This is a genomic window from Asanoa sp. NPDC049475, from assembly GCF_040676915.1.
GTDB lineage: Bacteria > Actinomycetota > Actinomycetes > Mycobacteriales > Micromonosporaceae > Asanoa.
The window spans coordinates 228700-270651 of sequence record NZ_JBFAPY010000011.1; the positions used below are offsets into that span (position 1 = coordinate 228700).

The following is a 41952-nucleotide window of genomic DNA, read 5'->3' on the forward strand; positions in this document are numbered from 1 at the left end:
GGGATCTACCCCAGCCTGGACGCGCTCAACATCATGAAGCTGAGCAGTCCGGAGTCGGCGATCCTGTCGGCGGTCATCTTCAACGCGCTGGTCATCATCGCGTTGATCCCGCTGGCCCTGCGCGGTGTGCGCTACCGGCCCAGCAGCGCGTCCAAGCTGCTGACCCGCAACCTCTGGATCTATGGCCTGGGCGGGATCATCGTCCCGTTCGTAGGCATCAAGATCATCGACCTGATCATCCAAGGGATCTTCTGATGCGCCTTCCTTCCTGGATCTCACAGCACCTGGCGGCGTTGCGCGCCGTCCTGGTGTTCACCGTCATCCTGGGCCTCGCCTACCCGTTCGTGATGACGGGCGTCGCCCAGATTCCCGGCCTGCGCGACAAGGCGAACGGCTCGATCGTGCGGGGCGCGGACGGCAAGGACGTGGGCAGTTCGCTGATCGGGCAGTCGTTCACCGACGCCGACGGCAACGCGGTCCTGAAGTACTTCCAGTCGCGGCCGTCCGCCGCCGGTGACGGCTACGACCCGACCTCGACGGCCGCCTCCAACCTGGGGCCGGAGAGCATCGAGGACACCCTGCCGGCGCCCGGCGTGGCCGACGACGAAGGCTCGCAGAGCCTGCTCACCCAGGTCTGCGCGCGCAGCGTCGAGATCGGAGCGCGGGAGGGCGTCTCCGGCGCCCGGCCGTTCTGCACCCCGGACGGCGTCGGCGCGGTCCTGCGGGTCTTCTACTCCCAGGGCCTGACCGGCACCGTGACCCGGGCCGTCAGCGTCAACCAGGCCGCGCCGGCGACGCCGTTCATCGCCAGCTACCAGGGCGTCACGGTCGAGGCCGCCAAGCCCGGCGAGGACTACTCGGGCGGCGTGCTCGTGCCGATCCGCGGCGACGCACCGGCGAAGCCGGCCGTGCCCGCCGACGCGGTGACCGCGAGCGGCTCCGGGCTCGACCCGCACATCAGCGAGGACTACGCCGAGCTCCAGGTGGCCCGGGTCGCGCGCGAGCGCGGCGCGGACCCGGCGGCGGTGCGCGAGCTGGTCGACGCGAACACCACGGGCCGCGCGCTCGGCTTCATGGGCGAGCCCGCGGTCAACGTGCTCCAGCTCAACCTGGCGCTCGACCGCGAGCTCCAGGCTCACTGACGGGGGCGGGGCGGTTCCGGGACATGGCACGCGGAGAACTACGCATCTACCTCGGGGCCGCCCCGGGTGTCGGCAAGACGGTGGCCATGCTCGAGGAGGCGGAGCGCCGAATCGAGCGTGGCACCGACGTGGTCGTCGGCTTCGTCGAGACGCACGGCCGGGCGTACACGGCCCGGATGATCGGCGACCTCGAGGTGGTGCCGCGGCGGGACGTCGAGTACCGCGGCGCCGCCTTCACCGAGCTCGACGTCGACGCGGTGCTGGCCCGCCGGCCCGAGGTCGCGCTCGTCGACGAGCTGGCGCACACCAACGTGCCCGGCTCGCGCCACGAGAAGCGCTGGCAGGACGTCCAGGAGCTGCTCGACGCGGGGATCACCGTGCTGTCCACGGTGAACATCCAGCACCTGGAGTCGCTGAACGACGTGGTCGAGCAGATCACCGGCATCGTCCAGCGGGAGACCGTGCCCGACGGGGTGGTGCGCGGCGCCGACCAGGTCGAGCTGGTCGACATGACGCCCGAGGCGCTGCGGCGCCGGATGGCGCACGGCAACATCTACCAGAAGGACAAGATCGACGCCGCGCTCGGCAACTACTTCCGGGTCGGCAACCTGACCGCGCTGCGGGAGCTGGCGCTGCTCTGGCTGGCGGACAAGGTCGACCAGCAACTCGAGCGGTACCGCGACGCGCACGGGATCGGCAAGACCTGGGAGACGCGCGAGCGCGTCGTGGTCGCGGTGACCGGCGGCCCCGAGGGCGACACGCTGATCCGCCGCGCCGCCCGGATCGCCGCGCGCAGCAAGGGCACCGACCTGATGGCGGTGCACGTGTCGCGCTCGGACGGGTTGACCGGCGCCGACCCGGCCCTGCTGGCCAAGCAGCGGCTGCTCGTCGAGAGCCTGGGCGGCAGCTTCCACCAGGTGGTCGGCGGCGACATCCCGCGGGCCCTGCTCGACTTCTCCCGTGGCGTCAACGCCACTCAGCTCGTCCTCGGTGTCAGCCGGCGGGGGCGGCTCGCCCAGATCTTCGCCGCCGGCGTCGGCGTCACCACCTCCGCGCGGTCCGACTCGATCGACGTGCACCTGGTCACCCACCCCGAGGTCGGGCGGGGGCGGTTGACCGTACCCGCGCCCGCCCTCTCACCGCGCCGCCGGCTGATCGGCTTCGCGCTCGTCGTGCTCGGGCTGCCCGCCCTGGTCGCGACCCTGCTCCCGCTGCGTCACGACCTCTCGCTGCCCAGTGAGATGCTGCTGTTCCTGGCCGCCGTCGTCGGCATCGCCCTCGTCGGCGGCATCTGGCCGGCCCTGCTCGCCGCCGTCGCCGCATCGCTCCTGATCAACTACTTCTTCACCCCGCCGACCAGCGAGTGGACGATCGCCGAGAAGGAGAACATCCTCGCGCTGGCCGTGTTCGTCGTCATCGCGGCGGCGGTGTCCTGGGTCGTCGACGTCGCCGCGCGGCGCACCCGGGACGCCGCTTCGGCCAGCGCCGAGGCGCAGACCCTCTCCACCGTCGCCGGCAGCGTGCTGCGGGGCACCGGCCCGCTCACCGCCCTGCTCGAACGGCTCCAGGAGACCTTCGGGCTGGAGGCGGTGACGCTGCTGGAGCGCCGCCCGGACGCCGGCGACCGCCTCGACCAGCAGCGCAGCCCACTGTCCTGGTCCGTGGCGGCGAACGTCGGCGGCTCGCCCTGCTGCGCGCCCGGCGAGGCGCAGACCGAAGTCGCCGTCGACGACGACCTGGTGCTCGCCTTGCGCGGGCGCACCGTGGCGGCCACCGACCGCCGGCTGATCGAGGCGTTCGCCGCCCAGGCCGCGGTCGCGCTGCGGCACGAGCGGCTCGCCGCCCAGGCGGCACAGGCCCGGCCGCTGGCGGAAGCCGACCGGATGCGCACCGCCCTGCTGGCCGCGGTCAGCCACGACCTGCGTACGCCGCTCGCCTCCGCCAAGGCCGCCGTCGACAGCCTGCGCAGCCAGGAGGTGGCCTTCTCCGACGACGACCGGGACGACCTGCTCGCGACCGCCGAAGAGTCGCTGGCCCGACTGGCGCGGCTCGTCGACAACCTGCTCGATCTGAGCCGCTTGCAGGCCGGCGCGCTCGGCGTGACGCTCGTGGACATCGGGCTGGAGGACGCGGTCCCGCGCGCGCTCGACGAGCTCGGCCCGGCCGGCCGCGACGTGCGCGGCGACATCACCGCCGACCTGCCGGCCGTCGCGGCCGACCCCGGCCTGCTGGAGCGGATCCTGGTCAACCTGATCGCCAACGCCCTGCGGTTCAGCCCGCCCGGCCGGCCACCCGTAGTCACCGCCCGCTACCAGGGTTCGCGGGTGGAGCTGCGCGTGATCGACCACGGCCCCGGCATCCCGGAGCCCGACCGGGACAAGGTGTTCGTGCCGTTCCAGCGCATGGGTGACCGCGACAACCACAACGGCGTCGGGCTCGGGCTCGCGTTGTCCCGCGGGCTGGCCGAGGCGATGGGCGGCACGCTGGTGCCGGAGACCACCAACGGAGGCGGGCTGACCATGGTGCTGGCGCTGCCCGCCGCGAGCTCGCCGAACGACGGTGCCGCCACCGAGGCGGTCGAGCGGGCCGTCCGAGAGCGCCGCCACCGGCGATGACGCTAGAGGCGATGCTTCTGGATCTTTCCCATGGCGTTGCGGGGGAGCTCCTGGACGAAGACGACCTCGCGTGGTCGCTTGTGGGCGGACAGGGCGGTCGCCACGTGCTGGACCAGCGTTTCCTCGGCGACGGGGTCGGCCACCACGTACGCCACGATGCGCTGGCCCAGGTCGTCGTCCTCGCGGCCGACCACCGCTGCCTCGTGGACCGACGGGTGGGTGAGCAGGGCGTCCTCGATCTCGCCGGCGCCGACGCGGTAGCCGCCGGTCTTGATCAGGTCGGTCGAGGCCCGGCCGATGATGCGGTGGACGCCGTGCTCGTCGATCGTGGCGACGTCGCCGGTGCGGAACCAGCCGTCGTCGGTGAACGCGGCCCGGGTCGCGTCCGGGCGGCCGAGGTAACCCGCGAAGACCGTGCTCCCGCGTACCTCCAAGGCGCCCGTGTCGTCCACGCGGGTCTCGACGCCCTTGATCGGGATGCCGACCGCGCCGGGCTGGCGGTGGCCGTCGGCCCTGGTGGCGACGGTGATCAGCGTTTCGGTCATGCCGTAGCGCTCGACCGGTGCCTGCCCGGTCAGCTCCTTCAGCGCGGTGAAGACGCCGGCGGGCAGGGCGGCGCTGCCGGAGACCAGCAGGCGGGCGCCGCTGAGCCTGCGGGCCTCGGTCGGGGCGGCGGCGACCCGGTGCCAGATGGTGGGCACGGCGAAGTAGAGGCTGCCGTTGGCGTCGGCCAGCAGGTCGGGGCGGGGCTTGCCGGTGTGGTGCAGGCGGCTGCCGGTGCGCAGGGCGCCCAGGACGCCGAGGACGAGTCCGTGCACGTGGTACAGCGGGAGCGCGTGGACCAGGCGGTCGTCGCTCGTCCAGTCCCAGGCGTCGGCCAGGCCGTCGAGGCAGGCGGCGATCGCCTCGCCGGTGATCGGCACGCCCTTGGGCCTTCCGGTGGTGCCGCTGGTGTAGAGGACCAGCGCCGTCTGGTCTAACGCCTTTCCCGGCTCCGTCCAGGGTGCACGGTCGTGCGGCTGTGCGGGGACGGCTTCGATGCCTTCGGGCGCGGTCGTGGCGTTGAGCAGCAGGTCGGCGTGGGAGTCGCGGAGGATGTGGTCGCGCTCGCCGGGGCCGGCGTCGGGCGGGATCGGGACGACCGGCACACCCGCGTGCAGCCCGGCCAGGACCGCCGTGACCGTCTCCGTGGTGGAGGTGGCGACCACGGCCGCCGCCCGGGCGCCGGCGATCCGCCGGGACAGCGCGCCGGCGGTGGCGGCGAGGTCTTCCAAGCTGGAGGCGTGGTTCTGGAGGCGCACCGCGTCGGGCGCGTCGCCGAAGGCGCCGGTCAGAGCTGGCAGCAGGGACACCCGGTCCACGCTGCCACATCGCGTTGCCGGCGCGTACCCGGTGCCGTTGTGTTGTAGAGAGACAACACGCCGTAACCCTTCCGACGGACCGCGTGTCGTGGGAGCTTTGTGGGTACATCGGGTGGATCCCATTCCCAGGGGCGGTGACTGATGGGCGAAGAGGTCGACCAGCGGGAGTTCACCCGCGAGGACCGGGCGCGCTACCGGCAGAAGGTGCGCCGGTGTCTGGACGTGTTCGCGGAGATGCTGCGCGAGGCACGCTTCGACTTCGAACGGCCGCTGACCGGCATGGAGATCGAGCTCAACCTGATCGACGACTCCTCCGACCCGGCGATGCGCAACGCCGACGTGCTGGCCGCCGTCGCCGACCCGGCGTTCCAGACGGAGCTGGGCCAGTTCAACGTGGAGATCAACGTGTCGCCGCGGCGGCTGGGGGCGCGGGGCTCGGCCGAGTTCGAGAACGACATCCGGGCGAGCTTGAACGCCGCCGAGGACAAGGCCCGCGCGGTCGGCGCCCACATGGTCATGATCGGCATCCTGCCGACGCTGCGGCAGAGCCATCTGACGGTGGAGTCGCTGTCGGCGAACCCGCGCTACGCGCTGATCAACGAGCAGATCTTCGCCGCCCGGGGCGAGGACCTGACGATCCGCATCGACGGCGTGGAGCGGCTGAACACGACCGCCGACACGGTGGCGCCGGAGGCGGCCTGCACCTCGACCCAGTTCCACCTGCAGGTGTCGCCGGCGCAGTTCGCGTCCTACTGGAACGCCGCGCAGACGATCGCCGGTGTCCAGGTGGCGCTGGGTGCCAACTCGCCGTTCCTCTACGGCAAGGAGCTGTGGCGCGAGACCCGGATCCCGCTGTTCGAGCAGGCCACGGACACGAGGTCCGAGGAGATCAAAGCGCAGGGGGTACGCCCGCGGGTCTGGTTCGGAGAGCGCTGGATCACCTCGGTGTTCGACCTGTTCGAGGAGAACGTTCGGTATTTCCCGGCCCTGCTGCCGATCTGCGACGCCGAGGACCCGGCCGAGGCGCTGGCGGGCGGTGACACCCCGACGCTGGCCGAGCTTCGGTTGCACAACGGGACGATCTACCGCTGGAACCGCCCGATCTACGACGTGGTCCGCAACCGCCCGCATCTGCGGGTGGAGAACCGGGTCCTACCGGCCGGCCCGACGGTCATCGACACGATCGCCAACGCGGCGTTCTACTTCGGGGTGGTCCGCTCCCTGGCGGAGTCGGACCGTCCGCTGTGGTCCCAGATGTCGTTCAGCGCGGCGGAGGAGAACTTCCACAACTGCGCGCGGAACGGGATCGGGGCGCAGGTCTTCTGGCCGGGCCTGGGATATCTGCCGGTCACGGAGCTCGTGCTGCGCCGCCTGCTGCCGCTGGCGTCGGAGGGCCTGGACCGATGGGGAGTCGAGGCCGGGGAACGCGACCGCCTGCTGGGCATCATCGAACAACGCTGCCTGCTGGGCCGCAACGGGGCGAGCTGGCAGGTCGACACCCTCCACCACCTGGAGGTCGAGGGCAACCTGGACCGCCGTGAGGCACTGCGCGAGGTGGTCAAGCGCTACGTGCCGCTGATGCACAGCAACGAGCCGGTCCACGAGTGGCCAATTCAGTAGCTGGTCGCGGGCGGGCTGCAGGTCTCGGCGGGGTTCGCCCAGTGATCGCGCGTCTGCCTAGGCGGGACGGGCGTCCTACCTGCTGGCTATAGCCCTTTCGGCTGCGCGAGGGGCGACGGGCGTCGAGCCGGGCGATCCGCGCGGCGCGGCGGATCAGCGTGTCCCCTCGCGCCCCCACGACGCGGTTGCGCGACGAGCGTCGAGCCGGGCGATCCGCGCGGCGCGGCGGATCAGCGTGTCCCCTCGCGCCCCCACGTGGCGGTTGCGCGACGGGCGCCGGTCTGCGCCACGGCGACTCCGCCCGGCGGCCGTCGAGCCGTTCCACGGTGAGTCCGGTCGAGGCCGGGCGTGCGCTGGCCTCCTGACCGCCGCTGCCGACTACTGGGCGGCGGTGTAGCTGGCCGCGACGATGCCGACCAGGGTCAGGCCGAGCAGGGCCTGGAGGATAAGTGCCGGGCCGATGTGGGACCACAGGGTGGGCACCCGTGGGCGCAGGAGCTGGCCCGTCGTGATGTTGACGATGCGCTCGGCCTTGGGTGGCGTCGTGCGATCCTTCTGGGGCGCGATCGTGACCTGGATGTGGTCGGACGGCTCGAGCGCGCTCTGCGGCAGGTGGCCGTGGATCTCCACCTCGCAGAGGCGGCCCGAGCCGTCGCGTAGTCGCAGCGGCGTGACCAGAAACTCCGGCGCCTTGCGCAGGTCCTTCCACCGCCTTGGCGAAGCACCGCGGGTGCCGGCCTGGAGGACGGAGAGGATCGCGCGGCCGATGAGCCGGCCCACCGTGGCGGCCGTCAGGACCACGACGAGTACCGGCTGGCCGACCTTCATTTCGCGTGCGTACCCAGGCATCAGCCGCACGACGCGGCCTGTCAGGGTGGTGCCGGAGTAGTAGAAGACCGTGTCGTTCATCGCTGACCACCACTTTGCGTCAAGCCGTGTTCACGTAGTGTATTGATCAGCGCTGATGATCGCCCGTGAATGAATAGCGATGAAGATCAACCGACGGGGCGGCCGACCACCTCCTCGTAGAGCTCGACGTAGCGTTCGGCCATCGTGGCCGGCGTGAAGCGGCGGGCCGCCTCGTGCCGGCACTCGGCGGGGTCGAGCTTGCCGGCGGCGAGCACCAGGTCGGCCAGCTCGTCCTCGGTCCTGGTGAGCAGGCCCGTGCGGCCGTGCTCGATCAGCTCGGGCAGGCAGCCGCGAGCGGTGCCGACGACGGGCGTGCCGAGGGCCAACGACTCGACGACGAACGTGCCGCCGGGCTCTTCCCAGCGCAGCGGCGCCAACATCGCGCGGGCCTCGGCGACGAGGGTGTCGCGGGCCGCGCCGGTGAGCGTGCCGACCCAGCGGACCCGGCTGCCGTCGACCAGCGGCGCCACCTTCTCGCGCCAGAAGCGGACGTCGGGGTTGGCCGCGGCGGTCGGGTCGCGCAGGGCGGCGGCCAGCTCGTCGGGTTGCTTGTAGGGACCGACCGGGCCGGCCAGCACGAGGTCGAAACCGGCTTCGTGGGCGAGGCGTACACCCAGGTCCTGTCCTTTTCCGGGGGTGATGCGGCCGAGCATCACCATGTGCTCGGCCTGGTCGGGGAGGGGTCGTCGTTCGGCGTCGACAGCGAGGGGAGTGGCCAGGTGGACGTGGCCTATGGCGTGCGCGCGAAGTGCGCGCGGTGCCCTCCTCAGCTGCGAGGCGCTGACGCCGTTGACGCTGACCCGGCCACCGCCGTCGAACTCGCCGTAGAGCTCGGGGTGCTTGCCGAGGTCCCAGTGCAGCGTGTGCAGCACCGGCGTTGCGGTCGGCTCCATCGCGGCCAGCATGGCCAGCCCGATCGCCTCGACGTGGTCGTGCACCAGGTCGATGTCGTCGCGCTCGCGCACCGTGCGGACCACGGCCGCCTGGTGCGCGGTGGCCACGCCGTTGGCCTGGTTGTAAGGCCGCTGTAGCCAACTGAACTGCCCGTCGGGAAACGGCGCGAGCAGCTCGTCGACGGGCTCGGTGCTGGTGCCTACGGAGGCGAGCAGCACGGTGACGCCGAGCCGGCGCAGCTCTGGCACCAGCGTGGCGACGATGTTCTCGATTCCGCCATAACCTTTCGGCGGGACGGGCAACCATGGCCCGGCGTTGACCAGCACGGTGAAGGTCATGCCGGCCCGCCTATTCGACTGGTCATGCCGCCACCCGGCTGCGTCGTCGCCTGCTGGCGAGGTCGGCCATCTCGCGCAGTGGCGGGCGCTCCTTGACGGAGACGTCGGTGACGACGATCTCGCGGTCGAGGTTCGGCAGCGCATCGGTGCCGCCGCGCCGGAACTGCGTGAGCAGGGTCGAGGGTTGCGTGTCGGCGGTGACCCAACCCTGACGCTGCAGGCGTTCCCAGACCGTGTGCATGATCTGGGCGGACATCCGACCGAGCGCCTCGGTGCTCTGGTGCCGGTGCCGCCGCTCGCCGAGGTCGACCTGGGCGAGCGCGTCGAGGCCGACCAGGTCCAGCAGGTCGACCAGCATCGCGATCTCCACGCCGTAGCCGGAGACGAACGGAAGCTGCTCGAGGAGCGTCCGGCGGCCGGCGTACTCGCCCGCCAGTGGCTGGACGAACCCCGACAGCTCGGGCCAGAACAGGTTGAGCAGTGGCCGTGCGGTCAGCTCGGTGACCCGGCCCCCGCCGTCGGCCTCGACCACGCCGGCCGAGTGGTGCAGGCCGCGGTGGTAGAAGCCCTTGACGTAGCCGACGCTCGGATCGGTCAGCAGCGGCCCGACCAGCCCTGTGACGAACCGGGCGTCGAAGTCCTCGAGGTCGCCGTCGACGAAGGCCACGACGTCGCCGCTGGCGGCCACCAGGCCGGCCCAGAGCGCGTCGCCCTTGCCCTCGAGGCGAGGTAGTCCACGGGTCATCTGGTCCTGGCTGACCACGTGCGCGCCGGCGGCGGCCGCCACGCGGGCGGTCGCGTCGGACGACCGTGAGTCGACCACGATGAGCTCGTCGACCAGGTGGACCCGCTCGACGAGCTGCTGCCGGATGGTGGCGACGATGGCACCGATGGTCGCTTCCTCGTTGCGTGCGGGAATGACCACGCTGACTGTCGTGCCCCGTTTTGCGGCGACGAGTTGGCGCGGCGTCCATTGCCCCGCCGAGCCGGTGCGGTAGGTCGACCAGGCCTCGACCACTGGTGAAACGGTTGTTCGCGAGTGCCACATAGGCACACCCCCAGACGCGATCCGTCGAGCCATTGCTTCAGCTCTGCCGTGTGTTCGGCCGAGCCCCTCGGCGCTGCCGTGGGGCGGTTCGTTTTCCCCGTTTTGCCCGAGCCAAACCGCGCCCGCTTTTACACATACTGATCATCGAATTGCGCATTGCCCACTCACCTGTGTGAACGTTTGATGACGCGGCAAGTGTCGATGGTTCCTGATGTCCGACACATATCAGATGTTTGATCCGGTTACGCCGGTGGCAAAAGTAGCTGGTGTGACACGGGCATTCGAGATGAAAGGTCGGCTTATGGCGTATAGCGAAAAGTGTCGAGTCGGGATGATCGGTGCCGGAAATGTCGCTCAGCGGCATGCGCGCGTGCTGTCCGGTTTCGCCGACGTGGAGATCATCGGTGTCACCGACGTCGTGCCGACCGCCGCCGAGGCGCTGGCCTCCACCCACGGCGCGCCCGCGTTTCCTGACGTGGCGACCCTCCTCTCGCTCGAACTCGACGCCGTCTACGTATGTGTTCCCCCATTCGCCCACGGCCATGCCGAAGAAGCGGTGCTTGCCTCAGGGGCGGCCATGTTCGTCGAGAAGCCGCTCGGAGTCGACCTGACGGTGCCGACCCGACTCGCCGCCGAGGTCGCCCGCCGCGGAACGCTCACCGCGGTCGGTCACCACTGGCGATACCTGGACGTGGTACGCACCGCCGCCAGCCTCCTGGCCGACCACCCCGTCCGGCTGGTGAACGGCGTGTGGTGGGACAAAGTGCCTCCTGTCGCATGGTGGGTCCGGTCGGACCGGTCCGGCGGACCGGTGGTGGAGCAGGCGGCACACGTCGTCGACCTGGCGCGGGCCCTGGTCGGCCCGGTGACCGCCGTCTACGGCGCGGGCACCGGAACGCCACCCCCGGTCCCGAACGCCGACGTCGACGCTGCCACCGCCGCGACGTTGATCTTCTCGAGTGGTGCGGTCGGAACGTTGAGCTCGGCCTGCGTACTCGGCTGGAAGCAGAAGGCCGGCCTGGAGATCGTCGCGGACGGGTTGGCGCTCTTCGTAGGCGAGGACGAGCTGGTGGTGCGGGACGGATCAGGCCAGGAGCGCCGCATCCCGGGAGATCCGGACGCCGCTCGCGTCGCGGTCGACCGCACCTTCGTCGACGCGATCCGGGGCATCGGCGACGACATCCGTGTCCCGTACGCCGAAGCCCTCGAAACCCACCGCGTCACCTGCGCGATCGTCGAGTCGGCCCGCACCGGCCAGGTGATCCCGCTCGCCGAGTTTCCTTCGGCCGCGTCGGCCGTGCCGGCGCAGCCTGGCTCGTTGGCTCGGCATCCCCGGTCGGACGCGCTGGGCGCGCCGCCGCCTGGGCCGCCCTCGCCGGCCCGGCCTGGGGCGTCGGATCAGCGTCCCCCGGCGGGCGAGCCCGCCGGGCCGCCGGCTCCATCGATACCGGCGCCACGGACCGCGCAGGCGGATCTCGACGGCCGGGACCCGCACGCCGTCCCCGCCGAGGGCGGGCCGGCGGATGGGTGACCGCGTGGTCGTCGTCACCGCTCCCGGCGAGGTCGCCGTCCGCGACATCGCGGCCGAGCCGGTGCGCCCCGGGACCTTCCGGGTCGAGACCGTCTTCTCCGGCGTGTCGGCAGGCACCGAGCTGAGCTATGTCAAGGGCACCAACCCCTATCTCGGGTCGAGCTGGGACGCGGACCTAGGGCTCTTCCGGGCGGGCACCTCGGCGTCGCCCTACCCGGTGGAGCGTCTGGGCTATATGGAAGTCGGCAGGGTCGTGGCCAGCCGCACCCCGGCCGTCGCCGAGGACAAGCTGGTGGCGATGACCTACGGGCACCGCACGGCGTACCTCGGTGACCCGCTCGTCGATCGTGTCGTCCCGCTGCCGGACGACCTGGACCCGATGCTCGGCGTCTATGCCGCGCACATGGGGCCGATCTGCGCCAACGGCCTCCTGCACGCCGCCGCGGACGCCACGAACGGCGACGTGCGGGACCTAGGTGACGGAGTGCGAGGCCGGCGGGTCGCGGTTGTGGGCGCCGGAGTGGTCGCGCTGCTCACCGCCGCCCTGGCCAGGCACCACGGCGCCGCCTCGGTCGTGGTGATCGACCCGACCCCGCAGCGCCGGGCCGTCGCGGCCGCGCTGGGCTTCGACGTGCTCGACCCGGACGGCGACGAAGACCCCGCCGTGGTGCTGAAGACCAGGTGGCGGCACGCCGCCGGCGACCGCGGAGCCGACGTCGTCTTCCAGTGCCGAGGACAGGCCTTCGCCCTGCAGTTGGCGCTGCGCTTGCTGCGGCCGCAGGGCACGGTGGTGGACCTCGCCTTCTATCAGGCGGGCGCGGACGCGGTGCGGCTCGGCGAGGAGTTTCACCACAATGGCCTCGCTGTGCGCTGTGCGCAGATCGGGCGGGTGCCGCGTGGCCTCGCCCACCTGTGGGACCGGGACCGCCTCTCCGGTGAAACCATCGACCTGCTCCGTTCTCCGTGGGGTGCGCTGCTCCGTACACACCTGGTGTCGGCGGTCGTGCCCTTCGAGTCGGCGGCCTCGTTGCTCGTCGATCTCGCTGACCGCAAACGCCAGGAGCTGCAAGTCATTCTGAGCGTCTGAACGAAGATCAGGTCGGTTATCCACAGGCAGTTTCGAACACTTGTCCACAGGCTCGTGCCGGGCTCCGCTTCGAGGCGTCTTCCAGGTACCGTTTCCGTCCATGGGAGTCATGCAGCGGTTGAAGAACAGGACCCAGCGTTTCCTCCAGCGCCCTGGCACGACGGTCGACCTGGCGCCGCTGCAGAAGGTGCTGCCCGAGATCGAGGCGCTCGAAGACGAGCTCAAGGAGCTCGACGACGCCGCACTGACCGAGCGGGCCGGTGCGGCGACCGCGGTCGCCGAGATCTGCGCGCTCGGCCGTGAGGCGGCGCGCCGCACGATCGGCGAGCGGCCTTATGACGTCCAGCTGCTCGGCGTGCTGGCGATGCTCGGTGGCAGCGTCGCCGAGATGGCCACCGGTGAGGGCAAGACCTTGACCGCGGCCATCGCGGCGTACGGGCACGTGCGCAGCAACAACAGCCCCGTCCACGTGCTCACCGTCAACGACTACCTCGCGCGCCGCGACGCGGAGTGGATGGAGCCGATCTACAAGCTCCTCGGCCTCTCGGTCGGCTGGGTGACCGAGTCGTCGACCCCGGAGGAGCGGCGGGCGGCCTACGCCTGCGACGTCACCTACGCCTCGGTGAGCGAGGCCGGCTTCGACTACCTGCGCGACCAGCTGGTCACCGACATCGACGATCGGGTCCAGAGCACGCTGGCCACCGCGATCGTCGACGAGGCCGACTCCATCCTGATCGACGAGGCGCGGGTGCCGATGGTGCTCGCCGGCGCCGTGGCGGGCGAGCAGGACCCGGTGCACGTCGCCGCAGGCGTGGTCAAGGGCCTGCGCTCGGGTCGCCACTACGAGATCGCCGATGACGGCCGCAGCGTGGCGTTCACCAGCACCGGCCTGTCGGTCGTCGAGCGCAAGCTGGGCGGCATCGACCTCTACGACGACGAGCACGTCGAGCAGCTCTCCGCCGTCAACGTCGCCCTGCACGCGCACGCGCTGCTGCACCGCGACGTCGACTACATCGTGCGCAACGGTGCCGTCGAGCTGGTCGACGAGATGCGCGGCCGGGTCGCCCAGCGCCGCCGCTGGCCCGACGGCCTCCAGGCCGCGGTCGAGGCCAAGGAGGGCCTTGACGCCACCGCCGAGGGCGAGGTGCTGGGCACGATCACCGTCCAGGCCTACATCGCGCTCTACCCGACGGTCTGCGGCATGACCGCGACCGCCGTGCTGGTGGGCGAGCAACTCCGCGAATACTTCAAGCTCGAGGTCGCGGTCATCCCGCCGAACACCCCGTGCGTACGGATCGACGACCCCGACCGCATCTACGCGACCCGCCAGGAGAAGGAAGACGCGCTGGTCGCCGAGATCGTGCTCGCCCACGAGAAGGGCCGGCCGGTGCTGGTCGGCACCCTCGACGTCAAGGAGTCCGAGAGCCTGGCCAAGGCGCTCGAGGCGGCGGGCATCCCGTGCCACGTCCTCAACGCCAAGAACGACGACGAGGAAGCCGAGATCATCGCCGAGGCCGGCAAGTTCGGCGCGGTGACCGTGTCGACCCAGATGGCCGGCCGTGGTGTCGACATCCGGCTGGGCGGCAGCGACCAGGCCGACCGGGAGCGGGTCGCCGAGCTCGGCGGCCTCTACGTCCTCGGCGGCGGCCGGCACCACAGCCGCCGGGTCGACGACCAGCTCCGCGGTCGCGCCGGCCGGCAGGGCGACCCGGGCGCGTCGACGTTCTTCGTGAGCCTCGAAGACGACCTGATCCAGCGCAACGCCCCCGACGCGATCCCGGCCTCGCCGAAGATGAACTTCGAGGGCCTCGTGACCGACGAACAGGTCGACTACGCGGTCGAGCACGCCCAGCGGGTCTCCGAGGGTGTGCAGCACGAGATCCACCGCAACACGTGGCGCTACAGCGTGGTGATCGAGCAGCAGCGCAAGGCGCTGTCCGAGCGCCGTGAGCGCGTGCTGACCACCGACGTCGCCGCCGAGATGCTCAAGAAGCGCGAGCCCGAGAAGGCCGAGGAGCTGATCGAGCTCGACGAGGAGCTGCTGCCGCGCGTGGCGCGGTCGATCGCGCTCTACCACATCGACCGGTTGTGGGCCGAACATCTGGCGGAGCTCTCCGAGGTACGCGAGGGCGTGCACCTACGTGCCCTAGGCCGCCTCGACCCGTTGGACGAGTTCCACCGCGCGGCGGTGCCGGCATTCAACGCGCTGGTCCCGGCGATCGAGGAGCGCACCGTCGAGACGTTCGACGAGAACGAGTTTGACGCCGACTGGGCGCCCGACGACAAGACGCTGGTGCGACCGAGCGCGACGTGGACCTACCTGGTCCACGACAACCCGTTCGGCTCGGAGCTCGACCGCCTCATCGCCGCCGTCGGCCGCCGCCTCAGCTCGGGCGGTAACAACTGACCATCCGCTGACAGCCGGCACCCGGGGCGGGAACCGCTCCCGGGTCCGGCTGGGGCGGTGCGCGCACACGACGCATTCGCGAGCGGTGCGTGCGGGCGCGGACGTGCGTGGGCGCCGCCGGCGCGGCGCGTTCGGGCGCGGAGGGTCGGGCATGGACGTGCGTTGCCCGGCAGGCGCGGTGCAGCGTTTGGGCACGAGCGCTGGGCATGGACGTGCGTTGCCCGGCAGGCGCGGTGGAGCGTTTGGGCGCGAGGGCTGGGCATGGACGTGCGTTGCGCCGCAGGCGCAGTGCGGTGTGTGGCGCGCGTGGGCGCCGCGGGCGCGGTGCGTGGGCGTGGCACGCTCGCCTATGCCGGCGTTCGGCGGTACGGGGCTGCGGCTCGACGCGCGCCGCGCGCGGTGTTCGCGGCTGGTTGTCGGCCAGCGCCGGCTTGCCGGCGCGCCAGCAGGTCTTGGGTCTGCGGCGGTCGATCTGCGCCGTAAGTGAAGCGCTGCGCTGATCATCGCGAGCGCGCGGTTCGGGCGATCTGAGCGTCCGGCGCGGGCGCCGAGACGATTCGGACGGCGACGCTCGAACGGTGTTGTTGGTCGAGTTCGGGATTCGCGACGCAGATCGCCTCGGAAGCTGCCCGGGGCGATCTCGGTACGGGCAGGATGGCGTGGAGGCGCGCACCCTGGGTACTGGGGTTCGCGCGGTCGCACAGGGGGCGCTGGCGCGTCCGCGGTGCGGGGGGAGGACAACTGAGATGGCGGGTCCAGGTTCGGGCGGGGATCCCATCAGTTTGGTGGCCGTGGAGACCGCGGCCCTTCTACGGGAACTGACCGCCGGGCTGTTGGCCAGCAACGACCTCGAAGAGGCGCTGGACCACCTTGCCAAGACCAGTCGGCATGCCCTTCCCGGCGTGTCGTGGTCGAGTGTCACCCTGCTGCGCGCGGGGGAGCCCGCCAGCGTGGCCGCCTCGGATCGGCGGGCGCGGCGGTTGGACTCGCTGCAGTACGCGGCCGACGGGCCGGCGATGAGCGCCATCCGCCAGCGTGAGGTCGTGCTCGCCGACGATCTGAGCACCGAGACGCGGTGGGCCGAATGGACGCCGCGGGCGGTGACCTACGGAGCTTGCGCCGTGCTCGCGGCGCCCGTCGACGTCGATGATCAGGTGCTTGGGTCGATCAGCCTGTACGCGTGCCAGCCCGGCGTGCTCGGCCAGGGCGCCCAGTTGACCGCGATGCTGCTCGCGGAGCACGCGGGCCTGCTACTCGCCGCAGTGCGCGAGCGGGATCGCCGGGACTCGGTGCCCAGCGACCTCGCGGACACCCTCGCCTCCGGCGAAGTGATCGGCCAGGCCATCGGCGTCGTGATGATGCAACGCCGCTGCCCGCCCGCCGAAGCCCTCGACGTCCTACGCGGCGCGTCGACGGCGCTCTCGATCCCCGTCGAGGACGTCGCCCGGCGCCTGGTGCGCTCCGCCGAGGACCGCGCTCGGGCCGTCTAGCTCGTTCGGTGGGGCCGGCGCCCGGTGCGCTCCGCCGGAGACCGCGCCCGGGCCGTCTAGCCCGTTCATCGGCCTGGCGCCCGGCGCTCCGCAGAGGACCGCGCCCGGGCCGTCTAACTCGATCGGTCGGTCCGGCGGCCGGTGCGCTCCGCCGAGGACCCGCGCCCGGGCCGTCTAGCTCGTTCGGCCGCGAGAACCGATGTCGGTAGTGGACGGTGCGAAGCTGGCCGAACCACCGACGGACCTCGACGAACCGGCGAGCCCTAACGGATGGCGCTAAGAGTAGTTAAGCCGTATCGATCGGGTGAATCGGGCGACGTGGGTTTTCGCCCGGGGCTTTCGGGTATCGGTGCGTGACACCCTGACCTCGACAATCAGGGGTGGAGGAGCTCGTGGATACCCGCCTTCGGATCTCCGGCCATCCAATCCAGCCGGTGCTGATGACGTTCCCCGTCGGCTTGTTCGTGTGCGCCGTCGTCTTCGACGTGGGGCGGCTCGTCGGCGCGCCGGCGATCGTCGGGGAGGTCGGCTACTGGACGGCTGTCGCCGGACTGGTCGCCACCGCGTTGACGATGGTCGCCGGCATGGTCGACCTGTGGGACGTGCCGGCCGGGCCGGCCCGGCGCGACGTGATCACCTTCAACGCGGTCAACGCCGCGATGGCCGGGATCTTCCTGGTTGTCTGCCTGATGCGGGCCGGCAGCGGGCAGCCGGTGGCCAGCGTTCCCATGGTGGTCATGGAGGTCCTCGCGCTCGCCGTGGGCGGGCTCGGGATCTGGCTCGGCGCGGGCCTCATGCGCCGCTTCGGCACGATGGCCGGCGAACGCGCCACGCCGCGCGGCCGCCGTCTGGTCGCGACACCGGACGCCGCCGGATCGGGCACCGTGTACGCCACCAACCGTGCCGCCAACCGCGCCGGGCTGGGCTTCCACCAGTCGGAGCCGAGCGACCCCGACCTGACCGCTGAGATGCGACTCGGTCTCGGCGGCCTCAACGGCCTGGCCGCCGAAAGACGCAACCCGGCCTGACAACGCCACGCAGGCCAGAAGACGCGGGCACAACGCCGCGCGGGCGCGAAACGCGGGCACAACGCCGCGCGGGCGCGAAACGCGAGCACGACGCCGCGCGGGCGCGAAACGCGAGCACGACGCCGCGCGGGCGCGAAACGCGAGCACAATTCCACGCGGGCAAGAGAAACGCGAGCGCTACAGAACGCGGGTGACCCGCTCTGTAGCGATCCGCGCGTCCAGAAGCGACCGGTCCAGGTTCGCGCACAGCACCACCGATGCCCCGGCCGACAACGGCATCAGCAGCCACTTCAACGGGTGCTCGTGTTCCGCGGCGTCCACCAGCACCCGGTCACCCCGCGACAGCCCGGCACTCTCCGCGAGCGTTGCGGCGATGGAACCCCACTGGGCATACGTCGTGCCGTCGGCCGTCGCGGGATCCGTCGCCCGCAGGAGGACCGACGGGTCCGGGTCGCCGGCGTGCGCGCCGACCGACGGCAGGAACTCACGGTAACCCGAGGGCGTGGACACCGGCCTCTTCTCGTCGCCCACGTCGAACAGGAACCGGTGTGTCGCGGCCGGCACGTCGACCAGCCAGTCGTCCAGTTGCCCCCGCGACACGAACACCGCGTCGACCGGCTCCTCAACGGACGGCACGGGCAACCCCGCCGTCGCCGACAGCCGGTACGACACCGCGACCCCCGCCGACCACACGCCCAGCAGTGCCGCGGCCGTCTGCCAGTGTGGCGGCAGCAGGACGGCGACCCGCGACCCCGGGCCGAGGCCGCAGTCGGAGACCAGCAACGACGCCGTGCGCGAGGCCCACTCGCCCAACGACGCCGCGGTCAGCGCGACGTGCGACCCCGTCGCGTCGTCATAGAACGTGAGCAGCGGATCAGCGTGAGACACCAGCGAGGTCACGCCAAGACCTTAGTCAGCCAGCGCACCCTCGGCCACGCAGGCCGAACGCAGAGCGGAAGCCTCCGCGGACGACGGGTGCAGCACGGCGAACAACGACGGTTCCCGCACCGCCAGCACTCCGGCCTCGATCGCCCGCACGCCCTGCTCGCGCAGCACCGGCCGCGACGATCGGGCGAACATGCCGTGCAACGCGCGGTACTCCGACTCGTCCAGCTCCACCGACGAGCGACCGGCCAACGAGCCGCAGGCCTCCACGCCCGGGTCCTGGCGGAACTGGAAGTCGTACGTCATCCACGCGCTGCCCGCCAGCAGCACGACCACCGCGCTCACGATCAGGACGGTGAACGCCTTGCGGGCGCGCGGGGTCATCTGCCATTCGGGCATGGTGGACCGGGCCGGGTGTGACATGGGCAGCTCCAACCGGGATCCCGCCATTGAACAGGACGAAACCCCGCATGCCGCGCCACCGCCGGCATAACTACACGATCGGTTTAACCCATCAGTGGTACGCCCGGCGGTGCGAAGCCAACACGTCCGCTCCGAAGTCCGCCGACGGCCGGCGCAGCACGCTGTGCGCGTGGTTGCCGTTGGCCGTGTTGTCGTACTCGATCAACAGGTCCGAAGCCTGCAGCCGATAGTAGAAAGGCGACCCCGGCCGCTCCGGACCCGCCCACGCGAACCGGAGGTCCTCCAGCGACGGGCTCAGGTCGTCGGCCAGCGCCGAAGGCAACCGGTCCAGGTAGACCCCGACCAGCGACGCCAGCAGCGCACCGGCCGCCGGGTTCAGCGACGTCGCCGAGACACCGCCGGGTGACAGGGGAGCAGCCGCGGCGGCGGTGCCGCTGAGCACGTCCGGCGGCGGCACGTCCGAGAACACCGCCATCGACCGCTCCGTCGGCGACAGGGAAGCGAGCAGCGCGAAGGCCACGTCCTCCTCCGGCGCCAGCGGCCGCGACACCGTGTGCGCGCCGTAGGAGACCCGGGCCGGGTTGGCCCCGAAGAACACCGGCGCCGGCGACACCGCCGACCCGGCCACCGTCATCGACACCGACAGGTGATGCCCCTCGAACCGCCAGCCCCACGCGGCGGAGCCGGGCACACCGAAGATCGACACCCAGTAGTCGTTGAGGTGCCGGCCCCGCACGTAGCCCTCCGACCGGTCCAGCACCTCCTCCAGCGACACGATCGACAACGCCTGGGCGTACGCGTGGGGGCTTAGGCCCGTCGCCAGCAGTTTGAAGGCCGCCTTCCGGGCCGGCACCTCCAGGTCGGCGAGCGACACCCCGGGCCGGGTGTGCGGCCGGTACTCGATCCAGCGGCGCCCGTCGTCGTCGAACGGGAAGGGCAGCGGGGGACCCACCAGCGAGATCAGGTCGGCGGCCCCCGAGGTCATCGCGTCGGCGAGGGTCTCATCGATGGTCACGAGGTAAGCCTCACACACCCGCGGCGGCGCTCACCGTGCAAGGATCAAGAACGTGGGAGATGTCCGCCGGATCGACCTCGGCTACTTCGTCCGCCCGGCGGACGAGGCCGGCGCCGCCCACCCCCGCGTCGAGCCGGTCTTCGGCTACCTGGTCCGCCGGCCGGAGGGGCTGCTGCTCTTCGACACCGGCATGGGCAGCCACCCGGACGTCGACGCGCACTACCAACCCACCCGAAAAGCCCTGCCCCAAGCGCTCGAGCACGCCGGCGTCACCACCGACGACGTCACCATGGTGGTCAACTGCCACCTGCACTTCGACCACTGCGGCGGAAACCCGCAGTTCACCGGCCGCCCCATTCTCGTCCAACAAACCGAGCTGGCAGCGGCACGCACGACCACCGACTACACGCTCCCCGAGCTGGTCGACTTCGCCGGCGCCCACTACCTCGAGGTCAGCGGCGAGACCGAGCTCTGGCCCGGCGTCTGGGTCATCCCGACCCCGGGGCACACCGACGGACACCAGTCGGTGGCCGTGCGCCGCCCCGACGGCACGGTGGTCCTCGCCGGCCAGGCCCGCGACGACGCCACCACGTACGGCAGGGACGCCCTGGCTCAGCAGAGCGGCCTCGACATCCCGTACCCGAAATGGGTCGAAAGGTTGAAAGAGCTCGACCCGCGCGCCATCGTCTTCGCCCACGACGCCGCGGTGTGGATGCCCGGCGAACGGAAGGACTAGCCAACCTTGTTCCAGGTACGGGTCACCGTCCGCGGCTACGAGCTCGACAGCCTGGGCCACCTCAACCAGGCGGTCTACCTCCAGTACGCCGAGCACGCGCGCTGGGAGATCCTCAGAGCAGCCGGCCTGACCCAGGAGGCGCTGCTGCGGACCGGCATCGCCCCGGTCGCGATGGAGACCACCATCCGCTATCGCCGTGAGCTGCGCGCCGGCGACGAGGTCGACGTGAGCTGCGAGTTCCACTGGGGCGACGGTCGCACCTTCGGCGTCCACCAGGAGATCCGCAAGGCCGACGGGACTCTCGCCGCCGAGGTCGACGGCGTCGGCGGACTCATCGACCTGAAGACCCGCAAACTGGTCGCCGATCCCCGGGAGCGGTGGAAGGCGGTCACTCCGGAGCCCGCCACGCTGGGGCTCTGAGACGAGATATCTGTCGGAAGGCCGCCCTCGGTCATAGGCTGAACGGATTCACGCTGGCCGGGGGACAAGGAGGTTCCGATGCCGGAGAACATCCGCGCGGCGCTCGTGCAGACAAGCTGGACCGGCGACAAAGAGTCGATGATCAAGGCTCACGAGGAGTACGCCCGCCAGGCGGCCGCGCAGGGCGCCAAGGTCATCTGCTTCCAGGAGCTGTTCTACGGCCCCTACTTCTGCCAGGTGCAGGACAAGCAGTACTACTCCTACGCCGAGAGCATCCCAGGCCCGACCACCGAGCGCTTCCAGGCCCTCGCGGCGGAGCTGGGCATGGTCATGATCCTGCCGATGTACGAGCAGGAGCAGCCGGGCGTCCTCTACAACACCGCGGCCGTGGTCGACGCCGACGGCTCATACCTCGGCAAGTACCGCAAGACCCACATCCCGCAGGTCAAGGGCTTCTGGGAGAAGTTCTACTTCCGGCCCGGCAACCTGGGGTACCCGACGTTCGACACGGCGGTCGGCCGGATCGGCGTCTACATCTGCTACGACCGGCACTTCCCCGAGGGCTGGCGGGCTCTCGGCCTGGCCGGCGCGCGCATCGTCTTCAACCCGAGCGCCACCCACCGCGGCCTGTCCAGCTATCTCTGGAAGCTGGAGCAGCCGGCGTCCGCGGTCGCCAACGAGTACTTCATCGGCGCGATCAACCGCACCGGCATCGAGCCGCTCGGCGAGAACGACTTCTACGGCACGTCCTACTTCGTCGACCCGGAGGGCAAGTTCGTCGGCGAGGTCGGTGACGCGCACGAGCCCGAGCTCATCGTCCGCGACCTCGACATGGAGCTGCTCGAAGAGGTCCGCGACCGCTGGCAGTTCTACCGCGACCGCCGCCCGGACGCCTACGACCGGCTCGTCCAGCCCTGACGCAAGGGACAAGAAAATGACCCTCCTCATCACCGGTGGCGAGGTGGTCGGCCCGACCGGCCGCTTCGCCGCCGACGTGCTGGTCGACGGCGAGACGATCAGCGCACTCCTCGCACCCGGCACGTGGTCCGGCCAACCCGAGACGACGATCGACGCGACCGGCAAGCTGGTCATCCCCGGCGGCATCGACGTGCACACCCACATGAGGCTGCCGTTCGGCGGCACGTTCGCCTCCGACGACTTCGACACCGGCACCAGGGCGGCCGCGTTCGGCGGCACGACCACGATCGTCGACTTCGCGGTGCAGCGCACCGGTGAGGTCGTGCAGGACGGCCTGGCCGCCTGGCACGCGCTGGCCGAGGGCAACGCGCACATCGACTACGGCTTCCACATGATCATCGGTGGGGTCGACGACGACGCGCTCAAGGCGATGGACCAGCTCGTCGCCGACGAGGGCGTGACCAGCTTCAAGCTGTTCATGGCGTACCCCGGCGTCTTCTACTCCGACGACGGCAAGGTCCTGCGCGCGATGCAGACCGCGCGCGAGAACGGCGCCACGATCATGATGCACGCCGAGAACGGCATCGCGATCGACGTGCTCGTCGCCCAGGCGCTCGCGAAGGGCCAGACCGACCCGGTCTACCACGGGATCACCCGCCCCTCGATCCTGGAGGGCGAGGCCACCCACCGGGCGATCGCCCTGGCCCAAGTCGCCCGCGACACCCCGCTCTACTTCGTGCACCTGTCCGCGAGCGAGGCCCTGGCCGAGGTGGCCGCCGCCCGCGACGCCGGCCGCAACGTGTTCGCCGAGACCTGCCCGCAGTACCTCTACCTCACGCTGGAGGACCAGCTCGGCGCCCCCGGCTTCGAGGGCGCCAAGTGGGTCGCCTCGCCGCCGCTGCGCCCGAAGAACGAGTCGCACCGCGACGACCTGTGGCGCGGCCTGCGCACCAACGACCTGGCCATCGTCTCGACCGACCACTGCCCCTTCTGCATGAAGGACCAGAAGGAGCTCGGGCTCGGCGACTTCTCCAAGATCCCCAACGGCATCGGCACGGTCGAGCACCGCGTCGACCTCGTCTACCAGGGCGTCGCCGAGGGCAAGCTGTCCGTCGAGCGCTGGGTCGAGACGATCGCGACCACACCGGCCCGGATGTTCGGCCTCTACCCCCGCAAGGGCGTGATCGCGCCGGGATCCGACGCCGACATCGTGCTCTACGACCCCGACGGGCGCACCACGATCAGCGCCGCGACCCACCACATGAACCTGGACTACTCGGCCTGGGAAGGCGTCGAGATCGCCGGCAAGGTCGACACGGTCATCTCCCGTGGCGAGGTGCTGGTGGACCGGGACGGCGGCTACCACGGACGCAAGGGCCGCGGCCGCTATCTCAAGCGCGGCCTGTCCTCCTACCTGCGGTGAGGTGAAAGTGATGCGAGAGATTCCACATTGGATCGGGGGCCGTGAGGTCGGCGGCCAGGGCACGCGCCGGTTGCCCGTCTTCGACCCGGCCACGGGCGAGGTCCAGGCCGAGGTGGTGGCCGCCACCACGCAGGAGGTACGCACGGCGGTGCGGACGGCGCTCAACGCGCAACCCGCCTGGCGGGCGGCCAGCCTGTCCCGCCGCGCCGAGGTGATGTTCCGGTTCCGCGACCTGGTCGACGGGCACCGCAAGGAGATCGCCTCACTGCTGTCCTCCGAGCATGGCAAGACCGTCGCGGACGCGGCCGGCGAGGTGGCCCGCGGCCTGGAGAACGCGGAGTTCGCCGCCGGGGCACCCCATCTACTCAAGGGCGGCTACAGCGAACAGGCCGCCGGCGGTGTCGACGTCTACTCGATCCAGCAGCCGCTCGGCGTCGTCGCCGGCATCACGCCGTTCAACTTCCCGGCCATGGTGCCGATGTGGATGTTCTGCAACGCCCTCGTCGCCGGCAACGGGTTCGTGCTCAAGCCCAGCGAGAAGGACCCGTCGGTCTCGCTGCTGCTGGCCGACCTGCTGCGCCGGGCCGGGTTGCCGGACGGCGTGTTCAACGTGATCCAGGGTGACAAGGAGGCCGTCGACGCGCTGCTCGCCGACCCGGACGTCAAGGCGATCAGCTTCGTCGGCTCGACCCCGGTCGCGCAGTCGATCTACGAGACCGGGACCCGCAACGGCAAGCGCGTCCAGGCGCTCGGCGGGGCCAAGAACCACATGATCGTGCTGCCGGACGCCGACGTTCCGGCCGCCGCCGACGCGGCGGTCTCGGCCGGGTTCGGCTCGGCGGGGGAGCGGTGCATGGCCGTGTCCGTCGTGGTCGCGGTCGGCAACGTCGGCGACACGCTGGTCGAGGAGATCGCCCAGCGGATCGCCAAGATCCGGGTCGGCGCGGCCAGCGATCCCGACGCGGAGATGGGTCCCTTGATCAGCGGGGTGCACCGGGACAAGGTGCGCTCCTACCTGGACGGCAAGGGTGGCGAGATCGTCGTCGACGGGCGCGAGGCGGACATTTCGGGCGGTCCGGGATTCTTCCTGGCGCCCTCGCTCGTGGACAAAGTGGACACCAGCTCGCCCTACTACACCGACGAGATCTTCGGGCCGGTGCTCTCCGTTGTCCGGGTCGAGACCTACGACGATGCCGTCAAGCTCGTCAACGACAACCCGTGGGGCAACGGCACCGCCATCTTCACCCGCGACGGCGGCGCGGCAAGGCGATTCCAGTACGACGTCGACTGCGGCATGGTCGGCGTCAACGTGCCGATCCCGGTGCCGGTCGCCTACTACAGCTTCGGCGGCTGGAAGGCGTCGCTCTTCGGCGACGTGCACATGTACGGGCCGGACGGCCTGCGCTTCTACACCCGCACCAAGGTGGTCACCTCACGCTGGCCCGATCCGGCCACCAGCCAGGTCGACCTGGGCTTCCCGAAGGTCCGCTAGCCAAACAAGGAGCAATGGATGGACATCGGCGTCGTCTTCCAGTGCGACCCGCCGGCCAGCGAGGTCGTCCGCCTCGCCAAGCAGGCGGAGACCCTGGGCTTCAGTCACGTGTGGACGTTCGACTCCCACCTGCTGTGGGAGGAGCCGTTCGTCATCTACAGCCAGATCCTCGCCCAGACGTCCCGGGTGAAGGTCGGCCCGATGGTCACCAACCCGGGGACCCGCGACTGGACGGTGACGGCGTCGCTGTTCGCCACGCTCAACGAGATGTTCGGCAACCGCACGGTCTGTGGCATCGGCCGGGGTGACTCGGCCCTGCGGACCCTCGGCTACAAGCCGACGACGATCGCCGAGCTTCGCGAGTGCGTCACGCTGATCCGCGAGCTCGCCCACGGGCGGGAGGCCGACTACAAGGGCCGACCGGTGCACTTCCCGTGGGTACGCGACGGCGAGCTGGAGATGTGGATCGCCGCGTACGGGCCGCGCGCGTTGGCGCTGGCAGGTGAGGTCGGCGACGGCTACATCCTCCAGCTCGCCGACCCCGACATCGCCGCCTGGATGATCAAGTCGGTGCGGGCCGCGGCGGAGCAGGCCGGTCGCGACCCGGCGGCGATCACGTTCTGCGTCGCCGCACCGGCCTACGTCGGCGACGACCTGGCGCACCAGCGGGAGCAGACCCGCTGGTTCGGCGGCATGGTGGGCAACCACATCGCGGACATCGTGACCCGTTACGGCGAGTCCGGCGCGGTGCCGCAGGCGCTGACCGACTACATCCACGGGCGGCAGGGCTACGACTACGCCGAGCACGGCCGGGCCGGCAACACGCACACCGACTTCGTACCCGATGGGATCGTCGACCGGTTCTGCCTGCTCGGCCCGGTCGAGGCGCACCTCGACAAGCTCCAGCAGCTTCGTGAGCTGGGCGTCGACCAGTTCGCGCTCTACCTCCAGCACGACGACAAAGAGAACACGCTCCAGGCGTACGGCGAGAAGATCATCCCGGCCCTGGCCACCCGATGAACCGCCGAGGGCGGCTCGTCCTCGGCGCGCTCGGCGCCGTGGTGGTGGGTGTGCTGCTCTGGGAGGGCTACAAGGCGGTCGGTCCGGCCGACGGGCTGTCGGTCGCGGGCGCGCGCGTCCTGCCCCGCACCGACGACGCCGCCATGCCGCACGTCATGACGATCCTCTCCCGGTTCGGCGACCCTGAGCTGTCCGGCGGCGACCCGATCTGGCTCGTCGTGCTCCAGGCGTGCCTGTTCACCCTGCGCAGCGTCGCCCTCGGGTTCGTCCTCGGCGGCCTGGTCGGGCTGCTGCTCGCCGTGCTCATGCAGCGGCTGCGGATCGTCGAGCGCGGGCTGCTGCCCTACGTGATCCTGTCGCAGACCGTGCCTCTGATCGCGCTCGCGCCGGTCATCGCGGGCTGGGGCGGGCGGCTCTCGATCGGCTCGTACCCCTGGCAGCCCTGGATGTCCGTCACCGTGATCGCGATGTACCTGGCGTTCTTCCCGGTCGCCGTCGGCATGCTGCGCGGCCTGCAGTCGCCGGCGCCGATCGCCGAGGAGCTGATGCGCAGCTACGCCGCCGGGTGGTGGCAGACGCTGGTCAAGCTCCGCCTGCCGGCGTCGACTCCCTACCTGTTCCCGGCCCTGCGACTCGCGGCCGCGGCGGCGGTCGTCGGTGCGGTGGTCGGCGAGATTTCCACCGGCACCCGTGGTGGTGTCGGTCGATTGGTGATCGAATACTCACGGGAGGCCACCACGGATCCCGCCAAGGTCTTCACGGCGATGATCGGTGCCGCGGCCCTCGGGCTCGCGGTCGCCGCGCTCATCGGGTTCAGCGAGTTCCTGGTCCGCCGGCGAAGGGTGCGGGCATGACTTCCGTGGTGTTGGAAAGCGTTTCCAAAGTGTTCAACGCCGGCCGGGCCGACGAGGTCACCGCACTGACCGGTGTCGACCTGACCGTCGAGCGCGGCGAGTTCGTGACGCTGATCGGGCCGTCGGGATGCGGCAAGTCCACCCTGCTCAGGCTCGTCGGCGACCTGATCCAGCCGTCCACCGGCACGGTCACGGTGGCCGGAAAGCCGGCCCACACCGCCCGCGCCGACCAGGAGTACGGCATCGCCTTCCAGCAGGCCGGCCTCTTCGAGTGGCGCACGGTCCAGCGCAACGTCGAGCTGCCCCTCGAACTGCGGGGCACCGGCAAGCGCGAGCGGCGCGACCGGGCGCGCGAGATGCTCGAGCTGGTCGGGCTGGGCGACTTCGCGGGCCATTACCCGGCCCAGCTCTCCGGCGGCATGCAACAGCGGGTCGCGATCGCCCGGGCGCTGGCCGTGCATCCACCGCTGCTGCTGATGGACGAGCCGTTCGGCGCCCTCGACGAGATGACCCGCGAACGCCTCCAGGACGAGCTCCTGCGGATCTGCGCCAGCACCGGCACCAGCACTATCTTCGTGACCCACTCGATCCCCGAGGCCGTCTACCTCTCGGACCGGGTCGTGGTGATGTCGGCGCGGCCGGGCCGGATCACCGAGGTCGTCCCGATCGACCTCGGCCCCCGCGGCGAGGCGACCCGGCAGTCGCCCGGCTTCTTCACCGGCATCACCAAGGTCCGGCGCGCGCTGCGCGGCGACGCCGTCCCCGCCGGCGCGACGTCATGACCACGGCCGTCGACCCGGTGGTCGCGGCTGATCCGGCGGCGCCGGTCATCAGGCGTCGCGGCCGCCCGTGGCTGGCGGTCCTCCCGCCGCTGCTGGTGGGCGTCGCAGGCCTGCTCCTCTGGGAGGCCGTCGTCACGGTCGGCCGGGTCGCGCCCTACGTGCTGCCGGCGCCGTCCGCGATCGGCGAGCAGTTCTGGCAGAGCCGCGAGGTGGTCTGGCGCACCGGCCTGGCCAGCGGCGAGAACGCCCTGATCGGCCTGCTCGTCGGCGCGGCCGTGGGGCTGCTCGCGGCCATGGTCGCGGCCCGCTTCGCCTACCTCGGCGAGGTCTCCATCCCGGTGGCGGCGGCGCTGAACGCGCTGCCGATCATCGCCCTGGCACCCATCCTCAACAACATGTTCGACTCGACCAGCAGCGTGCCCCGACGCCTGGTGGTCGCGATAGTGGTGTTCTTTCCCGTGTTCGTCAACGCGCTACGCGGGCTGCGCGAGGTGGACCCGATCCACCGGGACCTGATGGCCAGCTACGCCGCGAGCGGCTGGACCGTCACCCGGCTCGTCCGCCTCCCTGCCGCCCTGCCGTTCGTCTTCACCGGTCTGCGCCAGGCGTCCTCCCTGGCGGTGATCGCGGCGGTGGTCGCGGAGTACTTCGGCGGGCTGCAGAACGGCCTGGGCTCCCGGATCACCTCGGCGGCGGCCAACACCGCGTACCCCCGTGCCTGGGCCTTCGTGGTCGGCGCGTGCGTGCTCGGTCTCGTCTTCTATCTGGTGGCCCTTCTCCTGGAAAGGCTCGTCATGCCTTGGCGGAGGGTCTAGCGACACACCGGAGGACCATCGTGATGCGTACGAGAACCGCCCTTGCCATTCTCGCCCTGTCCACCCTGGTGCTCACCGCCTGCGGCACCGCCGACGAGCCCGATCCACCGACGGGGAGCGGCGGCACCAAGAGCGTCAAGCTGCAACTCCAGTGGTTCGTGCAGGGTCAGTTCGCGGGCTACATCGCCGCGGCCGACCAGGGCTTCTACCAGGAGCAGGGCCTCGACGTCGAGATCATCGAGGGCGGCGTCGACATCGTCCCGCAGACCGTGCTGGCCCAGGGCCAGGCCGACTTCGCCATCGCGTGGGTGCCCAAGGCCCTGGCCTCCCGCGAGCAGGGCGCCGAGATCACCGACATCGGGCAGATCTTCCAGCGCTCGGGCACGTACCAGGTCTCCTTCGCCTCTTCCAACATCAAGTCGCCGGCGGACCTGCGGGGCAAGAAGGTCGGCAACTGGGGCTTCGGCAACGAGTTCGAGCTGTTCGCGGCGATGACCAAGGCCGGGCTCGACCCCGGCAAGGACGTCACCCTCGTGCAGCAGCAGTTCGACATGCAGGGCCTGCTGCGCAAGGACATCGACGCGGCCCAGGCGATGAGCTACAACGAGTACGCGCAGCTCCTGGAGGCCAAGGACCCGGCGACGGGCAAGCTCTACGAGCCGTCGGCGTTCACCGTGCTCGACTGGAACTCGGTCGGCACCGCCATGCTCCAGGACGCCGTCTGGGCCAACACGGGCAAGCTCGAGTCCGACGAGTCCTACCAGGACACCGCGGTGAAGTTCCTGGCCGCCTCGATCAAGGGCTGGGCGTACTGCCGCGACAACCCGGAGGCCTGCCGCGACCTGGTCGTCAAGCGCGGCTCGAAGCTCGGCGCCAGCCACCAGCTCTGGCAGGTCAACGAGGTCAACAAGCTGGTCTGGCCGGCACCCGCCGGCGCCGGCATGATCGACGAGGCGGCCTGGAAGGCGACCGTCGACCTGTCGATGACCACCAAGAACGCCGACGGCCAGACCGTCCTCACCAAGACCCCCGAGGGCCTGGCCTACACCAACGACTACGTCAAGAAGGCCCTCGACACCCTCAAGTCGCAGGGGGTCGACGTCAACGGCGCCGGCTTCGCCCCGAAGACCGTCACGCTCACCGAGGGCGGCGCCTGACCAGTCCCCCTTTCCCGTCCTCACCCAGATTCTGTGGGTAAGGACGGGAAAGGGGGGTAGGTGGACAAAAACAGGTGCGCGCGGTGGCGCTGCTCCGACACCATGCGTCGCCGCGCATGAACATCGGAGAAAGTCATGCCAGGCAACAAAGGCGTCGCCTATGTAAAGCCAGGGCAGGTCGAGGTCATCGAGGTCGACTACCCGACTTTCGAGCTCCAGGACGGGCCGGGCGTCCACCCCGACAACGTCGGCCGCAAGGTCCCGCACGCGGCCATTCTCAAGTGCGTCGCGACCAACATCTGCGGCAGTGACCAGCACATGGTCCGCGGCCGCACCACGGCGCCCGAGGGACTGATCCTCGGGCACGAGATCACGGGCGAGGTGGTCGAAAAGGGCCCGGACGTCGAGTACGTCCAGGTCGGCGACCTGGCCTCGGTGCCGTTCAACATCTCCTGCGGACGCTGTGTCAACTGCAAGGAGGGCAAGACCGGCGTCTGCCTCAACGTCAACCCGGACCGGCCGGGGTCCGCCTACGGCTACGTCGACATGGGTGGCTGGGTCGGTGGCCAGGCCGAGTACGTCATGGTGCCGTACGCGGACTGGAACCTGCTGGTGTTCCCCGACAAGGACCAGGCGATGGAGAAGATCCTCGATCTCGCCATGCTCGCGGACATCTTCCCCACCGGCTACCACGGCTGCATCGGAGCGGGCGTCACCACCGGCTCCACCGTTTACATCGCCGGTGCCGGACCCGTCGGGTTGGCCGCGGCGACCGCCGCGCAGCTGCTCGGTGCGGCCACGGTGATCGTCGGAGACCTCCAGGAGGAGCGGCTGGCCCAGGCCCGCAGCTTCGGCTGCGAGACCGTCGACGTGTCGAAGGGCGAGCCCAAGGACCAGATCGAGCAGATCCTGGGTACGCCCGAGGTCGACGCTGGCGTCGACGCGGTCGGCTTCGAGGCTCGCGGCCACGGCGAGCACGCTGCCACCGAGCATCCGGCGACGGTCCTGAACTCGCTGATGGACCTCACTCGGGCCGGCGGCGCGCTGGGCATTCCGGGCCTCTACGTGACCGGAGACCCGGGCGCGCACGACGACGCCGCGAAGGAAGGGTCACTGTCGATCCGGCTGGGTCTCGGCTGGGCGAAGTCGCACTCCTTCCTCACCGGCCAGTGCCCGGTGATGCGTTACAACCGCAAGCTGATGATGGCGATCCTCAACGACCGGGTGTCGATCGCGAAGAACGTCAACGCGACACCGATCCCGCTCGGCGAGAGCCCGCGCGGCTACGCGGAGTTCGACGAGGGCGCGGCCCGCAAGTACGTCCTCGACCCGCACGGGATGCTCAACTGACCCTGTGCCGCCGTCCGAGCGCCATCGGCGTCCTTGGCCTATGGTTGCGAGATTGCAATCATTCGACCGGGAAGGGACGTCGATGGCTGGACGGCGACTGGCCGACCGGTACGAGCTCGAGGAGGTGCTGGCCCGCGGCGGCATGGGAGTCGTCTGGCGGGGCCGTGACCTGCGGCTCGACCGGGCGGTGGCCGTCAAGCTGGTCGCGGGCTCCGTGCTGACGGACCCGACGGTCGTCGAGCGGTTCGACCGCGAGGCCCGCACGGTGGCCCGGCTCAACCATCCGAACATCGTCGCGGTCTACGACTTCGGCACCGATCTCGGCGACTCGTACCTGGTCATGGAGCTCGTGGAAGGCCGCAGCGTGGCCGCGATGATCCGCGACGGGCAGCTGCCGATCTCCGAGGCGGTGGCGGTCGCCGCCCAGACCTGCGCCGGCCTGGCCGCGGCCCACCGCGCCGGGGTCGTGCACCGGGACGTCAAACCCGCGAACCTCATCCGTACGCCCGCCGGGATCGTCAAGATCTGCGACTTCGGCATCGCTCACCTGCAGAACGCGTCAGCGCGGCTGACGGCGACCGCGATGGCGATGGGGTCGACGAGCTACATGTCGCCTGAGCAGGTCAACGGTGATCCAGTGGACGCCCGGACGGATCTCTACGGGCTGGGCTGCACGGTCTTCGCCATGCTCACCGGCGCGCCGCCCTTCGTCGGCACCACGCCGCTGTCCGTGGTGCACCAGCACGTGACCGAGTCGCCGCCGGACGTGCGAACGGTGCGGCCGGACGTGCCGGCGCCGCTCGCCGCGCTGGTCGACGAACTGCTGGCGAAGTCACCCGAGGACCGGCCCGGCGATGCTCTCGCCGTCGCCCGGAGGCTGGCCGCGCCACCCGCCGAGCCGCTCGCCCCTGCCGTCGACGGCGCCCCCGCGCCCCGGAAGCGGGTGTGGGGCATGGCCGCGATCGGTGTCGGTGCGCTGGTGGCGGTCGTCCTGACGGCGTTGCTCGCGGCCACCCGGGGCGGCGGCTCGCCGTCGGTCGCCGCGCCGGCGGCCCCTACCGCGTCCGCGTCCGCGTCGGTGCCGGCGCCGGCGCCGCCGAGCCCCACGTCGCCGCGGCCGGCCCCCTCGACCTCGTCCGCCCGGGTCGTCCTGCCCGCGCCGCCGGTCAACCCGGTGGCCGATCTGCGCCGGATCATCGAGAAGCAGGTGGCCGCCGGCCAGCTCAAGCCGAAGGAGGCCGGCGACCTGCGCAAACGGGTGGACGAGATCGCCCGGCGGCTGGAGCGTGACGACCCCGGGGTGGAAAAGAAGATCGGTGAGCTGCGTAACCGCCTGGCGGAGCTCCGTCGCCAGGACAAGCTGACCGAGGCCGGCTACAGGGCCATGTCCCGCGCGGTCGCCGCCCTGCGCTCCTGATCGCCCGCCGGCAGCTCCACCGCGGCGACGGCGGCCAGCAGCGGCGCGAGGGCGGCCAGGGTCCAGGTGAGCCCGACCAGATCGGCGACGGCGCCGATGACGGCCGGCGCGAGCAGGATGCCGGCGTACGTCATGGTGCTGAACCGGGCGACCGTGGCGGCCGCGTTGGGGCCGCCGAGGTGACCGGCCGCGCCGAACAGCACCGGCAGGGGAGTGGCCAGGCCGACACCGACCACGGCGAACCCGACGATCGCCAGACCGGGCCACGGGCTGACGACGACGAGCACGAGCCCCGCGGCTGCCAGCAGCGTGCCCGCGCGAAGCAGCTCCCGCGGCTCGCGGCGGCTCAACAGCCGGTCGCCGACGAGCCGACCGGCGGTCTGAGAGGCGGTGAAGGCGAGATACCCGACGGCCGCCAGCCCCAGCGGCGCCGCGAGCCGCTCGTGCAGGAAGACGCCGCTCCAGTTGGCGACGGCGGCCTCGACGGTGAGCACGGTCGCGCCCATCGCGCCGAGGATTACGAGCGGGCGACTCCAGGGTGCGCGCTGCGCCTTCGCGGGCGGTCGACGGTCGGCATCGGGCGGCAGCAACGCGCGGGTCCAGAGGAGCACCAGCGGTACGAGCACGGCGGCCAGGAGCCCGTAGTGCTCGGCCCGGGACAACCCGGCCTGCGCGGCGCCGGACGCGAGCAACGACCCACCGACGGCGCCGATGCTCCAGGCCGCATGGCAGCCGTTGAGAATCGGCCGACCGAGCCGCCGCTCGACGGCGACCGCGTGGGCGTTCATGGTGACGTCGAGAAGACCGTGCACCGCGCCGAAGAGCAGGTGGACGGCCACGAGCGTGACCAGGTCACCGACGAGCGCGGTGCCGAGCAACGCGACCGGTACGAGCCCGACAGCGACCCGCACGATCCGCCTGCTCCCGAACCGCGCGGCGAGCCCACCCGCACCCTGCATGGCGGCGACGGCCGAGATCCCGAAGGCGGCGGTCACGAGCCCGAGCTGCCCGGCCGTCAACCCGAGGTCCACCTTGACGGACGGCGTCCGCGCCGCGAGCGACGCGATCACCAGCCCGTTGGCGGCGAACACCGCGGTGATCGCCCAGCGCGCTCTGTCAGCCATGCCCGTCCCCCTGTCGAGCGCCCACGGTGGGCGCCACACAGATACGACGAACGGACCCACCCCGATTTCTACAGGGCGACCGGGAGGTCGAGAACGCTGATCCTGCCGGCCGGAGATGGGGGTCGCCGGCCGGCAGGGTGCGGGCGCCGCGCTGCCCAGCCGGCGGTCCGCTGTGGAGCGCGGGCGGTCACCTAAGGCGCCAACCCGGAAGTGAGCCGCGCCGCGTTCCACCGATGAACCTATTCCAACTGGTTCCACCTGGTCAATGTCCAATCTCAACTTGTTCCAACAAGATGACATGCCAACCCTCCGTGTGGTGGACTCGCGATGGCCAACCGGAAAGCGAGCTCCATCGTGGAACCCACCACCGAATATCGCCGTGTGCTCGACGACCTCGTCCGCCGGATCGAGGCCGGTGAGCTCGCTCCCGGCGAGAAGCTGCCCTCGACCGTGCGCCTCGCCGCCGACTACGGCGTCAGCATCTCCACCATCCACCGCGTCACCACGACCCTGGAGGACCGCGGCCTGATCCGTGGCGTGCCCGGCAAGGGGCGGTACGTCCGCTCCTGACCCGGTGTCCCACCACGCGGGATAACCTACTAACCCAGTAGGCTTAGTGGGCTATGGTGATGACCATGTCCCTGTCCTCTGACCTGCTCAGCGTCGCCCGGCGGTACGCCGGCGACCCGGCCGCCTGGCTGGTCGCGCCTCGGTTCGACCCGGACGAGCGGTGGTACCACCGGATCGCCGCCACTGCCGAGCACGAGGTCTGGCTGCTCACCTGGCTGCCCGGCCAGCACACCGACCTGCACGACCACGGCGGTGCCAGCGGCGGCTTCACCGTCGTCTCCGGCACCCTGACCGAGGAGACCGTCAGCCGCGGCGCGCTGCGTTCCCGTCCGTTGGCGCCCGGCGCCGGCCGTCGGTTCGGCCCGCACTACGTGCACCGCGTCAGCAACCTGGGTCCCGACCCGGCGATCAGCATCCACTGCTACGCGCCCGAATTGCGTAGCATGACCAGATATGACCTGACCGACGGCGCCCTCCGGATCGCCGACGTGGCGCGCGCGGGGGTGGCCTGGTGAGCCGTTCGATCGACGACATCCTGCAAGCGGCACGGGAAAGACTGGTCCGGCTGGACCCGGAGCCCGCCCACGTGGCCGCCCGCTCCGGCGCCGTGCTGGTCGACACCCGCCCGGTCGGGCAGCGCGAGGCCACCGGCACCATCCCCGGCGCCCTGATCATCGACCGCAACGTGCTGGAGTGGCGGCTCGACCCGCGCTGCGACGCCCGGCTGCCGATCGCCGACTCGTACGACACGCACTACATCCTGTTCTGTCAGCAGGGCTATTCGTCCTCGCTGGCCGCGGCGAGTCTCCAGGACCTCGGCCTGCACCGGGCGACCGACCTGACCGGCGGCTTCGTCGCCTGGCGCGCGGCCGGCCTGCCGGTGCTCCAGCCGGGCGCACCGACCCGGCCCACCCCCCAGCTCGTCGGCGCACACCCCAGGGAGGAACCATGACCGTCGCCCACACGTCCCTCGTGGCGTTCCCGCACCAGCGGTCGGCTCACGAGGTCTGGATCGACGTCGCGGCCCGGCAGGTCATCCGCGCGGGCCGCGAGGTGCCCCTGACCCGGCTCGAGTTCGACCTGCTGCTGTTCCTCGCCCGCCACCCGCGCCGGGTCTTCACCCGGGACCACCTGCTGCGCAGCGTCTGGGGCTACGCGATCGCCGGCCCGCGCACGGTCGACGTCCACATCAGACGGCTGCGCGGCAAGCTCGTCACGCCGGTGGTGCGCACGATCTACGGCGTCGGCTACCGCCTGGCCGACGAGGCCCCGATCACCCTGGTCGCCGACGAGGCCGCCTAGGAAAACGGGGTCCGGACACCGGGCGTTGTCTTCCGGATCGGTTCGCAGGAACAAAGACGAGTAAGTCCCAACGGCCCCACGTCGAAGGCCTGCCGTGGCGCGTCGGCCGTGGCCCTTGGGGCCTCGTCAGCCATTGCCGTTGCCGTTGCCGTTGGCAGTGGCCCGTGGGCCGTGGGCCCTGGGCTGTGATCGTGTGTGAGCTATCTGGAAGATCCAGGGCCGAAAACGTTGATCGTGTGTGCCGGATCTGGTCGACACGCCGTCCCAGGACCAGACCAGCCACACCCGATCACGACCCAGCGCCATCCGGGACCGGACCAGCCACACCCGATCACGGCCCGCGCCGCGAACAAACCACCCCGGTCACGACACACCCCGCCGCAGCCCCACAGCGACCAACCCAGCCACAACCGGACGACCGACACTCCCTGGCCACACCCGCCAGCGGTAGTCAGCGCTCACTGGACGCCCGTCAAGTGCACGCCCGCGCGACCTTCCAGACGCCGGTCCCGCCTTCCCGGGTCCGGCGTCGTCAACGTTGGAGAAGGTCCACCAACTCCTGCGCGTTGCGCTGGGCATAGTCCGAATAGCAGTTGTTCATGAGTATGTGGGTCTCGTCGGCGGACGACGCGAGGTGGCGCAGCTTCGGTGCCCATTGCGCCAGCTCGCGCTTCGAGTACTCGTAGCCGAACTTCTCGTAGATGTTCTTGCTCGTCCACTTGAGACTGTGGCCGTGGAAGCGCATCACCGCGAGCTCCGCCGTGGCTTCCAGGATCGGCGGGATCGAGGAGCGGTGCCCCTGGGGCATGTCGACCGCGACGTAGGGCAACCGGTGCTGGCGCAGGAACTCCAGCGTCTCCACCCGGTTGTCGCCGTCGAACCACGACGCGTTGCGGAACTCGAACACCGGCCACAGGGGCTTGACGCGGTCGCGGACCTCCACGAGGAAGTTCTTGTTGGACCGCCGGATGCCGAACCACGGCGGGAACTGGAACAGCAGCGCGCCCAGCTTGCCCGCCGACACGAGCGGGTCCAGCGCCGACAGGAAACGGGTCCAGATCTCCTCGTACGCCTGCGCCGGCAGGTCCTTGGGGTAGACGTTGGTCTTGTCCGTCTCCGGCCGCAGGTCCTTGAAGATCGAGCTCACGCGCGTCGGATGCCCGGTCAGCAGGCTGTACGCCTTGACGTTGAACACGAACCCCGGCGGAGTGCGCTCGGCCCACAGCGCGGCCGTCTGCTCGGCCGGCGGCGCGTAGTAGGTCGAGTCCACCTCGACCAGCGGGAACCGCGACGCGTAGTAACCCAGCCGCTTCTCAGGCGTGTCCGCGTCCGCCGGATACCAGCCGGACTCGAGCAGCGTCTTGTCCGTCCACGAAGCCGTGCCGACCTTGATGTCGCCCACACGAACGACCTTAGGCCGCGCGGCGCTCCCGCGTCTGCTTGCAGGCCACGCACGATGTCGCCGCCGGGAAGATTTCCAGGCGCTCGACCGGGATCGGGGCTCCACAACCCTCGCACGCTCCGTAGTCGCCGGCGGCCAGTCGGGCCAGCGCGTGCTCGTACTGCGAGCGCCGGTCGTCGATCACGCCCAGCACCGAGCGGAACGTGTCGCGCTCGGCGGCCTTCGAGCCGCTGTCGGCCTGGTCATCGCCGGCCGTGTCGCTCGCCTCGACCAGGCGGAGCAGGTGGCCGCGCTCCCGTTCGGCCTCGTACTCGGCGGTCAGCTCGTCCACCCGGGCCTGCAGGATGGCCCTGATCTGCTCGGTCCGGGTCGCGTCCTCGATCAGCATGGCGGCCGCCCTTCCAAGGTCGGGGAGGTGGAGGTGCGGGCGATTACCCATCCTCCCCGACGGTCAAACCGCTCATTCATTTCACTCGCGTTCACTCCCGCTCCACCAGGGCCGGGTGGAGCGGATCGTCGGCGCGCACCACGACGTCGGCCCAGCCGGCCGGGTCGACCTCCGCCGCGTACCGCCGCCAGGCCGGCAGCGTCCAGGACCAGTCGGGTGGCGTGCGCCGGGCCATCGCGCCCGGCGACACGGCGAGGTGGACGGTCAGGTCGAAGGGCAGGGTGCCGCCGAGCAGGAAAGCGCCCGTGACCAGCACCGCGGCGGTCGGTTCCAGGGGAACGTACGCGGCCCGGCTCGCCCGGTCGGTGGCCGGGTCCCACAGCGACGGCAGGATCCGCCCCGAGCCGCCGGGGCCGGCCGGGTCGAGCACCTCGCGCCGCAGCCCGGCCTCGTCGAGCCAGTCGGTGTAGAACGCGTCCGGGTTGGTCCGGCCCTGTTCGAAGCGCAACGACGCGGCCCGGAGAAACCCGTCCGCGGGTACGGCGTGCGCCGGCCGCCCCCGCAGCCGCAGCGCGTCGACGAGCGTGGTGGCCAGCGCGTCCGGCCCGGCCAGCGGCCCTTCACCGACCGGCGGAGGACCGTCGAGCGCTACCCGGACCCGGGCGTCGGGGGAGGCCTGCGCGATCCGATCCGCCAACCCGTCGACGAACAGTTCCGGAGTGATCGGCCGCACACGCACCCGCCCATGATGCCCTGGCACCGGCAGGATGTCCGGCATGCGGGCCGTGCTCACCGGGTTCGCCGGGATCTGGCTGGTGACGCTCGCCGGCTACCTGGCGGGGCGCTTCGGCGTCCTCGGCCCGGAGGCGACCGCCCTGCTCGCCCGGCTGGTCTTCTACCTCGCCGCACCGGCCCTGCTCTTCGCGACGCTGGCCACCTCCAGCCTGGACAAGGTCTTCACCCCGGCCCTGGCCGTGTTCGTGCTCAGCACGCTGGTGGCGGCCACCCTCTACGTGGCGATCATGCTGCCGCGACGGCCGGCGGCCGAGGTGACCATCGGTGCGCTCTGCGCGTCCTACGTCAACGCCGGCAACCTCGGGCTGCCCATCGCGGCGTACGTGCTCGGTGACGCCTCCCTGGTCGTACCCGTGCTGCTCTTCCAGCTCCTGGTCGCGACCCCGACGGGCCTCGCCGTGCTGGACGTGACCGCGGCCGGGAACCGGCCCGCGCCGCTGCGGCTGCTCTCCGCACCGCTGCGCAACCCGATCAGCGTCGCGTGCCTCTGCGGCCTGGTGGTGGCCGCCGCCGGTTGGGACCTGCCGCCCGAGGTGCTGCGTCCGTTCGACCTGGTCGGCGGCGCCGCCGTGCCGCTGGCACTGATCGCGCTGGGGCTCGCGCTGCGCGGCAGCCGCCCGTTCGCCGCAGGCCCGGAGGCGTCCCAGCGCTACCTCGCGGTCGCCCTCAAGGTCGCGGTGCAGCCGGCGGTCGCGTGGGCCATCGGGCACTTCCTGTTCCACCTCGACGGCCACGCGCTGCTCGCCGCCGTGGTGCTGTCCGCCCTGCCCAGCGCCCAGAACCTGTTCGTGTACGCGACGCGCTACGACCGCGCCACCGGCCTGGCCCGCGACGCGATCGTGCTCTCCACCCTCGCCGCCGTGCCGGCGCTCGTGATAATCGCCGCGCTGCTGACGTAACGGCATAACCGGAAGGCGTCGCGAGGCGACAGCATCGCGGCGGCTGAGGACCTGTAATGGCTCTGCTAGGGTCCCGCCCGTGACGGTTACCCCTGCCGACGTGACCTCCGTCGTGGCCCAGCTCCGGGAGACGCTGCGCGACGTGCCCGACGACGCCTGGGACGTGCCGGCCGGCGCGCTCACCTGGACGTGCTGGGAGACCATGGAGCACACCGCGGACGACCTGTTCGCGTACGCGTTGCAGATCGGCCCCTCCGACCCGCCGACCGACACCCACGTCCCGGCCGGGTGGCGCTACGCGCGCGAGGGCGGCCCCGCGCTCACCATCTCCGTCGAACGGGCCGCCGGGACCCTGGGCCTGTTGCGGGTGATCGAAGGCTGCGCCGCGATGCTGGCCGGCGTCGTCGCGCTCGCCCCGGCCGACCGGCTCTCGCACCACGTCTACGGCATCAGCGACCCCGAGGGCTTCGCCGCGATGGGCGTCGTCGAGACCGTGGTGCACACCCATGACGTGGCCGCCACCCTCGGCCTGCCCTGGCAGCCGTCCGCCGACCTCTGCGAGCGGGTCATCGAGCGGCTGTTCCCCGACCTGCCGGAGCACCCGGACCCGTGGGAGCGGCTCCTCTGGGCGACCGGCCGGATCGCGTTGCCCGGCCACCCCCTGCGCGACTCGTGGCGCTGGGACGGGAGACCCGTTGCGCTGCGCGGATAGCGTGGAGTCATGCTGACCGCCCGCCCCGCCAGCAGCTGGACCAACAAATACGACGTCGAGCTCGACGGCCGACCACTGACGATCTGGGAGGCCTCGCTCTGGAAGCAGGGCGGCAAGTGCACGTTGGACGGTCACGACTACCGGATCCGCTCCAACACCTGGGGCACCCGGCACACGATGGTCGACGAGTCCGGCGATGAGGTCGCGGTGGCCGACAAGGTGGGCCGCAAGCAGTGGACCGTGACCTACGGCGGCCAGACCTTCCATTTCCGCCGGCGCTCGCTCTGGAGCCAGCAGCAGGACCTCTACCTCGGCGAGCAGGCGGTCGGCTACGCCCGCCGGCCCAGCGCCTGGCGGCGCGACGTGGAGCTCGACCTGCCCGGCATGCCGACGCCGGCCCAGGTCTTCGTGCTCGCTGTCGTCATCGCGATGTGGGACGCCCAGACGGCGGCCGCGACGGGCTGACCCCGGGCAGGTCGACCTCGGCCAGCGCACGTAGCGCGGTCACCGAGGCATAGCCCTCTCCCAGCGCCGCCAGGTCGGTGCCCGGCACGAGCCGCTCGCCGGACTCCTCCAGCGCGGTCCGGACGAAGCCCTCGCCGGACTCCACGACCGTCATCTGCACCTGCCCGAAGGCGGCCAGCGACGCCCGGCGCACCCCGCGCAGCCGCTCGGCCGGCACGTCGGGCACGTTGACGTTGAGCACCACGCCCGCGGGTGCGGCCAGCAGCTCGTCGACCAGGTCGACCGCCGTCGCGGCGGCGGTGTCCCAGTTGCGGCGGGCCTCGTCGGCCGCGGTCATCCGCATCACCGCGCCTCCGCTGGCGGTGGTCGCGGCGGCCGCCGACAGGATGTCCAGCGAGACCGCCATGGCCCGGCACCCGGCCGCGGAGGCGGTCAGCGCCGCACCGACCGTGCCCGAGTGCAGCACCGCGCGGCCGGCGTTCGCGCCCCTGTTGATGCCCGACACCACCAGGTCAGGCAGGGGACCGACCGCTCCCCGCAGCCCCAGCAGGGTGATGTAGGCGGGCGAGCCGGCGATCGCGTACCCCGGAACGCCGTCGAGGTCGCGATGCTCGAGCAGGACCCGGCCGTCGTCCTCCGTCGCGGTCAGCGCGGCGCTCGTGCCGCTGGAGTCGACCCGGGGCGCGGCGACGAGCGTGTCGAGGCCGCGTGCCGCCAGCGCCGCGGCGAGCACCCGGATGCCGACGGCGTCGATGCCGTCGTCGTTGGTGACCAGGACCCGCGGGCTCACGGCGTACGCGAGGGGGTCAGTCCGGCGTTTGCCGCGACGCGCGCGAACGCCTCCGCGTCGACCACCGCCGCACCGCCCGGGTCGTTGTTGAAGTAGACGTACGCGTGGGCGTCGGATCCGAACGCGTCCCTCAGCCGGCCGGCCCAGGTGCGCAGCGCGCTTCGTCCGTACCGTGGCCGTGGTGTGGCTCGTCCTTCGTGGAACCGCAGGTAACCCCAGTCGGCGGTGCGCCACAGCGGTGTCGTCGGTCGGCCGAGCCGGTCGGCCCACGACAGTGCCGCGCCGTGGTCGCGCAGCACCGCGCGGACCTCGTCGACCCACCAGCTCTCGTGCCGGGGCTCCACCGCGACCTTGATCTCGCGCGGAAAGCGGGACAGCACCTCGTCGAGCGCGCCCACGTCGACCTTGAGGTTGGGCGGAAGCTGCACCAGCACCGGACCGAGCCGGTCGCCCAGCCCTTCCGCGTGGTCCAGGAAGCGCTTCACCGGCTCCGCGGGGTCCTTGAGACGCTTGATGTGGGTGAGGTAGCGGCTCATCTTGACCCCTACGCAGAAGTCGTCGGGTGTGCGCGCCCGCCACTGGACGAAGGTGTCCCGCTCGGGCAGCCGGTAGAACGCGTTGTTGATCTCAACCGTGGCGAAGCAGGCCGCGTAGTGCTCCAGCCAGGCCTTCTGCGGCAGCTTCTCGGGGTAGAAGCGGCCGCGCCAGTCCCGGTACTGCCATCCGGAGGTGCCGACGAGAATCACGTGTCCTGGGTTACCCCGGATTCGCGCCCGCAGGCCCACCCGGACAGGTCATTCTGGGGTTACAGGTGATCGTCCGGCGGGTACACGAGCGGCGGAAGCGCCCCTTCACCCGGGGCGTCACGAGCGCGAGGGGGCAACTCATGACACTCGACGATGACGACATGGCCACCACCGGAGCCGGCAGCGCGGAAGGACCGGCCGACGGCGGGGCAATGCCTGGCCGCCAGGACGGCGGCGCCGACGGCAGTGCGGAAGGCCCCGCGGACGGCGGCACGAACCCCCAGGGTCACGACGGCGGTGCCGACGGCAGCGCCGAAGGGGTCGCCGACGGCGGCACCAACCCCCAGGGTCACGACGGCGGCGCCGACGGCAGTGCCGAGGGTCCGGCCGACGGCGGCACGAACCCGCAGGGCCACGACGGCGGTGCGGACGGCAGTGCCTGAGGGAACCACGGCTGACAGGGCCGCGGCGGGGGGGGGGGGCCCCCCCCCCCGCCGCCGGGGGGGGGGGGGGGGCGCCGCCCCGCCCCCCCGGGGCCGGAGAGGGGGGGGGCCCCGCCCGGGCCACCCCCACCACCGCCGC

The 41952-nt window shown here is 71.4% G+C and carries 41 protein-coding genes and 1 pseudogene (1 of these 42 only partly in view); 29 read left to right on the plus strand and 13 right to left on the minus strand.

The features are described from left to right. The 3 genes in view from kdpB to AB0J88_RS36290 are tightly spaced (at most 23 nt apart) and all read left to right on the plus strand, a layout consistent with a single transcriptional unit that may run on beyond the window. Positions 1-255, plus strand: partial view of a potassium-transporting ATPase subunit KdpB gene (kdpB, locus tag AB0J88_RS36280; protein ID WP_364354752.1) — the 3' end only. The gene continues 1878 nt to the left of window position 1, outside the view; the window shows 255 of its 2133 coding nt (coding positions 1879-2133); the start codon falls outside the window, past its left edge; it ends in the stop codon at positions 253-255. Then, entirely contained in the window at positions 255-1142 is an 888-nt protein-coding gene (locus AB0J88_RS36285) for a potassium-transporting ATPase subunit C (protein WP_364354749.1), read from the plus strand. The genes kdpB and AB0J88_RS36285 overlap by 1 nt, the downstream gene beginning before the upstream one ends. Before the next feature lie 23 nt (positions 1143-1165). Continuing rightward, complete coding sequence (locus AB0J88_RS36290; protein WP_364354746.1) at positions 1166-3757, plus strand: DUF4118 domain-containing protein; 2592 nt, start codon at positions 1166-1168, stop codon at positions 3755-3757. A 2-nt stretch (positions 3758-3759) separates the two neighbouring features. On the opposite strand, the gene AB0J88_RS36295 is transcribed toward AB0J88_RS36290, so the two are convergent. Beyond that, positions 3760-5109 carry an AMP-binding protein gene (locus AB0J88_RS36295; protein WP_364354743.1) on the minus strand — a complete coding sequence of 450 codons (1350 nt, stop codon included), beginning with the start codon at positions 5107-5109 and terminating at the stop codon, positions 3760-3762. A gap of 150 nt (positions 5110-5259) precedes the next feature. On the opposite strand from AB0J88_RS36295, the gene AB0J88_RS36300 reads away from it, so the two are divergent. Next, the gene (locus AB0J88_RS36300; protein WP_364354740.1) at positions 5260-6738 is read left to right on the plus strand and encodes a glutamate--cysteine ligase; all 1479 of its coding nucleotides are present in this window, start codon (positions 5260-5262) and stop codon (positions 6736-6738) included. A gap of 378 nt (positions 6739-7116) precedes the next feature. On the opposite strand, the gene AB0J88_RS36305 is transcribed toward AB0J88_RS36300, so the two are convergent. The 3 genes from AB0J88_RS36305 to AB0J88_RS36315 all read right to left on the minus strand — a co-directional run bounded on the left by AB0J88_RS36305 (position 7117) and on the right by AB0J88_RS36315 (position 9927). Next, positions 7117-7647 (minus strand): hypothetical protein, encoded by a 531-nt coding sequence (locus tag AB0J88_RS36305; RefSeq protein WP_364354737.1) that lies wholly within the window; start codon positions 7645-7647, stop codon positions 7117-7119. A gap of 86 nt (positions 7648-7733) precedes the next feature. Beyond that, complete coding sequence (locus tag AB0J88_RS36310) at positions 7734-8879, minus strand: glycosyltransferase (RefSeq protein ID WP_364354735.1); 1146 nt, start codon at positions 8877-8879, stop codon at positions 7734-7736. Positions 8880-8901: 22 nt separating this feature from the next. Further along, positions 8902-9927 carry a glucosyl-3-phosphoglycerate synthase gene (locus AB0J88_RS36315; RefSeq protein ID WP_364354732.1) on the minus strand — a complete coding sequence of 342 codons (1026 nt, stop codon included), beginning with the start codon at positions 9925-9927 and terminating at the stop codon, positions 8902-8904. A 211-nt stretch (positions 9928-10138) separates the two neighbouring features. On the opposite strand from AB0J88_RS36315, the gene AB0J88_RS36320 reads away from it, so the two are divergent. The 5 genes from AB0J88_RS36320 (at position 10139) to AB0J88_RS36340 (ending at position 17470) form a co-directional block, all read left to right on the plus strand. Then, the gene (locus tag AB0J88_RS36320; RefSeq protein ID WP_364354729.1) at positions 10139-11458 is read left to right on the plus strand and encodes a Gfo/Idh/MocA family oxidoreductase; all 1320 of its coding nucleotides are present in this window, start codon (positions 10139-10141) and stop codon (positions 11456-11458) included. Beyond that, a complete protein-coding gene (locus AB0J88_RS36325; RefSeq protein ID WP_364354726.1) occupies positions 11451-12545 on the plus strand; it encodes a zinc-binding alcohol dehydrogenase in 1095 nt (364 codons plus the stop codon). Before AB0J88_RS36320 ends, AB0J88_RS36325 begins: the two co-directional genes overlap by 8 nt. Positions 12546-12645: 100 nt before the next feature. Further along, complete coding sequence (gene secA2 / locus AB0J88_RS36330) at positions 12646-14952, plus strand: accessory Sec system translocase SecA2 (protein ID WP_364354723.1); 2307 nt, start codon at positions 12646-12648, stop codon at positions 14950-14952. 746 nt (positions 14953-15698) lie between these two features. Further along, positions 15699-16442: a GAF and ANTAR domain-containing protein gene (locus AB0J88_RS36335; protein ID WP_364354720.1), complete on the plus strand. Its 744-nt coding sequence runs from the start codon at positions 15699-15701 to the stop codon at positions 16440-16442. A gap of 392 nt (positions 16443-16834) precedes the next feature. Beyond that, positions 16835-17470: a DUF2231 domain-containing protein gene (locus AB0J88_RS36340; RefSeq protein ID WP_364354717.1), complete on the plus strand. Its 636-nt coding sequence runs from the start codon at positions 16835-16837 to the stop codon at positions 17468-17470. A 177-nt stretch (positions 17471-17647) separates the two neighbouring features. Here the strand turns inward: AB0J88_RS36340 and AB0J88_RS36345 are convergent, their stop codons facing one another. From AB0J88_RS36345 to AB0J88_RS36355, 3 genes are all read right to left on the minus strand, one after another. Then, entirely contained in the window at positions 17648-18370 is a 723-nt protein-coding gene (locus AB0J88_RS36345) for a TIGR03089 family protein (protein WP_364354714.1), read from the minus strand. 9 nt (positions 18371-18379) lie between these two features. Beyond that, entirely contained in the window at positions 18380-18778 is a 399-nt protein-coding gene (locus tag AB0J88_RS36350; protein WP_364354711.1) for a hypothetical protein, read from the minus strand. Positions 18779-18869: 91 nt separating this feature from the next. Continuing rightward, positions 18870-19763, minus strand: coding sequence for a DUF3500 domain-containing protein (locus tag AB0J88_RS36355; protein ID WP_364355322.1), 894 nt, complete (start codon positions 19761-19763; stop codon positions 18870-18872). An 82-nt stretch (positions 19764-19845) separates the two neighbouring features. On the opposite strand from AB0J88_RS36355, the gene AB0J88_RS36360 reads away from it, so the two are divergent. The 12 genes from AB0J88_RS36360 (at position 19846) to AB0J88_RS36415 (ending at position 32177) form a co-directional block, all read left to right on the plus strand. After that, positions 19846-20529 carry an N-acyl homoserine lactonase family protein gene (locus AB0J88_RS36360; protein WP_364354708.1) on the plus strand — a complete coding sequence of 228 codons (684 nt, stop codon included), beginning with the start codon at positions 19846-19848 and terminating at the stop codon, positions 20527-20529. Positions 20530-20535: 6 nt separating this feature from the next. Next, entirely contained in the window at positions 20536-20949 is a 414-nt protein-coding gene (locus AB0J88_RS36365) for a thioesterase family protein (protein WP_364354705.1), read from the plus strand. 78 nt (positions 20950-21027) lie between these two features. After that, positions 21028-21867: a nitrilase-related carbon-nitrogen hydrolase gene (locus AB0J88_RS36370; protein ID WP_364354702.1), complete on the plus strand. Its 840-nt coding sequence runs from the start codon at positions 21028-21030 to the stop codon at positions 21865-21867. Between the two features lie 16 nt (positions 21868-21883). Next, positions 21884-23290 (plus strand): dihydropyrimidinase, encoded by a 1407-nt coding sequence (gene hydA / locus AB0J88_RS36375; protein WP_364354699.1) that lies wholly within the window; start codon positions 21884-21886, stop codon positions 23288-23290. A 10-nt stretch (positions 23291-23300) separates the two neighbouring features. Continuing rightward, entirely contained in the window at positions 23301-24782 is a 1482-nt protein-coding gene (locus AB0J88_RS36380) for a CoA-acylating methylmalonate-semialdehyde dehydrogenase (protein ID WP_364354696.1), read from the plus strand. Between the two features lie 18 nt (positions 24783-24800). After that, complete coding sequence (locus AB0J88_RS36385; protein WP_364354693.1) at positions 24801-25802, plus strand: TIGR03842 family LLM class F420-dependent oxidoreductase; 1002 nt, start codon at positions 24801-24803, stop codon at positions 25800-25802. Then, entirely contained in the window at positions 25799-26656 is an 858-nt protein-coding gene (locus AB0J88_RS36390; RefSeq protein ID WP_364354690.1) for an ABC transporter permease subunit, read from the plus strand. Before AB0J88_RS36385 ends, AB0J88_RS36390 begins: the two co-directional genes overlap by 4 nt. After that, entirely contained in the window at positions 26653-27438 is a 786-nt protein-coding gene (locus AB0J88_RS36395) for an ABC transporter ATP-binding protein (RefSeq protein WP_364354687.1), read from the plus strand. The genes AB0J88_RS36390 and AB0J88_RS36395 overlap by 4 nt, the downstream gene beginning before the upstream one ends. Next, positions 27435-28253 carry an ABC transporter permease gene (locus tag AB0J88_RS36400; RefSeq protein ID WP_364354684.1) on the plus strand — a complete coding sequence of 273 codons (819 nt, stop codon included), beginning with the start codon at positions 27435-27437 and terminating at the stop codon, positions 28251-28253. The genes AB0J88_RS36395 and AB0J88_RS36400 overlap by 4 nt, the downstream gene beginning before the upstream one ends. Before the next feature lie 23 nt (positions 28254-28276). Further along, complete coding sequence (locus tag AB0J88_RS36405) at positions 28277-29410, plus strand: ABC transporter substrate-binding protein (RefSeq protein ID WP_364354681.1); 1134 nt, start codon at positions 28277-28279, stop codon at positions 29408-29410. A 135-nt stretch (positions 29411-29545) separates the two neighbouring features. Continuing rightward, entirely contained in the window at positions 29546-30760 is a 1215-nt protein-coding gene (gene fdhA / locus AB0J88_RS36410; RefSeq protein WP_364354678.1) for a formaldehyde dehydrogenase, glutathione-independent, read from the plus strand. A gap of 82 nt (positions 30761-30842) precedes the next feature. After that, positions 30843-32177 carry a serine/threonine-protein kinase gene (locus AB0J88_RS36415; protein ID WP_364354675.1) on the plus strand — a complete coding sequence of 445 codons (1335 nt, stop codon included), beginning with the start codon at positions 30843-30845 and terminating at the stop codon, positions 32175-32177. Here AB0J88_RS36415 and AB0J88_RS36420 read toward each other — a convergent pair. After that, positions 32135-33301: an MFS transporter gene (locus AB0J88_RS36420; protein WP_364354672.1), complete on the minus strand. Its 1167-nt coding sequence runs from the start codon at positions 33299-33301 to the stop codon at positions 32135-32137. The genes AB0J88_RS36415 and AB0J88_RS36420 overlap by 43 nt on opposite strands. Positions 33302-33655: 354 nt before the next feature. Between AB0J88_RS36420 and AB0J88_RS36425 the strand changes: the two genes are divergently transcribed. The 4 genes and pseudogenes from AB0J88_RS36425 to AB0J88_RS36440 all read left to right on the plus strand — a co-directional run. Further along, positions 33656-33871 carry a winged helix-turn-helix domain-containing protein gene (locus tag AB0J88_RS36425; RefSeq protein WP_364354669.1) on the plus strand — a complete coding sequence of 72 codons (216 nt, stop codon included), beginning with the start codon at positions 33656-33658 and terminating at the stop codon, positions 33869-33871. Positions 33872-33936: 65 nt separating this feature from the next. Continuing rightward, positions 33937-34386 carry a cysteine dioxygenase family protein gene (locus AB0J88_RS36430; protein WP_364354666.1) on the plus strand — a complete coding sequence of 150 codons (450 nt, stop codon included), beginning with the start codon at positions 33937-33939 and terminating at the stop codon, positions 34384-34386. Next, positions 34383-34823 carry a rhodanese-like domain-containing protein gene (locus AB0J88_RS36435; protein ID WP_364354663.1) on the plus strand — a complete coding sequence of 147 codons (441 nt, stop codon included), beginning with the start codon at positions 34383-34385 and terminating at the stop codon, positions 34821-34823. Before AB0J88_RS36430 ends, AB0J88_RS36435 begins: the two co-directional genes overlap by 4 nt. A gap of 71 nt (positions 34824-34894) precedes the next feature. After that, positions 34895-35173: pseudogene (locus tag AB0J88_RS36440) on the plus strand (winged helix-turn-helix domain-containing protein); the annotation flags it as partial. A gap of 532 nt (positions 35174-35705) precedes the next feature. Here AB0J88_RS36440 and AB0J88_RS36445 read toward each other — a convergent pair. The 3 genes from AB0J88_RS36445 to AB0J88_RS36455 form a co-directional block, all read right to left on the minus strand. Continuing rightward, the gene (locus AB0J88_RS36445; protein WP_364354660.1) at positions 35706-36575 is read right to left on the minus strand and encodes a DUF72 domain-containing protein; all 870 of its coding nucleotides are present in this window, start codon (positions 36573-36575) and stop codon (positions 35706-35708) included. 10 nt (positions 36576-36585) lie between these two features. Next, positions 36586-36963, minus strand: a complete 378-nt coding sequence (locus AB0J88_RS36450; protein WP_364354657.1) for a TraR/DksA family transcriptional regulator — start codon at positions 36961-36963, stop codon at positions 36586-36588. A gap of 91 nt (positions 36964-37054) precedes the next feature. Then, complete coding sequence (locus AB0J88_RS36455; protein WP_364354654.1) at positions 37055-37702, minus strand: uridine kinase; 648 nt, start codon at positions 37700-37702, stop codon at positions 37055-37057. A gap of 37 nt (positions 37703-37739) precedes the next feature. On the opposite strand from AB0J88_RS36455, the gene AB0J88_RS36460 reads away from it, so the two are divergent. The 3 genes from AB0J88_RS36460 to AB0J88_RS36470 all read left to right on the plus strand — a co-directional run bounded on the left by AB0J88_RS36460 (position 37740) and on the right by AB0J88_RS36470 (position 39834). Continuing rightward, positions 37740-38657, plus strand: a complete 918-nt coding sequence (locus AB0J88_RS36460; RefSeq protein WP_364354651.1) for an AEC family transporter — start codon at positions 37740-37742, stop codon at positions 38655-38657. Positions 38658-38736: 79 nt separating this feature from the next. Next, the gene (locus AB0J88_RS36465) at positions 38737-39369 is read left to right on the plus strand and encodes a maleylpyruvate isomerase N-terminal domain-containing protein (RefSeq protein ID WP_364354648.1); all 633 of its coding nucleotides are present in this window, start codon (positions 38737-38739) and stop codon (positions 39367-39369) included. A gap of 9 nt (positions 39370-39378) precedes the next feature. Beyond that, positions 39379-39834, plus strand: a complete 456-nt coding sequence (locus AB0J88_RS36470; protein ID WP_364354645.1) for a hypothetical protein — start codon at positions 39379-39381, stop codon at positions 39832-39834. On the opposite strand, the gene AB0J88_RS36475 is transcribed toward AB0J88_RS36470, so the two are convergent. Continuing rightward, the gene (locus tag AB0J88_RS36475) at positions 39791-40624 is read right to left on the minus strand and encodes a 5'/3'-nucleotidase SurE (RefSeq protein ID WP_364354642.1); all 834 of its coding nucleotides are present in this window, start codon (positions 40622-40624) and stop codon (positions 39791-39793) included. The genes AB0J88_RS36470 and AB0J88_RS36475 overlap by 44 nt on opposite strands. Beyond that, positions 40621-41370: a DUF72 domain-containing protein gene (locus AB0J88_RS36480; RefSeq protein ID WP_364354639.1), complete on the minus strand. Its 750-nt coding sequence runs from the start codon at positions 41368-41370 to the stop codon at positions 40621-40623. The genes AB0J88_RS36475 and AB0J88_RS36480 overlap by 4 nt, the downstream gene beginning before the upstream one ends. Before the next feature lie 140 nt (positions 41371-41510). Between AB0J88_RS36480 and AB0J88_RS36485 the strand changes: the two genes are divergently transcribed. Further along, positions 41511-41813, plus strand: coding sequence for a hypothetical protein (locus AB0J88_RS36485; RefSeq protein ID WP_364354636.1), 303 nt, complete (start codon positions 41511-41513; stop codon positions 41811-41813). Positions 41814-41952 lie beyond the last annotated feature (139 nt).

Bases quoted from the DNA above. Each gene is read 5' to 3' on its own strand.
- AB0J88_RS36285 (WP_364354749.1), top strand. From the start codon at position 255: ATGCGCCTTCCTTCCTGGATCTCACAGCACCTGGCGGCGTTGCGCGCC.
- AB0J88_RS36290 (WP_364354746.1), top strand. From the start codon at position 1,166: ATGGCACGCGGAGAACTACGCATCTACCTCGGGGCCGCCCCGGGTGTC.
- AB0J88_RS36300 (WP_364354740.1), top strand. From the start codon at position 5,260: ATGGGCGAAGAGGTCGACCAGCGGGAGTTCACCCGCGAGGACCGGGCG.
- AB0J88_RS36305 (WP_364354737.1), bottom strand. From the start codon at position 7,647: ATGAACGACACGGTCTTCTACTACTCCGGCACCACCCTGACAGGCCGC.
- AB0J88_RS36310 (WP_364354735.1), bottom strand. From the start codon at position 8,879: ATGACCTTCACCGTGCTGGTCAACGCCGGGCCATGGTTGCCCGTCCCG.
- AB0J88_RS36315 (WP_364354732.1), bottom strand. From the start codon at position 9,927: ATGTGGCACTCGCGAACAACCGTTTCACCAGTGGTCGAGGCCTGGTCG.
- AB0J88_RS36320 (WP_364354729.1), top strand. From the start codon at position 10,139: ATGTCCGACACATATCAGATGTTTGATCCGGTTACGCCGGTGGCAAAA.
- AB0J88_RS36325 (WP_364354726.1), top strand. From the start codon at position 11,451: ATGGGTGACCGCGTGGTCGTCGTCACCGCTCCCGGCGAGGTCGCCGTC.
- secA2 (WP_364354723.1), top strand. From the start codon at position 12,646: ATGGGAGTCATGCAGCGGTTGAAGAACAGGACCCAGCGTTTCCTCCAG.
- AB0J88_RS36335 (WP_364354720.1), top strand. From the start codon at position 15,699: ATGGCGGGTCCAGGTTCGGGCGGGGATCCCATCAGTTTGGTGGCCGTG.
- AB0J88_RS36350 (WP_364354711.1), bottom strand. From the start codon at position 18,778: ATGTCACACCCGGCCCGGTCCACCATGCCCGAATGGCAGATGACCCCG.
- AB0J88_RS36355 (WP_364355322.1), bottom strand. From the start codon at position 19,763: ATGACCTCGGGGGCCGCCGACCTGATCTCGCTGGTGGGTCCCCCGCTG.
- AB0J88_RS36370 (WP_364354702.1), top strand. From the start codon at position 21,028: ATGCCGGAGAACATCCGCGCGGCGCTCGTGCAGACAAGCTGGACCGGC.
- hydA (WP_364354699.1), top strand. From the start codon at position 21,884: ATGACCCTCCTCATCACCGGTGGCGAGGTGGTCGGCCCGACCGGCCGC.
- AB0J88_RS36380 (WP_364354696.1), top strand. From the start codon at position 23,301: ATGCGAGAGATTCCACATTGGATCGGGGGCCGTGAGGTCGGCGGCCAG.
- AB0J88_RS36385 (WP_364354693.1), top strand. From the start codon at position 24,801: ATGGACATCGGCGTCGTCTTCCAGTGCGACCCGCCGGCCAGCGAGGTC.
- AB0J88_RS36390 (WP_364354690.1), top strand. From the start codon at position 25,799: ATGAACCGCCGAGGGCGGCTCGTCCTCGGCGCGCTCGGCGCCGTGGTG.
- AB0J88_RS36395 (WP_364354687.1), top strand. From the start codon at position 26,653: ATGACTTCCGTGGTGTTGGAAAGCGTTTCCAAAGTGTTCAACGCCGGC.
- AB0J88_RS36400 (WP_364354684.1), top strand. From the start codon at position 27,435: ATGACCACGGCCGTCGACCCGGTGGTCGCGGCTGATCCGGCGGCGCCG.
- AB0J88_RS36405 (WP_364354681.1), top strand. From the start codon at position 28,277: ATGCGTACGAGAACCGCCCTTGCCATTCTCGCCCTGTCCACCCTGGTG.
- fdhA (WP_364354678.1), top strand. From the start codon at position 29,546: ATGCCAGGCAACAAAGGCGTCGCCTATGTAAAGCCAGGGCAGGTCGAG.
- AB0J88_RS36415 (WP_364354675.1), top strand. From the start codon at position 30,843: ATGGCTGGACGGCGACTGGCCGACCGGTACGAGCTCGAGGAGGTGCTG.
- AB0J88_RS36420 (WP_364354672.1), bottom strand. From the start codon at position 33,301: ATGGCTGACAGAGCGCGCTGGGCGATCACCGCGGTGTTCGCCGCCAAC.
- AB0J88_RS36430 (WP_364354666.1), top strand. From the start codon at position 33,937: ATGTCCCTGTCCTCTGACCTGCTCAGCGTCGCCCGGCGGTACGCCGGC.
- AB0J88_RS36450 (WP_364354657.1), bottom strand. From the start codon at position 36,963: ATGCTGATCGAGGACGCGACCCGGACCGAGCAGATCAGGGCCATCCTG.
- AB0J88_RS36460 (WP_364354651.1), top strand. From the start codon at position 37,740: ATGCGGGCCGTGCTCACCGGGTTCGCCGGGATCTGGCTGGTGACGCTC.
- AB0J88_RS36470 (WP_364354645.1), top strand. From the start codon at position 39,379: ATGCTGACCGCCCGCCCCGCCAGCAGCTGGACCAACAAATACGACGTC.
- AB0J88_RS36485 (WP_364354636.1), top strand. From the start codon at position 41,511: ATGACACTCGACGATGACGACATGGCCACCACCGGAGCCGGCAGCGCG.